Raw genomic sequence first — 57,043 nt, forward strand, 5'->3', positions numbered from 1 at the left:
TCTGACCGAAATGAGGCAAACTTTATCTAACATAAGTATTCTATCCCTGCTATCACACTATGTCAAAAACGAGTACTAAGGTACAATCAATGCGTTAGCGCTAATGTTTGCCTATCTGGCTTTAATCTCGGCATGAACATTAAGTCCTGGCTGAAATTACGCGTGGTGGCGGTTTTAGTGCTCTGGCCGGAGTGAGGCAAACTTTATCTAACAAATGAGCAAATGCTGCGACAGGCAGTGTATGAGTAAGCAGCATGGTTCTCACTCCATTTTATGGAGAAACGGATGGTTAACCTGTTAATCATCGTTCTGAGAGCGGTAGCGGCGCTTGCAAACGCGCTGATTGCCATTCTCGAACTGATCCGCCAGTTCTTGGACTGATGACAGCGGAAACGTAGCTAAGGGCGGGGAGATAACCGCTTCCCGCCCTTTAACAAATCTCCCCTTCTTCAATACACGGACCATCGCGTTCTACTGAACCACATCCCGACTTCAACTTCACTATCCTTAACCGGAGACTTTGTCATGTCTGCCTATCAACCCGTCCCGTCCCCCAACAATGACCAGGGGGCAATGATGTTGATGGCGCTGGCCCTGATACTGATAGCCATCGTCATATTTCATTCGATTTTTTACTACGCGTGTTGCGCCATGCTGTATTACCTGTGGTATCTGGCGGACTTTGCATCGATACACACTTACGTTGCCGGGAAAATTAACCTGCTGGCCTGGGCAAGCAACAGAGTGGAAGACCTGAGTCTGGGGGAATTCCTGGAGGTCATGAACCAGACTGCCGGTATTCTGTATGTGTTTATGCTTCCCGTCACGGTGTACGGCCTGGTGGCCACACGCAACCATCCACTAAGTATCACCCGCCGCAAAATTGACATACATACACTGCCGAAGATTATGTCCACCTTTTCCCCGACCATTATCCCTGCCCTGCAGTACGGTGACCCGAAAACACAGTTGCTGAATGTGGACCCGCCGGAACACCGCAGCGCCATGACCCCGGATGAATTTGCCATCAACCATAAACTGGTGATCGGACAGCGCCTTGACCATGAGCGGGCCAGACAGGCCTTCGATGCCCAGCTGGGACCCCCCTTGCTCAGCGAGTCCAGCTTCAGTGCGCATGAACGCGCCCTGGTGGCCATCATCGGCCTGCAGGTATTTTGCGACGATCGGCCTGCGGCACTTGAACTGCGGGATGCGTTAAACCGCTCCTGCGGGAAACGTCAGCGCGAACACGGCAATAAGCGCGGTTATCCGCAATTAAGCCTCGCTGAGAAGGCATTCAAACAGGTGATGGCCACGCCACAGGCGAAAGCCTGGGTACGCCGGCACAGCACAACACGCACGGCACTTTCAGCGCTGCATGCGCAGGATCTGCGCCTGCCTGCAGGTCTCTTTCGGTGGCTGAAGGGCCTCGACCGGACACTGTGGTACGTGCTGTCCTCGTCAGATCGCAGTAAATGTTTTGTCGAGGGAGCCGGTGTGGTGACGGCGGCACAATGGGAATCGCTGGTTTCACAGCTGTCTAAAAAACTCAAAGTCGTGATCCCTGCGCCTGAGAATCTGACCGCTTTTGCTGTGCGCGGTCTGGAAGACGACCTGCGTAATATCGGCATGGTTATCGACGACCATGAACGCAAGACCCGTATTGAAGAGGAAGAAGACAACACAACATTCGATGATCTGGTTTTTCTGCACAATGCAGATATCCCTCCCACTGTGACGTCCTCCGCCGGACATACGCCAGAAATAGTTATCCCGCAGGAAAGCCAGCGTAATTCTCAGCCCCTTTTCAGGCCGCAAAAATAAGGAGCACAGGAATGAAAGGCGCTGTTGACAGGTTTGTGCTCTTTTTCATAACCCCCTCATTTATCTCTGTCTAACAAGGATTTAATTATCATGTCTGATACCTTTTCCGTCCTGTTTAAAAACGGGATGCTGGCAGCTTACGCTGGTAATTCACAGACCCCGTTATTTCTGGTTATGCCTGGCCCCTTAAGTCGTTTTTATCTCCGTGGGAATGTGGTGGTGCATGACAGCAAAACGCAGTCCCCCCAGGAGATTTACCAGGCTGAAACGCCTGAAAGAGCGGCCATGCTGCTGAAGGCTATGCAGGATGAAAGGCAGCGCCATCATAAAGAGCAGAATAAAAGGGCACTGATATTCCTGGGGATGATACTGGTGCTTGTGCTGACGTCATTATTACTCACCTTTGCGCCGTCCATCCAGGTCACACCTGACGACCCCCGGGTTATCCGTGCTGCCAGTCTTAAAAAGGCCACCGACAGCGGTCGTTACACCATTAATTTATCCGGCGGCCGCGTACGGACGATTTATGTCTTTTCAGACCCACTCTGCCCTCACTGCCGTGAAATCGAGCCCACACTTGAGGCACTGACGCGCGATTACAACGTGGTTATCTTCCCGGTGACGCTGGTCGGGAAACAAAGCACCACTGAAGCCGTGGCACCGGTTCTTTGTGCCGCCCCGCAAAAACGCGCGCAGCTCTGGCAGTCCCTCTTTAAGACGGAGGGTGTGCAGTCCCGTTCCGCTGCGGAAACAGACGCACCGGCACAGGTCAGCTGCACGGACGGGGAACATGCTCTCGCAATCAATGACCGCGCCTTTGACTATTACCAGCTCCCGGGCACGCCACAGTTAATTGCGGATGATGGCCGGGATATCCCCTTCAGCGCCCTCACCAGTGATGACGCGCTGGACCGCTTCCTGAATGCCCCCATAAAGGAGCCTGGCAATGACCACCGGTAATACCCAGCCCGTTGATAAACAGAGAGTCAGACAGATAACACAGTCCACATGGATAGACGATTACCTGCTGGCCCCGGCCACCGTACAGGCGGGGCTTGTGGTTATTCTGGTACTGACATTCCTGCGTACCTGGATACTGCTCCCCGGCGTTTTCGCCACGTCTATCTGGCTGCTGACATTCTTCGGTCAGCTGTTCCGGATGCCGCTGCGCATGCCAAAGGATATCGGCGGTTTTGACATGACCACCGAACGCGAAAACGCACTGGAATTTAAAGGCCCGATGGGCCTTTTTCGTTTCACCCGGCGCCGACTGACATGGGAGAAATCTGCCGGCATTATGTGTCTGGGGCATGCCAGACGGCGATTCCTCGGACGGGAACTGTGGCTGACGCGTGATGACTGTCTCCGGCACATGCAGCTACTGGCCACCACCGGCTCGGGTAAAACTGAAGCGCTCCTTTCCCTGCAGCTCAACAGTCTCTGCATGGGACGGGGCATGATGTTCTCCGATGGCAAGGCAGAAACGAAACTGGCCTACGCCATCTGGTCGCTGATGCGTCGTTACGGTCAGGAGGATAATTACTATGTCCTGAACTTTCTCAACGGCGGTCGTGACCGGTTCGACGAACTTCTGGGCAACGACCGGACCCGTCCACAGTCAAACTCAATCAACTTTTTTGGCGATGCCACCGCCACCTTCATCATCCAGCTGATGGAATCCCTGTTACCGCAGGTCGGTTCAAACGAAGCCGGCTGGCAGGATAAAGCCAAACCCATGCTGTATGGTCTGGTGTATGCGCTGTATTACAAGTGCAGGAAAGACAATATCCGCCTCTCACAGTCGATGATACAGAAGCACCTGCCGCTGAAGGAAATGGCAGATCTGTATATTGAAGCGAAGCAAAACGGCTGGCACGACGAAGCCGTCAGTGCGCTGGAGGCGTATCTCAGTAATCTGGCAGGCTTTCGCATGGAACTGGTCAGCAAGTCGTCGGAGTGGGACCAGGGTGTTTATGACCAGCATGGCTTCCTGACGCAGCAGTTCTCCCGCATGCTGGCCATGTTCAACGACGTCTATGGCCACATTTTTTCTTCCGATGCCGGCGACATTGATCTCAGCGATGTGCTGCATAACGATCGCACCCTGGTCGTGCTCATTCCCGCGCTGGAATTATCCAAAAGCGAATCCGCTAACCTGGGGAAATTATACATTTCAGCAAAACGCATGGTCTACGCCCGTGACCTCGGCTACCAGCTCGAGGGGAAAAGCAAGGATGTGCTGACCAGTGCGAAGTTCTATAACCCTTTCCCCTTCATTGATGCGCATGATGAACTGGCAAGCTATTTTGCGCCTGGCATGGATGACCTCGCCGCACAGATGCGAAGTCTGGGTGTCATGCTGGTCATTTCAGCCCAGGATATCCAGCGCTTTGTGGCGCAGTTTAAGGGTGAATACCAGACAGTGAACGCCAATACGCTCGTGAAGTGGTTTATGGCCATGCAGGATGAAAAAGACACCTTTGAACTGGCCAAAGACACGGCCGGAAAGGACTACTATGCTGAACTCGGTGAGATGAAACGAACGCCCGGTACGGTCAGCAGCAGCTATGAAGAGGCCAATACCACCTATATCCGTGAGAAAAACCGGATAACGCTGGATGAACTTAAAGACCTTAATCCGGGTGAAGGGTTCATCTCCTTCAAAAGCGCTCTGGTTCCCAGCAGTGCAATCTATATCCCGGATAGTGAGAAGATATCCTCAAAACTGTCACTTCGGATCAACCGGTTCATCGATACAGGAAAGCCGACCGAGGCAGACCTGGTCGCACAGAATCCTCATCTCAGACGCCTGCTTCCTCCGTCAGAACTGGAAGTCAGTATGCTGTTACAGAGAACGGATGAAATCATCGCCGGCAGTGAAACACACACGCTACCGCCGCTCATGGACCCGATACTGGCCAGGCTGATGAAGGTCGCGCTGGATCTCGATAACCGCTGCGATATCAGCTACACCCCGACACAGCGCGGCATTCTGCTCTTTGAAGCCGCGCGCGACGTCCTGAAAAAACGCGGGAAAAAATGGTTTACCGTCAAGACGCAGCCGAACCCTCTCCGGGTGTCTGACGCAATGGCGCATCGTCTGGCCAGAAAGTCGACGGCGTTTATGTCTCAGGAGCAGTAACCCCGCCCCCACTCAGCATAAGGAAATAAAAATGTTCAGATCCCGTTCCGCACATGTCATGAGCGCATCACTCAGGTCACTGGCACTGGTTTTTCTGGCGGGTATTCCGGTCTGTACCGTGACGGCCGCTTCCATCCAGGTGGGTTTCTCTCCGGAAGGCACCGCGCAGCAGGTCGTACTGAATACCATCAACCAGTCCAGGCAGTCTGTCCGGATGATGGCATATTCTTTTACCTCGCCCGAGGTGGTAAAAGCCCTGATTAATGCCAAAAAACGCGGCGTTGACGTCAGGGTCGTTATCGATGAAAAGGGGAATACCTGCGAGAAATGCAAAGCCAGTAAATCAGCGATGAACCTGCTGGTAAATGCTGATATCCCGCTGCGCACGGTCAGTAAATACAAAATCATGCACGACAAGGTCATTATTACGGATGGCGCCAACGTTGAAACCGGCTCTTTTAATTTCAGCACCGCAGCAAATAAGTCCAATTCTGAGAACGCTATCCTCATTCAGGATGTGCCGGAGCTGGCACAGCAATATCTTCAGCACTGGCAGTCACGCTGGCAGGCGGGCCGTGACTGGAAATCGACGTATTAATATCCGGCCGCAGCAGACACAACGCGGGCTCAACTTCCAATGAATAACGCCGTCAGGACAATTATGAGCACCATAGACATTGTATTTGAATCCCGTTACAGGGGGGTCTATCACTTGTTTGGTAGTCAATTCGTTCGCTTTAGCACACAACCTCAACTACATAGCTGGAAGCTGGAGCAAGCCATCAGGGACGATATGATATGTGATGGGTTGACTGAATTTTATTACGATACTGACTCAGGGAAAGGGTATTTCATACTTCCGGGTTCGCCAATCTCGCCAGGGGGTTATCGTACACTACGATATCCATTACCCAGGATGGTGACACAAAGGACAGTCTATCGCTGGCAGGACAGGGTTCGTGATGAAACACATACGCATATCGCAACAGGCGCACATGGTTTCGAATCGCTGTGTTGCTCTGAAATGCTGGCCGAAATGGTCGAAGAAGCTAAGTTGACGACCGTTGGCAAAGTAACCTGCCCACTGTGTAAAATCATCTGGGAGGACTGCAGAGCATTTGAACCCTGTGATTTCAGCGAAACTTAAGAAATAAACAGATTAATGACCATGTTATGGCTTCATTATTATACCTGTCATCATTCACTTTTTTCGGCATATATAATGCCTGCGAAAAGTACATACAAAAAAACACTCCCTGTACCTTTGATATCGCCAATATTATTTATACCGGTCATTTTCACGTTCGCCACGCTCATTAATCCGTTGATAAAAAATCTATTTCCCTGCCACATATTTAATATATAAATGGAATAAAAATGGCTACAAATACTACTGAATTACTCGGCCACCTGGCATGGTGCGCACAGGTTGCGCTTGGCATTGCCCGCCGCGATAACATCGTCACCACTTCAGTTCAGGAACATATCTTTTTGATGAACTGGCTGACAACGGCCCAGAAAAGAAAATTATTCCCCCGGGAAATTGCCAGTGAAATTGATTATCTGGTTCGCATCGGAAAGCAACAGGGGATCATAGCGGGGCTGAGACGCAAGCTCACCTTTATCTACAAGTCCTGCTGTGAAGATATCAGCGAACAGAGTGATTTATTTCGCCTGACCTTTGCGCTGGAAGAACTCAAAAACAATGGCTGGAGAAGCCATACCCTCTCGACTGCAGACTGGAAAAAGGAATGGGAAGGCCCATTCAGTCCGGCCATCTACATTGAATTACCCGCCCTTCAGGAAGCATTCAGTGAGGAAGGAAAACAACTTAAGCCTCTGCCAGTGCGTATCACCGGAGACGCTGAGTATGCCACTCAGATGTTATCCAGACTGCTCAGTCCGTCTGTTTCCGTTTGTCCCTCCAACAATCTCCTGCTGTTGACTCCCTGATCCTCCAGTACAGTGCGCCCCCGGCGCACTAAAGCCTGACACAATCCCTGTATTCCTCTTTGTGATAAGATAGAAAAATCAACGTTCAGGTCTGTACCGATGAAGAAGAAAAACAGCACACCCACACCGCATGATGCGGCATTCCGGCAGTTTCTGGCACAGCCAGAGATAGCACGCGACTTTATGGAACTACATCTTCCGGCCGAACTGCGCGCCATCTGTGACCTCAGTACGCTGAAGCTTGAATCAGGCTCTTTTGTCGAAGATGACCTTCGCCAGTATTTCAGCGACGTGCTTTACAGCCTGGAAACGACTGAAGGGACCGGATATGTTCATGTGCTGATTGAACACCAGAGCTCGCCGGATGTTCACATGGCCTTTCGCATGACCCGCTATGCAGTCGCCGCGATGCAACGCCATCTCGATGCTGGCCATAAAAAACTGCCGCTGGTAATACCGGTATTGTTTTATGTGGGGAAACGCAGTCCGTACCCCTACTCCACCCGATGGCTGGATGAATTTGATAACCCCGAACTGGCGGGTAAAGTCTATGGCGGGGCTTATCCGCTGGTTGATGTGACCGTTATTCCGGATGATGAAATAATGAATCATCGCAGCATGGCAGCACTGACGTTGCTGCAAAAGCATATCCATCAGCGTGACATCGCCACGCTGACCGATCGTCTGGTCACGCTGTTGATGGCGGATTACCTCTCTTCACCCCAGGTGATTGCGCTGATACACTACCTACTACAGGCAGGCGAGTCAGCTGACTCCGAAGCCTTTGTTCGCGAACTGGCACAGCGTGTGCCGCAACACGGAGACGCACTCATGACCATCGCACAACAGCTTGAACAGAAAGGCATCGAGAAAGGCCGCCTTGAAGGTATCCAGATCGGCGAAGAGAAAGGCCGGAATGAAGGCAAGCTCGAAGTAGCCCGTACCATGCTGCAAAACGGTCTCGACCACAATACCGTCATGAAGATGACCGGTCTGACAGCGGAAGACCTGGACCAAATCCGCCATTAATCGGCCTGTTCCCCGGAATATAACCCCGTCGGTTCTGTACTGACGGGGTTTTCTTTACCGTGTGCCACACGTACTCTTTTGCATTAGTCTTAATTGTATTAGCTCAGACTTGACCTGACACAGCTATGGTCCGGTCCAGAGCTAAATCTAAACTGACAGGCCGCTGTGTGCCAGAAGCAGACGAACTAACAGTGCTGAAGTTCTGGCATGTGCCGTGAGAAGCTGACTGTCATGGCTCACGTTCGACCAGAGCAAAGGCGAGTGTTTATTGCAAAACTAAAATATCAGCCAACCCTATGACTATTCACAATTTTTGATGAAAAAGAATAAATTTCCTTTGATTTTGATTCATGCAAACATGTATAAATATGTAAGATAAAATGACTATAAACCAAACGGATAACAAGATATGACAGATCTCGCTCAGCTAATATCTTCGGCAGTCAAAGCATCAGGTGCTGATGACTCAATCAACAAACAATTAACAGAAGTGCTAAAAAAAGATCTAAACGACTATGTTAGTTTAGAGCGACTTAAAAACAAGTTAGAAGTTTTGTACACTTTTGAGAAAAACTATCTTGAACTTGTTAAGGCATATAAAGAAGAAATTAAGTTCGCTAGTACCTTACAAGAGGACTTGCGAAAAGAACGTTCAAAATTTTTTTCTGAGACCCTGAAAGAGGTTTCAGAGACACTCAGTGAATCTCAAGTTGATCAGTCAGTTGCTTCAAAATGGTTAAAAGAACTAGTCGATAGTTACACTAAAAGCTTAGATCTCAGTAGCAGCTTAATTGAAGAGCATACGCTTGATACTATTGGGAAAATTCGTTCTGAGGCGAAATTAAGCAAACCTAATTTATCTTCTGATAACTTAGAATGAAAAAAAGTGCTCACATAAAGGAATTAATAAATGTTTTGCATTTGGTTGGAAAATTTAAAGCCGTAGAAAATGCATTATATCGCGGTGCTATTGAATCCTTAGTGAGCACGTTTTATTTAGTTCTGCGATTAAAATTAGCAGAAGCCAAAATTACTCAAGAACCGATGAGAAAGTCACTGACTGAGCTGTTAACAGCTTTACGAGAAGCAAGAGAGGACCTGGTCTCGCGTAGTATAAATGAACACCCTCAATTATTTTCTTGTTTATTTCAATATGAGAGAAATGAGAATCTTTTATCCCTCTCTTTTGAAAGGGAATACTCTATTTTCATCAGCAATAATTTAGAAAAAATTTCTAATAATATTACTGACTTTGAAGATATTAATATGCAAAATAAACTGAAATACATTGCCAAAGAATTTGTTGGCTTCAAACATTCCAGAGGCACTTCAAATTCTTATGTTTTTTTTCTAGATGATAAAGTAAACCAAATTGGAAATATATTGTCAGTCTTTGAAAGAGACAAGGATAGAATTGAAGAAATCAATTACTTGAGACGAAAAGAACAGGTTCTTTTTGATAGATTATTCAATAAATTATTAGGAGAGCAAAATGGGCTGGTTAAGTAATGTTGGTAATGCCCTTCTTAGTTGTGTGAGTAAGCCAATTGAAGTTTTGTGTGATTGGGCTTCTGAGCCGCTTAAAACAAGATCTCATGAGAGATCTGAATCCTCACAAGACTCCGCTCACAAACGTAATATAGATACGTTAACAGCTCAATCCAGAACTGAACACGAATTCAAAACTAAAGAAATGGAGCTGAAACATCAACTAAGATCTCAAGAGAAAGAGCTTGAAGTTGATCTTGAAGTTCGTAGGGTGCGTGAAATTGAAAAAGCTGTAGCAGAAATCCAAGAATGGAAAAAAGATAAAGAGTTTGAGCGTATGGAGCGAACCACTGCTGCTATTGCCCTTTATCTTGAACAACTTACTAAGTTAAATGTAGAAACTATAAATGCCATAGGTCATATGCAACTTGAACTCAAGGAGCGAGCTCAACAACTAGTATATGACAAAACTATTCAGTATAAAGAACTTCAGGATACAGCTATTGAAGAAGCAATGAATGACTTCCTTAGGATAGAAGAAAAATTTGGTGATAATGAGAGAGCAAAGGATATTCTAATCAAAGCTGTCGATACTAAAATGGGTAATATAATAACCACATCTACTCGTTTCCTCGAAGAGTTGAACAGAGACATTGTAAATCTTAACGAGAGCATTGATAGACTAACAAATCAAGGGCAAAGATTTATCGAGAACCATTTGGAACGCTTCCACGTTTCCGATGTAAGCTCACCTTTAACACTCGCAGCAGAAAATAAAGAAAAATTAATATCTTCCAAGAGGTATAATGATTAATTTCTTAAAAGCTCCGTTTGATATGGGGCTTTTTTGCATCTCTTCTGAATTTATCTTAATTCAAGTGGTACTGATCTGCTCCCCGTTGATTAACACGCTGCAATGTTAGGCTGTGTCCCGTAACTATTTTTTGTACAGATTTAGTCTTTACGGAACGAAAGGGAAATTACCTAAAGAGATAATTTTCGACTAAAAAATAAACAAAATGAGTGTGTTTTGACAGATTAACAACCTACTATCTGCATCTTTTTAGCAGTGCAATGAGGTTAAGGGACACACCCTAGTAATGCGGCTATTTAGCTGATCAACTGCGAACTTCCGTTCTTCGCTCATTGCAGACCGTCAACTCCTGCCTGTGTGAAGAAAGCTTAGCGTAGGCTATTCTCCGTTTTCCAGGCGGCCTCTGATGTTGTCGACATCTAATAGTTTACGACTCTGAACTACCTAGCTGATCAACTGCATTTCTCCAGTCTTTAAAACCGTGAAATAATGCTACAAGCTCCTGTGATTGAGTGGTTTTTACAACAATTCCCTTTGTTGACAAGGTGTTTTTCATGAGTTTTGCATGCATCTTTAATTGTCGAACATTCAGAGGTTCATTAACGATGAAACCATCGAGGGCCAGAAGAATTTCAACGCCTTGATCCTGTAAATCAAATCGGCTTATACGTTCCATCAAAAGTTCTTTAGACATTTAGTTACCTTTAAGAACAGGCGTTAACTCATGGGGCGCAGCATTAGCCAGTCCCCCACTACGCGAAATGTAAACACCGGCATTAACCGCAGAATCACTCCGCGCCACTTTTCCAGCCGTTAGATATGAAATGCAACGCGTTTACCGGTGCATCATCAGGTATTAATTTCACGGCCTGTCACACAGCAGAATGCGGCCCTGGTGGAAGAGGTCGCTACCACAGAATCCAATGTTGAAGAACAGTCTGTGCATCTCACTCGGTCCGTGGCCACATTTCATCTGGCTAAGGATGAAGACCGGTTCGTTGCCCCACGATACATCACTAAGCAGGAAACTCCATCGGAAAAAACCTGCACCGATGAGAACTGGATATAACTAAGCCACTCAGCAGCCGCCCTGACGGGGCGTCGGCTTATTGATCGACAGTATTATGATATCCTTCCAGATGTTACCGTCGATCTTCCCGCAATATCTGTAGGGCGCATCATCGCAGACGATGAGTATTCTTTTCGGGCTTCAGCTCATCAGTTTCACGATCATCGACAGCTCTGACTCCCTGACGGGACGCCAGATACGTTTCTTCATCCACAATACGATGCGTCATCACAGGCCTGTCAGAGTGTGTTTCAGGCTTATCGTAACCAGCCATAACCCGCTGCCGTGGGTCTGTCAGCGGAAGCGGTTTTTCTCCCCCGCTGTTGAACCACGGCACGATGTTACAGGCTACACCGACAAATGCGCTGTCTCCACTGAACTGCATTTTCTCCCCGGATTTTTCTTCCGCAATCACCATTGCACCGGCGATATGCTGCCCGCCCAGAGCATATGGATCGGCAATTTCAATACGGTCACCCTTATCCTGGATTTGAACAATGCCATTCTGTTTGTACTGTATGGTTCCGTCGCGATTGACTACAGTGTCGTAACTCTGCACGTTATAGGGTTTAATATCATCGGCCACCGCACACACGATGGCATTCTCCGACAGTGCCGGAGTTAAGGCGTTGCGCTTGTAACGATAAGACCACCCACGCAAACATGAGATTGCAGCCTGATCCTGTTTAAGCGCCTGCTGTGCAACCCATTCCTGCCGGGTGAGTTTCCGATTAGTCGGGTCTTTGTAAAACGCATCCCGTTCCTGTTTGATCTGCGCCTTTAATGCCTCATATTCCTTCTGTCGTTCCGCTTCGAGAACACGGTAAACGGCTTTACGGATTAACGGATCATCAAAGATATACCGGACCTGCTCTTTCTTCCAGGCATAGCGATTGGACAACGCCTTAAACTGTTTGGTCGCTTCCGTACTTGCCATCTTCGGACGTTTGAAGCCGTTGGAGTATTTTTTATATCGGTCAAACAGTTCACGCCTCGCAGCTGCGCGTGCTTCACGTCTTGCAGCCCTCGCCCCTTCATCCCGTTTATGCAACGCCGGTTCATAACGATACATATGGATCAGGGCATCTTCGCCTGCATCATTTTCATCAAGCGTATATCGACCAATATCTTCCATTCGCTCAAACGGGCCAAGGTCATCCTCCAGGCAACTGAGCGTCAAGTCCGGATGTAAACTGCTTGCCTTAATTGGGGTTACGTTATTCTCATCGAGAGAAGATATCGCTAATCCCTTCCCTTTCTTTTCAAGCTTCAGTCCCTGCCTGACCAGAAGTTTGTGCACATCCTTCCAGGTAAGATCTTCTCTGACAATCAGCTTCTCCATATCATCCGCACACGTTCTCATGGCATAACTGTGCAGACTTTCCTGATCCGCATAATACTCCATTGCGACCGCACCCTGTGGTACAGGCGGTTCATCACGCTTCCCATTCGTGGGAGTCCAGTTGTGTTTAAGCTCGAGCTTCCTCAGCACTCTTTGCAGTTTACGAAACGTATATGAGTCATCTGCTGCTTTGTAAGTCTCTGGATGAATACGGTTGGCTGCAATATGGCAATGAATGTTATTGGTATCGGTATGAATGGCTGCAACGTACTGGTGTTCTTCCATTCCGAATTCGATGAGCGACTGCCTGACACTGTCAAAAATCTGGTCATGTGTCGGGTTATCCGTCACTGGCCATGAAAGGAAATAGTGCAGAACAGGGTCCTTACAGCGGGTGTTTTGCAAAGCAACAGCCTTCATTTCCACAGATGCCGTTGCCAGACTGAAGGTGTTCGTTTCACACATAACACCATCAAATAAAACACGCTGGCGGCCATACTCATCCGTACTAAGTATCTGCATGACGCTTTCATCACCGCTGCGGGTAATGTAATCCAGCAACCTGTTAAATATTTCATCCTTCGATTTAGGGCGTCGCCAGTCGGGATGATCAGGCTCTAGCGGAACATCAGGTTTGTCTTCATCACGAATGACAGAGTAAGCAACCAGTTTCAGGAAGCTGCTTTTACCGTCACGTCGTTTCGGAGGAATGCGCCCTATCATATTCAGCCCTGACCTACTCGCAGAAGAGCTTTCTGTAATGCAACCAGCACCTGAGAGTATTCCTTACTCAGTACGCCGTTACCTTCCTTAAAGAGATGCTTTTGCAGCCCCCCAAGACGACGCAATTCCATGATCATTTCCGTATCACACTGAGCATCGATGCGGCGCCCCAGGGCAGAACGACGCAGAAACTCACCGAGGCTTAGCCCGGCGGCTTTTGCTTTCTCCTGAATGGCTTCCTTCTCTTCCGGAAGGCAGCGAACACTGGGAAGGAGTGCTGTTCTGTTTCGCTTCTCGCTCTTGCTCATCTGTGCCTTTTCTGGCGACCTTTTTCTCGGTGTTGTCTTGGTTTTAACTGAATCGGGGTGTCGGGGCTTCGCCCTGACCAAGAGTTTTGTAGGGCCGACTGCGTGCAGGCGGTGCTACAAAACACATCTTGTCCCTTCTTTTAGTGCCGATTTGTTTATTATGCCTCGCATCGTCTGGATTGTCATTACACCATGAAGAAGTGATTTTGGTGGCAGCGGTTTATATAAAATCGGTATACTTTCAGGTACTGAAATTGCCTGAAATGTCACGGAGATTACCTGGATGATGGATAAAAAGTGGTACAGCATAGAAGACATTGAGCTGGCTAAAGCGGCCCTGAGTGAGATGCCCGATTTGACGCCAACTCGCCTGACCAAGTCGGCTGTTCTTGAACAGCTTAAAGAGCTGATTGTTGAACTCTCACTCAAAAAGGGTTATAGCGTGGAAGACATTCGAAGCGCACTGGATACTGCTGGCATTAAGGCAAGTGCGAAATCTGTTCGTGATGTTCTGAATTCCGCAAAGAAATCACCTTCGCGGACGGCAAGAAATAAAAATTCTGGCGTTAAGGCGACCGATAAATCTGCTCAGTAATAGCAGTATCCTGGCGCTTTGGGGAGCCCCCGGTGGCGGACAGGTGAAAGAGAAGCGTCACAATAGTGGCGGTTCTCTTTCGGCGGGCGGGGGATCATTTTGAACCGGTTCAATACCGGTGAAAAATGACCGGACGTAAAAAGGCGGAGGTCTGTTCCTCCGCCATTCTGATTATGATTTCAGTGCTTTCATTTTTTCCGCCATCTCCCACAGCGCTCGGTTAAGTTTGACATCACCATCGATGCCGTTAACGGCGCGTGTCCGTTGATGTTTCCCTTTCGCGTTCTTACCCCACAGACCGCCTTTCGTCATATTTTCCTGAACGCGCTGGTAGGTTGTCCAGAGATCGTCTTTATTATCTTCGTGACGGCGAACCTGCAAAATATCATCTGGTTCAAGAGGAATATGCTTTCCCTCCCCTTTATCGTCATATTTCCAGTTGAGGGCAATCTCCGCAAAAATGCGCTGTTCGTCTTTGCTGAGGCCAATCTCTTTCATCTCACCGCGTGATTCTTTGACACCATCGAAAATGTCCAGGACTTCGAAAGCTCCTTCAATGACCTGTCCGACAACATCGCCTTTATGCGGCACGCGGATTTCACCGAAAGTCTGCCCGCAGACCATGCCGTTCATGCACACGAAGCGGAACATGCCTGGGATCATCTGATAGCTGCTACTGCCATCGTGACTGTTAAGGAGAATAATTTCCGGCACTTCCTCTCCCGCAATCTCACCTTCACGGCGAAGACGCAGCATATGTTTCGTATGCTCGCGCTTTCCGGCATCGCGCGTTCGGGTCTGGCAGGCGAAAAACGGCTGGAACCCTTCTTTGCGCAGGTTATCCAGCAGAGTGATTGTCGGGATGTAGGTGTAGCGATCGCTGCGGGATTCGTGTTTTTCCCCTGAAAATACGCTGGGTACACAGCGCATAAGTTCATCATTGGTCAGCGCACGTTCTTTACGGATGACATTTGCAGAACGGAAAACAGATGATAAACGGGCCATAATTGATCTCCTTGATGGTTGCGCCTTACGGCTTCTTACTGGTGTCCCTTTTCCCGTTTCCGGATGGCGGGGAGCACGTTGCTGTGACACATGACCGCCCCGTTCCATCAGGGACGTAAACAAGGGCGATGACAAAGCCGCAGCGCAAGCGGCTGACCGGAGGGAAGACGCGCGAACGGGTGCAGGCAGCGGGCTTCAGCCTTACCTTGTTTCAGGACCGGAACGGGGTAGCGTCAGTCACAGCAAAAGTGAACACCGCTGACGACGGCAGGGAGGAAACACCAGGAGAAGCCGGTTTACCGGCTTTCATCAGCGGCCGCACAGCGGCCAGTGAGAGCCGCGTTGCCGGAACGGCAACCGAAGGCGTGTTGATCCCGCCATTTTTGGACACTCAAAGAGTGGAAATACAGCCTTAAATAAAGTGCAGAAATTGCACTTTATCGTGCATATTTTTATTCATTTTTTCAGTTAAAATAAGTGCAATATTTGCACTTATTGGATAGCTGAAATGACCGGATATGAACTGAGGTTGTGGAGGAAAGGTCTTGGATGGAGCAGTGACAGGGCTGCTGAAGAACTGGGGGTTTGCCTGCGCTCATATAAAGCATATGAGAATGCAGACCTGATCCGGCGTAACATTGCCCTGGCAACAGTCTCTCTCACTATCCGGAATCTGATCCCAGAATTCGACAGGAAGCGAATGAGTGGTAAAAAAATGCGGCAGTTGCTGGATGTCATGCTCCGGGACGCAACACACAGCACCTGAACCTGTCCGTCACACCTTCCTGACAATGGCCTCCAGTGCGCCACGGATAAAGTACACGCAGGCATCAGTTCGGGTGAACCTGAACCCATAATGCGCATGTGCTTCCTGCTCACAGGCCACATTGTAATGTGCGCTGTCAATGATACGGGTGAGGGTTTTCCGTCCTCTTTCAGACAGTGCAGTGGCGATAGTCATGACGTTAAGTGTGTTCATCTGGCTTCATTCCCGATTCTTCAGGTATGCGTCCCAGCGGGGGAAAAAGGGATTGCCAGCGAACCGGCAATCCCTTCATAAAGGCGCTTCAGGCATCCAGATTCATCAGCCCCTGAATGGCGGGGGTTTCCCCCCGCCGGGGTTAGCTACTTAGCGGATTCGTAAGCCATAAAAGCCGCCACCTCCCTGTTCGTGTCCCTGTACCGAATTTCACAGAGTGATTTACGGGTCAGGTAAGTGAATATCAGTAGCGTGAGACACACTATTAATACGCACCAGAACAGAGTGTTTCGCGGCAGTTTCATAGCCTTCTTCTCCTTGCGCGAAGCGCAGTAAGCGGCTAATCTAGATGTGTCTAGTATCAAGATTGAGCCTCGGGTTAATTGAAAAATTACTCGGGGCTTTCTTCTTTCTGCCACACAACATCTGAAACGTCATGAGGCAAAAAGCCTCAAGCGCCACCGCCATTATACCGCACTCCGTCACTGTCTGACCAGGTTTCCTGCCCTTATCGTGCTGATTTTCCGCGAAAATACGCCGGTCGGGTTTCCAGTTCCCGCTCGATAAGTTCATCGGCAAACAGTGGCGCGATCCGGTTTACGCGGCGTTCCAGATTTCGTCTGCGGGCAGCCGCTTTCCGCTCATCGCTCCAGCGTCTTACCTGCCTCTCATCCAGGAAATCCACACATACCGCATACCCGGCACCTGCCACCCAGCGGGCCATCACCGATTCAGGCGCAGGCTGCCCGGCCTCCACCACTTCCGATACCAGTTCATGCGGACCCGGACACGGTCTGTGCGGCAGCTTCCAGCGAAGCGAATAGCGCCACTTCATCCCCGGCTCCGGTCCGTCAGCTTGTTGGGTACCTGCCAGCGTTCGGCCTCGCGCACATGTGCCGGGGTTTCCCGGACAATGAACCGGATTTCATACATCACGTTGTACAGCGGCTCATCACTGTCGCGCAGCCAGTCCAGCGGCTTCAGCGAGGCAAACCGCGTCCGCCACTGCCAGAACCCCTGCGCCAGCTCCCGCGCGTCAAACTCGTCAGCCCAGCGCGAATACCAGGCATTGATGGTTTCCGGCGACTGAAAGTTAAGCTCCGTCATGGCCTGCCCCAGCAGGTTCTGGCGTAACAGCCAGCGATGCTCAAGCGCCCGGTCTTCCCGGCGCATTTTGCGGGTGAAGTCAATTTTCTCGCGCTGCATCCGGCGATCTGTCCGGGTATGTATCACCTCCGGGAACAGTTCGGCCTGCACATCCACGGAGAGCGGCAGCGGGCAATATTCCCCTTTGCTGGCAATCAGTCGTTCCAGCGCTTCCTCCACCTGTTTGAGACTGCACAGGCGGTTCTTCGGCTCCCAGTTCAGGCCAGGAATACGCTGTGCCACCGCTGTGTTAATCCGGCTGCTGCCGGTCAGCACACGCAAAAAAGTGCGCACATGTGGCAGAGAGGGCTGACGCGCCCCACGGCGGCGGGATTCTTCCACGGTCAGAATGGCCTGTAATGCCGCCTGACGGGCGGGTTTCAGGGTGACGAGGGCGCGTGAAGAGTGGATCATGCTGCACCCTCCATAGCCAGAACGCTGATGATGCTGGCCTGACTGTAACCATCGGCATCGAGGTGAGCCACCAGGCTGAGTGTATGCGTGATAACCTCCGGCGACCAGGCTGGCAGCGTGCGGATAACAGAGAACGGGCGACCGCTGACCGGAATAAAGACCACCATCCAGGACGGGCTGATATCGCCGGGGCTGCATACCGCCAGGCTGAAATTGCCGTGGGAGGGGGTGAAACGGATCTGCACCGGGAAAAAGCCACCAAACTCACTGCGGTATTCGCCGTTCAGGTCCCAGCCTGCGGGACAGGTCAGGTCACGCATCACGGCGTGGGTCAGTTCGCGGCGCAGGGCTTCGTGTCCGTCGTAGTTCATTACGCGGCCTCCGGATAAAACACATCGTTGGCGGCCGGGCGCTGCATGGCGCGCTGCACGGCGGACAGGCGCTCAATCCCGGCTTTGTGGTACTGCTCCATCAGTTCAACACCGATATAGCGGCGACCAGACTGGACGGCGGCCACGCAGGTGGAGCCGGAACCGGCAAACGGATCGAGAACAATGGCGTTCGGGTGTGTGAAGCTCTCGATCAGCGGTTGCAGGCTGGTAACAGGCTTTTCAGTCGGGTGGTGACGGTTGCCGCTGTATTTCCAGCCCAGCACGTCCGGTAACGGGTCCTGTGGCAGCGCCGGACGACCTTTCGCCAGGATATAGGCGCATTCATGGCGGTAGCCGACATAGGCCGATTTCGACGAGTAGGTTTTGGTGAAAACCAGATGCCCGACCACGCTGAACCCGGCACTTTTCCACGCGGCCATGAAACGGTCGACGCGGTTCCAGCCGTAGAAACTGACCATCAGCGCGTCTTTTTTGAGCACGCGGTACATCTCATTGCAGGCGGGTTGCAGCCATTCGTCGGTTTTGTCACCGGCAATACTGCGACCGGAACGGTCACGGAACCCGACCAGATACGGAGGATCGGTGAGGATGAAATCAACGGCGCGCTCCGGAAAGGAGGCCATAATATCGACGCAGTTACCCAGGATAAAACGGGACATGGGGATACCTCGTGGTTACAGGGGGCACCCAGGAGGACGTCGGTACGACGTCCGTTCCCTGCTGCCCGGAGCCTGTACGCCGCGACCGGTAACGGGTCAAGCTGACCGTGGAATACCGCAGCCGTCAGTTTTTTCGACGGCAAGGATATGCCGCGAAAGCGGCTTGAAGGGCGAACCTCATCATGCGAGTGGATGGCGTAAAATCACGGCGACGCCGGACAGGAGCGGAAAAGCCGCCCGTCCCGTGTCCGCCCGGTCGCGGCACACTGGCTCCGGGCAGTGGATATCCCCGCGCCACGCGCGGCATGGATGAGGAGCAACGCGACATCATTATTCCTCCCTGACGTACCGGGCAGTCGCCCTGCCCGGCATTCCGTCAGCGGGTGATATCCCGCCAGTCATTTCCCCACTCGTCGCGCAGTACCGGCGCATCCGGCGCGCCGGTCACTGTCCACGCATCGATGAACTTCAGGCCGCGCAGGATACTGTTCTCCACGTCGTCGAGCAGAACGATGCTGTTAAACCAGACGTCACCCTGTGGCCAGCGCCAGCTGTACCCTTCATGAATGGCTTTCCCGTCCTCCCACCAGTTGCGCCCCATCATCATCGCCCCCGCCTCGGCCAGTTCCGGGTTTTCAGCCGAAACCATGTGATAAACCATCATTTCCGTGTCATCGATGTCGACCCTTAATCCCACAAGCCAGGTGTTCATACGCGCTTCACCTCATTGATTGCCCACTGCAGGTGACTCCAGTTGAATCCGTCATTCGCATCATGATTGTGCTGCGCCAGCTCCATCGCCGCGTCGACTTCTGCGTCCTCAAGGGAGTCATCCAGTGCCAGAAAATCCTCAGCCAGCCAGAACGCACCACAGCAGAGCGTATCGTCCGGGTATTCAGAAAGGCGTTGTTTAAACGCAGCGACTGTCATAGTGCGTGACAGCGTGATACTGGCCGGAAAAACACTGTCGGCCACATCGTTCCAGTTCCATTCATCACTGTCCGGCACAGGCCGCTCCACAGTTTCCGTGGTCACGCCAGGCAGCCGTGATAAACGTTCCAGAATCTCCCACAGATACAGCTTCTCTCCGCTGCCATCTTCACTGCCGAGATGATGTCCGTTGATATACAACGCAAATTCGCCATTTTCCAGGTCGATACAGGTCACTCTGAACATAATATTGTCCTTACACCGTCAGGGTGAGCAGGAGGCATCACCGCGATACCGTTCCCTGCCGCACGCTGCCTGTTCGTCGAGTCCGGTAGCGGGTCAACGCCGACCGTGGAATACCGCAGCCGTCATCTTTTCGACGGTGAGGATATGCCGCGAAAGCGGCTTGAAGGGCGTACCTCATCATGGCGAGGGCATGGCGTAAATCATAACGACGCCGGGCCTGAGCGATAAATACGCCCGTCCCGTGTCCGCCCGGACGCGGCACACTGGCAGCGGGTGGCAGGCATATTCCCGAACTACCAACAGTTCTACTGCGCTCCTCCACAGGGTTATTAACCGATTCTGTGGATAACCTGACATCTGTTTTTCCAGGCAGAACAGTTACCTGACAGGAAACGGCAAAATTTCACTTGCAGGACAGGAAATATCTTAAATAATACTGTATATGCAAACAGGCATTTTAAGAGGTTGCCATGTTACTTTTTGTCTCCCCCAAACCCGAGCCGGTGCAGTCCACCGCACCACTATTCACTGAACGTTGTCCGGCAGGGTTTCCGTCGCCGGCCGCTGATTACACGGAGGAGGAACTGGACCTGAATGCCTACTGTATCCGGCGTCCGGCTGCAACCTTCTTTGTACGGGCCATAGGTGATTCAATGAAAGACATGGGTTTGCACTCCGGCGATCTGATGGTTGTCGACAAAGCCGAAAAACCGCTGCAGGGTGACATCGTCATCGCGGAAACAGACGGCGAATTTACAGTTAAACGCCTGCAGCTGAAGCCCCGTATCGCCCTGCTGCCGATGAATCCGGCTTACCCCACGCTCTATCCGGAGGAACTGCAGATTTTCGGCGTGGTGATGGCATTCATACATAAGACGCGGAGTACGAACTGATGTTTGCGCTCGCTGATGTGAATTCGTTCTATGCGAGCTGTGAAAAAGTGTTTCGTCCTGACCTGCGTAACAGGCCCGTTGTGGTGCTCAGTAACAACGATGGTTGCGTCATCGCGCGCAGTGCCGAAGCGAAACGGCTGGGTATTAAAATGGGCGTCCCCTGGTTTCAGCTGAAGCAGGCCGAATTCCCTGAGCCGGTCATCACATTCTCGAGCAATTATGAGCTCTATGCGTCTATGTCGAACAGGGTTATGTCTCACCTCGAGGAACTGGCGCCGCGGGTAGAGCAGTATTCTATTGATGAGATGTTTCTCGATATCCGCGGTATAGACAGCTGCATCGATTTTGAGGAGTACGGCCGGCAGCTGCGCGAGCACGTTCGCTCAGGAACGGGGCTGACAATTGGTGTAGGGATGGGGCCGACCAAAACGCTGGCTAAAAGTGCGCAATGGGCGTCGAAAGAGTGGCCACAGTTCGGTGGGGTGCTTGCCCTGACGTCACATAATCCGAAGCGAACGGAGAAACTGCTCACACTGCAGCCGGTGGAGGAAATCTGGGGAGTAGGTCGCAGGATCTCAAAGACGCTTAATTCGATGGGCATCATTACGGCACTGCAGCTAGCGCGCGCGAACCCTGTATTTATCAGGAAGAATTTCAACGTTGTGCTGGAGAGAACAGTCCGGGAACTCAACGGAGAAAGCTATATTTCGCTGGAACAAGCGCCTCCGCCAAAACAGCAGATTGTCTGCAGCCGGTCTTTTGGGGAGCGTGTCACGACGTATGAAGCTATGCGGCAGGCAGTCTGTCAGTACGCTGAGCGAGCAGCTGAAAAGCTGCGCGGCGAGCGGCAGTTCTGCAGGCATATATCTGTATTTGTTAAGACGTCACCGTTCGCGGTGAACGAACCGTATTACGGGAATATGACCAGTGAGAAACTGATGACTCCCACACAGGATACCAGGGACATCATAGCCGCAGCGGTGAAAGCACTGGACCGGATCTGGGTGAATGGGCATCGATATGCAAAAGCGGGTTGTATGCTCAACGATTTCTCACCAACAGGGGTGTCGCAACTGAACCTGTTCGATGATACTCAGCCCCGAAGCAACAGCAATCAGCTGATGAAAGTCGTGGACGGTATTAACCATTCAGGGCTGGGAAAAGTGTGGTTTGCGGGACGGGGAATTGCACCTGAATGGCAAATGAAGCGAGAAATGCTTTCACCAGCCTATACGACTCGCTGGTCTGAATTGCCAATAGCCAAACTATAACGAGGCAAAAACACAAGAGAACTCGTGGTGATTTCACTATGAAATAATTTTAAAAAAACCTTTATAATCAATGTAATAATCATTAAAAAAGCATGGTGAAAATAGTAAGAAAAAGGATGCCTAATGGCATCCTTTTGTTTTAATTGTTATCCCCCCGATGAAGGCAGTTTTTCAAGAATACGCTTGATAGCTTCATCAATCTCTGACTGCACTTCATTAGATATCCGTGAGAATTCATAAACAACAAGCCGCTTCTTCGAGTCTGTTTTCTTCCTTGCAAACTGGTTGCGATCAGCAAACTCTCTCAACTTCTCAGTTTCAACAGTTTTGGCAGGCCGGTCCATAAGAGCTTTGCTCTCTGCCCGAAAGACTGCCAAGATTTTGCTTTTATCAATTGCTGGATAATCAGGCAGAGCCATCAGCTTTTGCCGCACTTTATCCATTAACTCCTTCACTGACGTTTTTTTGTGATTTGCTTCTTCAGACAGTTTCAACAAAAATTGATAATCCGACAGCGAAATATCATTTATTACAGGAAATACAGAGATCATTTCGTCCGGTACTGATGCCGCCTGAAATGCCCGTGTGACTTTTGCAGAAGAGATATTTTCAGCCAGAGCGATCTCTTCTTTAGTCATACTGGTCCCATAGGTAACTTCCAGTCGTTTTCCCAGTTCACGCAGACTATGCTCTCTTGCAGTCTGTATGTCTTTTGCAAGCTGCCTTGCGTCTGCAAGATCAATATCGTCTTTTGTTACCAAAATTTCGAATTTTACGTTGTTATACATGCAGGCAGCCCGACGACGAGTACCGTCTAATATTTCAATTCGTCCGTTCACTTCCCGACCAATAGCCGGAAAGAATTGTTGAAGTTTAATCGTGCGGGAAATGTCAGTAACTGACTCGCGCGAAAGCATAGCCTGGTCACGTCCATTAACCGAAGCGTCAACGAACGTCTTTGATTCAATCTCTCCGCTTAACACTACCGTTTTGACAAATTTAGCCTGCTTACCTGATTTAAGTGTAAAGGTTTTGACATCTCCGTCACCTTCAAGCATACGGGCGAACTCTGAATTGCTATTACCCAGAACGCGCCCACGAGCTAAAACCCTTTTCATTTGGACGCTCCCCGGATGAATTCAATGCGATCAAAAACGGCTTTAGTAAAACGTTCCGCTTCGGTACGTGCTTTTTTCAGTGCCTCTGCACTGCCTGGGTACGAAACAGGGTTAGCACTAATGATGGTGTCGAAAGATTCACCACATCGTTCGAATCCGTCCAACCGTGGAAGTGACGAGTCCAGAATGTTACTTGCATACACCTCACGAGCCAGACTATGGGACGTCTCGTGATCGCGCTTACTGGTCATTTTTGACATAAATCCGATACTTGCACTCAGGCGTGGCTCCACACCTTCCTCTTCAAGACGTTCGAGCATTTCAGGCAAACGTGTTAAGTATTTAAGGGTTGAATGGAAATCAACCTGTGCCGGTGGGGTAGGGGTCAGAAGCAAATCACTCGCTGCCAGACCATTCAGAAGGAAGGGATCAAGATGAGGGCCAGTATCAATGAAGACAAAATCATAATCACCTGCGATACGGTCAATGATTGTTTTCCTGAGAACTTCAGAAGGCTTAAGACCTGGTAAATGTTCTGCAACCAAAGACTCCCATTGGCTCGCCACGAAGCCGTCATCAATAGATGCAGGGATCACATCAACGCCAGGAATAATGGTGGGCCGAATAACCGCTTCTCGCAATGTTTCAGCATCGAGATCATTCAGCATTGCCTGAGCGGCGGTTTCAAGCACAGTACCAATGCTATGAGTGTGGTCCAAAAACATGGTACTAGATGCCTGCGGATCAAGGTCTATAACCAGGATACGAAGATCATGGCGGAGCAAGTCCTGATGTACACGTAACGCGTGTGCAAGCGTTACTGTACTGACGGTTTTTGATACACCACCTTTAAGGTTTACAACGAAAATCACATAAGGATCTTTATGGATATCTCGGTATTTAGGTATCTGTCGATGAGCGTAGATATCAATAACATTCTGTATCGTCAGAGCATATTGTTCGACGTTACCAACCTGCTTTTTATTAAACACGTAGCCGCTTTCTTCCATTTCTTTTACGGCCAATTCAACTATACGACGGCTCAATTTTGGTAACTTTGCCACAGCATTTCGAGTATATGTCTGATGATATTCAGTCAGATTAAATTCTTTCCTTTGCTCCTCGATATCCCGGCTCATAGCCTGGAGTAAAGCACTTGCTCTGAGCGCTATAGTACCCACACTACCGTAATCGCGTTTCATTATTATCCCCTCAAGATGGAATCCTTGCACACTGATGGCGTAAAAGCTCACGCTATTGTACACAACAAACAGAAATGTACAACATATTACGATACGGCTTTCATTTTTTGTACGTCGCTGGTAATCTTTCACGTAGATCAAAAAGACAACTGAGGCTGTACTCTGTTCAAAACTTGCTTCTGAGTAAGGTGAAGCCCGGCGGGCGCGTCAGTCTGTCATATTTGGGTATATACAAAAGTATATTCAAATTAATTATTGCCCGGAGACTAAATTAGGACTATATTTAAACCTCTTGGTTATGTGAGGCTGCAATGAAAGTTGAAACCATTAGCTACGTGAAGAAAAATGCCGCCACGCTCGATCTTGCAGAGCCTATCCTGGTAACACAGAACGGCGTTCCGGCTTATGTGATTGAGTCCTACGATGCCCAGCAGGAGCGAGAAAGCGCCATCGCGCTTCTTAAGCTGTTAACTATTTCAGAGAAAGACAAGGCTGACGGCAACGTATTCAGCAGAGAACAACTGTTGGCGAACCTGTAATGAATGTCGTCATTCAGTACACTAAAACGGTTAAGGTCTGCATCGAAGATATAGCCAGTCATTTACGGCGCATCGAGGTAGAGCCAAAGGACGTGATCACCGCCATTATTGAGCACTTTGAAAAGAGGGTGAGAGATTTCCCGCTAGGGTGTCAGGTCTGCCCTGAATTGCTCAAAATTGGTTGTGCAAAATACCGGGAGTGCAACACACCGGATGGTTATAGGGTGCTATATTCTGTCGATGGCAAAGAAATAACCGCACATGCCATCCTTTCTCATAAGCAGGATATTAAACAATTATTATTTAAACGTCTGATTAGCATCTGAAGGAGGGGAATGACATATTAAAAAAAGCAAAAATATACAAAGCGGCAATCTCTATTGTTGCCTTATTTTCCTTTGTTTATTGGGGGCTTGATCCTGATGTTATTTGTAAGGTAATCAGTGAAACGCCTCAAACCTGCGGTTATTCTAAAGGGGGCTCAATGATGAATGCTTTTGGTTCCCTCTTCGCTTTCATGTTAAGCGCTATGGCAGCAGCAATACTTGCACTATGGGTCCGTAAAGATTGAGACTAAGTTGAGTTGACGCGATCGGACAGAAGCCCATATCTTCCATGAAAGAGCGTGCCAGCAGCCTTTTTTCTGCCTCCATTTAAATTCCCTTCAACCTGGACGTTCAGGTGATTGAGCACAACGCAAACCGTGAGTCTGTTCAGAACTTGCTTCTGAGCAGCGAGGGGTTGGACAAGCCCTGCGGGCGCGTCAGCCTGTCACATTGGGGTATGCTCTATATATACCATCAGTAAAAATGCTAGAGAATGTTATTGTGACCACATAAGTGATGTCATTTTCAGAAGACAACTGCACGAAATGTCAGAAGACGATTACACTGACGTTCCACTATGTGAATCTCTGTTCATCGCTCAGTTAGCTCTTCTCCGTTCCCACCACTTCTTACGCAGCATACATACTTCGGTGCTGGCCGAAGCGTCATGCTTTCGTCGGTAATAAACTGACCGGAAATTAACGACGGAGCTAAATCATGATTGCGGTACTTTTTGAGGCAGATGCCCTGCCTGAGGCACAGGAAAGATATCTTCAGCTTGCTGCCGGGCTGAAGCCTTTACTGTCAGACACGCCGGGTTTTATTTCTATTGAACGCTACCAGAGCCTGAGCACGCCCGGAAAAATCCTTTCTTTGTCATGGTGGGAAGATGAGGAATCTGTGGCAGGATGGAAGCAAAATGTTATGCACCAGGCTGCGCAGAAAGAAGGTAAGCAGTCAATTTTTTCATTCTACAGAATACGCGTTGCCAGAGTATTCCGTGATTACTCTTCTGATAAGGAGGCACATCAACATGTATGACATTCACGTCATTTTAAGCAATACTCCGGGTTCGCTTGGCTCACTTGGCAGTGTGCTGGGTAAAAACGGTGTGGGACTTGAAGGAGGCGGAGTATTTTCAACGCCTGATGCCGGACACGCGCATTTCCTTGTTGAAGACGGTGAAAAAGCACGCAAGGTTCTGATTGATGCCGGTTTTGAGGTCAGCAGTGTGCGCAGCCCTCTGATAAGAAAATTACCTCAGGAACGACCCGGGGAGCTTGGAGAAATAGCGGACACAATTGCCCGGAACGGCATTAACATCCTGGTACAGTACAGTGACCACAGTAATCGGCTCATTTTAGTTACGGATGATGATACCCGGGCAGCTGAAGTAACCCAAAAATGGGCAATACATTCTGGATGAACCTCCTGAAAAATGGACACAATAGTGAGCCGGATAATGCTCTTGAAACATCCATGGCTATGGTTGCTTCTGCCATATCTGACCCGTCGAGGGTCAGTATTCTGTGCGCCCTGATGGACGGGCGCGTGGACAGCTACTGAACTCAGCCAGCGAAACTCATACTGCGGAGTCGCTCCAGTTCGATGCCACTACGTTGCGCGATCGCTCTTAATAACGACAGCGGTGGTGCCTCGTCCAGATCAACCACCTGGTCGTGCCCAAGGTAATGATCCAGCAGGTCACGAACCTCCATGCGATAACAACCAGCGATGCGATGAAGCCATGAGGACAGCGCCTCTCCTTCTCCCGGAGCCGGATGTAATGGCCAGCGTGAGGCCAGCTTCATATCAGTTCCCGCTCAAATTGCCTTCGTCGCTCGGTGGGACCTGTGTAATCCGCCATGCTGAGCGTACGTTGATTGATCGCTTCTTCACCGCTCTCCACGGCGGCTACTGCCGCCGCTATCAACAAGTGCGCAAGTTCACCGATAGTGCCTTCACTGCGAGCCAGCAGGTAACGGACAATATCCTGTGTGGCAATCGGTGATGGCTGCCGTAACATGAGTGAAGCCGCAAATCTAGCCAGCAACGAACTGCAATCTTCACTTACCTCCCATAACGGCAGCACCACAGGCTCAAACCTGTTTTCCAGTTGGTCGTCTGAACGGATGGCCAGATAGGCATCACGCGTGCCGACACCAACCAGTGGTATGCGGAGCTCGTTGCCGAGAAAACGCAACAGATTGAGAAACTCCCGCCGGTTTACACTGTTACCAGCCAGAATATTGTGCAGCTCATCGATCACCATGTTACCAACGGTGCGAAAGTGGGTCTTCCGCAACTTGGGGGGAACCTTTCAGGCCAGAGGACTCATCACCCGTCGCCTCAGTAACTCGAACCCAGCACGCCCGTACATCTGCCGCTTCAGCATTTTCAGGCGATTTACATGCCCTTCGACTACACCGTTACTCCATCGGCTGGTAATCGCTTCACATATTGCTGCTGCATCAGCTTCCATCCCGGCAGCAACACGCTGAAGCTCAACCGGGCCGCTTTCGCTGACATTACTGAACCACCTGCTAAGTTGTTGCTTGTTTTTGGTTTTCAGGATCCGGTAGAAGTCCAGTGCCAGTTGTTGTGCTATTTTCAGCTGCGGCTCTTTTTCACACATCAGCCCGATGAAGCGAGAGGCATAATTTTCTTCGCCCCTTATTATTCGCCAGGGCACCAACCAACGGCTCACGCGCGAAGCTGATGGAAGACGGGCTGGCGCAGTAACAGATGTGCTCCCACCTTTACGCCATTTGGCAACCTCATCCCTGACGGTGGTTTCGCTACCGGTGAACCCCTTTGCCACCATCTCCCTCCATATCTGGCTGCCATTGTAGTTACCGCTTTCACGCTGTTCCTCCAGCCACTCATGCCAGGGATCCAGAAGGCTTGGTTTCCGGGGGCGGGTCGACATTTCAGGGAATGTACCTGACTGGAGCCAGCGCCTGACAGTTACGCGTGATAACCCGGTGGTACGGGATATTTGACGGAGCCCACATCCATTCTTATGCAGGGTGATTACCTCCACCCAGCGTTGGTGGCGTTTATTACGAGTCTGCTGCTTAAGTCGCTCCGGGCGACGGATATATGGAGCTGTTTGTACCCGTTCTGGCTCAGGTGATTTCTTTGGTGACAACTCACCGGCAACAAGACGTATCAGCGGCATGTGTCTGTACATCATCCGTTCGAGTGCATCATCAATGTTCTTCAACAAGTGCCAGCGATCGGCCACCTGCCTGGCCTGAGGAGCACCTTCACGTGCTGCTGTAGCATAGATACCGCCGCGATCGCGTGAGACAACCTGTATTTCCGGATATTTTCTGAACCAGGCAGCCAGCGTACGCTGATCGCGGCCGGGAAGCAGGACGAGGGGACGGTGAGTATCAAGATTGACTATTAACGTGCCGTAACGATGACCCCGATGCCACGCCCACTCGTCGATACCAACATGGGGCGTGCCTGGCGGTTTCGTCTCCGGGGTATTGAAACTCTGCGAAGAAGAGTATCTGCACTGCTACGGAGACCCGCTGCCGTTGCCGCCCGTCTTCCAGCTTCACCTCCAGCTATTAATCCCAGCTGATGCTGTAAATTTTGTAACGCCTGTGAAGACTGCTGCCGTGCCCCTGCGAAGGGAGCCAGCGACTCGGCAAAAATTTTGCGTGAACAGGCTGGGTTACTGCAGTACCAGTGACGGACGGCAAATACCAGCCATAGCGCCTGGCCTGAACAAGGTAGATGCTGTATCCGGCGCCGCCGACAACTATGAACTGATTTGCTGCGCTTAAGGCATTCAGGACATAGTGCAGTTTTACGCTTGGCACGAAGATGGAGGGTTATCCCATCAGAACTAACATCTTGTCGGCTGGATTGCCACCCGCAAGGCAACTGCAAAAGCGTCTTAAGTGAAGGCATAGCGTTGTCCATAACTTAAAACAGCTTAGATCCTTGTTAACTAGAAAGTTTCATCAATATTTCTCCACCCAAGTTGCGGAAGACCCACTTTTTACCCGTCGTTGACACACCAGAACACGCACACTGATTTTACGCAGCATTGTCAGCGCCTGTTGCTCTGTTTCTGGCAGTCTTGGCGCGGACGTAAAGGAGTGCGGCAAGCAGTGCCACATAGAAGCGGAGCACCGATGGCTCTGATGGCATCTGTACGACCAGTACGGGAATGTACTCCTGATCAGCGTCAGAGCTGGCTGGATGAATACGCCTGAATTTCTCAATGATCATCGACTTGCCGTTGTTGGTAGGTCCGACCAGTAACAGATTGGGCATGCGCTGTTTGTCAGGCCACACATACAAGGTTTCCAGTCGGTTCAACGCGTCGACCGCTCGCGGATAACCAATCCAGCGGTCGGCCCGGATGCGCTGTATGCGCTCGTCTGTCGGAAGTCGGGCCAGCCTTTGTGCCACCGGCAGCCGGTGGGACAGGTCAGTGGTGGGATACTCATCCACAGCTACCACTCCTCAATCTGGTCGAACGATTTGACAGGTGAAATACTTTCCACCATCGGGTCAGTACTGCCCGTAACTGGTGGAAGCAACTTACCCGGTGGCGCTGACGTCCTGATGTGCAGGCGGCGATCAGCATCCCGTCGTGCTTTACGTGTCGCCTTTTGTGCAGTGGTCACTATCTCACGCATCTGCAGGATCATGCGAAACAGAGCCGTTTCGTCTACCTGCCGCCTCCCTTGTTGCCGTAGTTTCGCCAGCGCCTGCCGTTGCTCCCCCAGGGTGACAGCCGGATGAGACAAGGTTCGATAGGGGATTTCCAGATAGTGTTGCTCCTCCGGCTCCAGAACCCAGATACGGCTGATGTCACGGGGATCACGTCGGATCAGGAACGCGGACAAGTGCCCCCGGAAATCCACGGTTTGAGCGCATCAGCATAGTAGTGAATATGATCGATGACGAAGCCGGTGCGGGTTAGTGTACGTCGCACAATGGGAAGAAAATCGACGAGGAAGGCTGTAGCGCTGGTAATGATGGCCGGGGCACCATCGCGGGCGACAACTTCAACCCATCGGCACCTGGAGGCGGAAGCAGGCCATTGTGCACTGAGTTGTGATAAGTACCGACTGCCAGAATGAGCCATTGTTCCAGCTCACGCAATATCAGAGCGGCCATATTTTCGGAATTGTAGCCCTCACGCTGGCCGGGATTAGAAAAGGTCGTCCCCAGTAGGTCATCGTGGATCCTCTGCATCGCCGTATCAATGATCCGCTCCACGATACCACTGTAGTGCGGTTGTCCGGGCGGGCGATAATCCAGTCCGATGCCATGCTGTTCACAGCCCCGACGCAAAGCTTCGCTTTTGAACTCGGTCGCATTGTCCAGATAAAGCAGCCGGGGTTTGCCACTCATCGGCCAGTCAATCTCCACTCCCAGCCTTTCCAGCCAGGGGCGTTTATCACAGACGACATGCGCCAGGCACAGGCCAACTGAAACAGCGGATGGGGCTTCCGGTGTGACCACCATACCGGATACGCAGCGCGTGAATACGTCTATGGCTATGGTCAGGTGCGGGCGTCCGATCGGCTGCCGGTCCCGCTCATCCACAACGATTAGGTTAACGACCGTATAGTCAATCTGTACCTGCTCCTGCGGTGCTGATATTGCGGGAGGCATTCCACCAACGCCCTGCAGGCCACGTGCACTCTCCGGACCTTCCCGACTGCGAATAATTTTCCCCGGGTCAAGGCGGGCAATCCGTAGGGCAATGGTGTTACGTACCGGCGCTGGCAGCTTTTGTGCTTTGCATGTGCGCACGACCTCGCGGTGGAATACTGCCAGACTACGCTTCTGTCTGGTCATGAATCGCTTTTGCAGCAGCTCGCGTATGATGCTCTCGACAGGTTCCGATAACCGGCCCTTACCTCTGCCGCCCCGGAACGCTCAGGGGCCAGGTCGGTCACTAGACCAGAACCCTCCCGCGCACGCCGGATCAGGACATATACCTGCCGCCGGGAAATCCCCAGCGCAAGGGCTGCCGCGTCGGCGGCCCGGTGCCCAACGACTTCAGCTCAGCAAGTGGGCTGATAATCTCCGTCCTTCGACGGACTTGCTCCCATGTTGCGTCGGGAAGGGTGGCACTCCCCGCTCAATAATTTGCAATGTTTCCGACGCCATGCCCAAACCTCGCTTTGGTGCACACGAGTATTGAGCATAGTCGAGACTGGTGAAGATGACTTCTGATATTTTCCCGTTAGGAGTCGCCTGCACACCGGGCATTACAGTCAGTCAGGATGGTGCAGTCATCTTCTGAAAATGACAGGAATGCCACTATCCTGCCTGGCCAGCGCAAGCACCACTAAGGCACACCACGCCAGATGGCCTGATTTTTCTGTCAGCGTCACAGCTTCTCCCGCAAGTCAAAAAGCTGATGTAATTCATCCAGCATGATCAACTTACGTCGACCCGTCTTACGGGGAAACATTCGCCGCATTTATCGCGTCAGTTGCAGCTTATCCCATCCGTAAGGGAAAATAATGCTGTATTCACTTCTCTCAGGGAAAATATCAGAGCCCGCGACGATAAACCCGTAGTAGTACTCAGAAATAACGAGGGATATGTAATTGCAAAAAGCCCAAAATCGTCGCTATAACCAGGAGAGGAAATCTCACCAGCAAAAAGCTGCAGCCCTCATGCTGGATAAGAATATATACATCATTATTACCACGACCATATGGTCACAGGATCAGTTCTGGCTGGCAGATGAAGCGAGCAATGTTGTTGAGCGCGTATACAGCTCGCCGGAAAGACATACCTGTTGCAAAACTGGCGTGAAACGCATGGCGATTTCACCCTGAAATCATCAGTGCAACCCAATATAAAACATGAACTTAAGATTGAAATTTAAAGGGCGAATCTATTCGCCCAGATGACGTTGCAAAACATTCTGAATTGCAGCATCTATCTCGCCCTGTAGTTCCTTTGACAACCGGTTAAACTCATAAGTAAAGCTTCGTCCTTTGACACGCTTGCGCGCATACTTGTCTTTTTCCTTGAAGCTCCATAGCGGAGAAACCGTCGCTTTTTCTTTTGCAGGGGCAGCAATCAGCGAAGCCGCGCCCTTCGCAATAAGTTTAAGAATTGCGGCTTTCTTCTCATCTTCCTGAAGATGTTCATCAGCCACTAAACTATCAAGCTGTGACGATATCTTCTCAATAAGCTGAGTACAGACTATGGATTTTTCAGTCAATCGCTCATCAAGTTCAGAAAGATTTTTATAATCAGAGAATGATAACTCGTACTGCACCGGGAACAGGGATATTAATTCCTGAGGAACGGTAGCCGCCTGTATAGCTCGCGTAACCTTTGCCTGCGAGAGACCTTCTTTTTCAGCGATTTCCTTCTGTGTCAGACCCGCCTCTTTCAGAGAAAGTAAACGAAGACCAACCTCCCGAATATTATGTTCCTTTGCTGTCTGGATATCTTTTGCGAGCTGTCTGGCCTCTTCGGCGGTGAGTTTGTCTGATGTCACCATGATATTAAGAGGTGTATGCGCTTCCATTGCGGCTGCTCGTCTTCTCGAGCCATCAAGAATTTCAATTCTCTCGCCATCCACAACCCCGATACAGGCAAAGAACTGCTGGAATCGAATAGTTCTGATGATGTCTTTTAAAGAGTCTCTCGTTAAAGCAGACTGATCCCGCCCATTGGTTTCCTGTCGAACAAAAGTTTTCTTTTCTACGTCTGAGGACGGAACGGTCACAAAACTGAATTTAACTTTCCGGCCGGTCTTCAGGGTAAAATACTGAACCATCGATTCAGCAGAAGACTCTTCCACGCTAGCCTGAGGAGTAAAGTTCCTGCCGATTGTTTTTCTTCGTCCGGACATCAGGCCTCCTTGTTCGTTCTGATAAATTCAACCCGGTCAAACACACCTTTAGCAAAATCTTCAGCTGCTGTTCTGGCGCTTTTCAGGGCTTCACTACTACCATCATAAGTTGCCGGATTTGCGGAAATGACGGTGTCAAATGTTTCCCCACATCGTTCAAAACCGTCAAGCCTTGGCAGAACAACATCAAGCATATCTGCACCAAAAACTTCCTTTGCCTGGCTGTGGCAAATTTTATGGTCACTCTTGTTTAAGAGTTTGGACATAAAACCGATATTCCCTGTCAAATTACATGTATGTCCTTCCGCTTCAATGCTCTCAACTAATGCAGGTAAACTTGCAACAAACTTCAGAGATGAATGGAAATCGACAGTTGCCGGGGGGAGGGGGGTCAACAACAGATCTGCTGCACCGATACCGTTTTTAAGGAACGCATCCAGATGTGGCCCCGTGTCAACCAGGATAAAATCGTAATCATACCTGAGCTTATCGATTATATTTTCTTTCAGTACAGCATGGACATTTTGTCCCGGCAGGTATTCTGCACAGAGTTCCTTCCATCTCTCAGCGATAAACGCGTCGTCAATTGAAGCAGGAATAATATCAACTCCCGGAACAACAGATTGAACGATAAAGTCTGAGAGCAGCTCTTCACGGCTTACATTCTGAAGCATCGCCTGGGCTGCGGTTGTTTCTACCAGACCAATCGAATTCTGATGGCTTAAGAACATGGTTAATGACGCCTGAGGGTCAAAATCGATTGCCAGGATCCTTAAATCTTCAAACAACAGATGTGGATGTGCTCTTAAGGCATGTGCCAGAGAGGCCGTTGAAACGGTTTTGGAGCCGCCTCCTTTAAGATTGGAGACGTAAATACAGAAAGCCTCATGATGCCGGTCACGATACTTTGGTACACCACGATGCTGATACAAATCAATGACGTTCTGAAGCGTCATCGCATACTTCATCGTATTACCTGAAGGGCGCTTGTTAAAAACATAGCCCTGAGATTCCATCTCACTTACCGCATATTCGACACTCCCTTTGCTAAGTTTGGGGAGTTTATACAGCGAGGCTTTACTGTAAACCTGATAAAACTCGTGGAGATGAAACTCCTCCTTTTGCTGCTGAATGTGTTCGCTGAGGGAGGACAACATTTTGTGCGCCCTTGAAGCAACTTTCTTAAGCTGTTCCAGATTATCCATAATTTCACCACTATGATGTTTTTTATCATTTTGAATAAAAAACATCATAATTCAATGAAAAATTCATTTTTTATTGGCCAGGGTCAAATTTCAGGTAAATGACATGGTTTTGATTAAATACAATTTGAGGAGAGCCTGAACGGGCGGTGCCCGCTACTGAAACGGCTGACCATTTCGGAGAAAGACACAGCAGACGGTAATGTATTCGCTACTGGCAGAGCCTGTAATGGGAATTGAAAACCATCAGAACCCGTATAGAGGACATTGCCAGCCTGTCACATTCAGGTATGGCATAACGCTACAGCCCGAATCACCTGACGGTCTGATATATCAAAAATGTTGTGACCCGCCTGAAGTGACCATTCAAACTGATGGCCGCCTAAATGTTCCCCTTAAGCAGGGCCACCGCCTCGGTTCCGGGCATCTGAAACTGAACTCTGTGACGTGCCGCAACATCGAGCGCAAACACCCTGGTGTACACCTCCGTTGAGCTGACCGACTTGTGGCCCATCAGACTCTGCAGCACCTTCAGCGGGATCCCCGCATACAGCATGTGCATGGCATAGCTGTGCCGGAACGTGTGCGGCGTCACCGGTACCGAGAACGTCACGCCATCGGCGGCTGCGGCTTGCACGGCTTCATTCAGCCAGGTCCGGACTGTCCGGTCGGTGATCTCCCAGATACGCGCCCTCTCTGTTCTGCCGGTTCGTTTATTGCGCCGCTCCAGCGGGATCTTCAGCGTCGCCACCATCATCTCCAGCTGGCTGACGTACTGGTGATCGGAAAGTGGAACCAGGCGATGTGCCTGACTGCCGGCAGGTGCTCTCCCTGCCGTCCTTGCTGCTTTTTCCGTTCGCTGCTTGAGCGTGGCCAGCTGTACGAACGGGTAGGGGGGTAACAGCGAAAAATCGCCCCTTGTGAGCGCCAGTGCTTCGTTAATGCGCGCCCCCGTATTCCAGAGCGTTGCCAGCAACATTTTGCGGTGCAGATCGGGAACGTAATGGAGCAGGGCGCTCACCTCCGGAGCCAGAAGATATTTCGGCAGTTCATTGTGAACCATGGCCATCTGACGAAGTGCGAGAGCCGCAGGATAATCAATAGCGACAGGAAGCTGTGCAGGCTGTCCTGAAGAATATACCGCCGGTAAGGTGACAGGAGGCTGGCCGTTCATTGTGGATCACCTGTCATTCATATTCCCCAGAACATCAGGTTGATAGCGTTTTTGATGTCATTTTCGCTGTGGCTGAGATCGGCTACCTCTTCCCCGATCACAGAGGCCGGCACGCTGGCCATATCCGTGGTTATCAGGCGGTAACTTTCGTCCCCGATATGCACCACCGGATACAGTTCCCGGGAGACTTTGTCAGACAGCAGTCGGGCACTGACCAGCGGGATCACCATCCGCCGGCCGGGGGTGTCAATAATGTCACTCTGCACATCCACGAACAGGCGGTAGCGGCTTTCTCTTTTATAGCTGTAAACCCGAAACTGCATCTCACCAGTCCCTGTTTTCATCGGCAAAGCAGCCGTTCATTTCAATAAACCGGGCGACCTCGGCCATCCCTTCCTGATTTTCCGCCTGCCACCGTTCCGCACGCAGACGACGGGCTTCGTTCTGCATGGCAGTATTGATCAGCCCCGAGATGTTGACATCAGCCGACCTGAGCAGCTGATAGTTATCGCTGTCTATCGTGACAGTAATGCGCTGCTTCATTATGCACACTCCTTTACGTATCGTTAGTATGACCTTAAGTATACATTTCATTCGTGCATTAATCATGCGTCCTGAAGTGTATATAGTTAAGTCACTAACCGTTTTATAAATTATATTTCCTTCCGTGAAAATCATCTGTCTGATAATAAGCAGACATATAACCACTTAAATAAATTACCGGATGCCTGTTCCGGGACGATCCGACTTTTATTCATATTTTAACTTTTCGGAAGTGTAGCACGGTGATGGAATAAGCAAAGCGCCCTTTTTCGCCCCTGCGATCCAGGTCATGGGGCAGGGGAGGAATACAACATACAGGAGAAAACCGCTTATGGAGTTATACATGTTGTGTTTCCGGCAGCTAAACAACCGGGCAGGGTGAGGAGGATCCGAAACAATGAGTTTTCGGATCTCCGGAGCAGGACCGACACAATTAATTAAAAAGATATAAAGAGAAAACAGAAATGCAAAAAAAAGAATATAGATGGTTATCAGAAATTCGTATTGCTGTTTTATATTTTCCAGGCTAGTTTACATAAAACCGTTTGTAAACGGTTTTATGTGAAAACACTAATCCATGTAGCAGGATTTAAACCAATGAACGCAAAATCATCACCTGAACGCGGCAGGCTAAACCGCGAAACGGCCCGGAACAGTGGGTTCACTGAAATCAAACTGATCGCGCGCTCAGATGAGGACCGCCTGGAGATTGAGAAAATGAAATATGACCAGTTAGTACGATTCATCCAGCAACAGCCGGAAAATGCGAAACTTTCCCCCGCGGCTCGCAAAGCTGTCCTAGAAGCTCTAGCGTTAAAAGGTTCCCCCCAGTATGTCACCACGCATGGTGCCATGAGCCATATCATTACCACCATGATGGACTATGGCATGACGGCGCAGGTAGTACCGGCCGTCCAGATCTACAGCGCCTGTTTCCCGACCAGCCTCAGCTATGTGCTGAAATCCTTCCCGGGTAAGGTGCATAACTACCTGTGCCGGCATGGAAATGCCTCTTCAGTGGTGGCCTGGACCGAGCGGAACCCGGACTGGGGCGATCGCATTATTGCCAGCGTCCTTGACGGTACATTCGATGGCGTTCTGTACCAGATGCGCACCGCCGTCGGGGCCATGACTCTTAATCAGCCAGTCCTGACCATGCTTCGCCGTCTGAAAGACGATGCCCGCGGGATTAATGCCGGCGCGCAGGAACAGGCACAGCAGATCCTCGACAAAGCTCCGGAGACGCTTATCCAGTCACCCCGCCAGTGGGATGCCGACTGCAACGCCCTGCGCGCGTTTATTCTGTATTTCCTGCTCGCTGATCTTGAAAAACGCTACGGCGATATGGCGTGTGGTGAACGCACCTTTGAGATCCCGTTCTACGAGTGGCAACGTGAAGTCGCTGATATGCCGGCAACCGGTGTTGTGACGTTTAAAGAAGACTCCGAACTGGGTAAGTATGACTACGGGCTGTGCATTGGCTGGCGATATGACCAGTGGGAGCAGTTTTTCTACCAGGTCGCACTCGGGGCAGTTTATCTGCTGAACCCCCGCGTCGCCCCTGTGGGGACGCTGAAAACCTCGGCTCTTGAGCCGGGTATGGCCATCCGTTACGCAGAGGAAATGCTGGATAAATACCTGCCGTATACCGGACGTGCTTTAGTGGACAGTCCGGTCGGGGCGGGCAATATGTTTGATCGTGCCTACCGTGCTGCACGCAAGCTTCCGGATCACCTTCTGCGCCAGATCCGCGAAGAGTTTGGCAGCTTCGGTACCATCACTGATCCGGTGCGGTTTGCAGACATGACATCTGACTTCCTTACTCCGGAAGAGGCCCGCCTGCTCAGCAGCGATTTCCTTCACAGCTAGGACTCTTACCCTTTCTCACGATAAAAGCCCGAAGGGGCTTTTCGACCAGGAGGGATTGATATGCAAACCCTTGAATTAGAAGCATCCCTGTCAGATGGTGCGAAAAAGAAAATACAGGAAGGTAGCTGGCGGTTTATTGGTGCAACGGTGCAGGACACGACCACCGGTAAAATTGTCGCTAACCTGAAGACCGTTGAAAAGAAAGCAGATACCGGTTATACCCCTGCCTTATTTGTTGCGTTAGAGAATGAAATATGTATTTCTCAACAGCTGATATCAGCACAGATCAGAGATGAATTCCGGAGTCTCAAGGGCTCTATTGCGGAGGGGATCCGTCAGATTGTGGATAAAGTCGATTTCCAGACAGAGATTACCCTCGGGCAACTGATCGGGGAAATTAACCATTTCTTCCTTCAGTGTGACCACCTGAAAAGCGGGGAGTTAAAGAGGGCAGAAACGATACTTCATACTGGCGGGGTGCTGGCGGCCAGGCTGGCAGGTATGACCGATGTGCTGATCAGGGACTACCTTGGAAACGTCAGAGTGACGATGTCCAGCGGTACGATCAGCTACAAGCAGTATCAGGCACTGGGCCCTGATAGCCATGAACGACGCTGGGGCAAGGTCACAGTTCTGACCTATCCGGACCTTCTGACTACACAGGTGAAGCGGTTTATTCCTGCGCTGACAGAAATCATAAACCGCCTGAACATTATTTCAGTCTGCTTTTACCACGAACTGTACATGGGCTATCAGGATAGCCTGAGCGCACTGCGTGCACATTTAAAACAACTGCTCGATCAGCTCGTTAATGGCGTTCCGGTAGATAATCGGGAATTCGACGATTATGCTCAGCGTGTCTTTGGAAAGGACGACCAGAGGCGCTGGATCCATGATAATGAAGCTGACAGACTGGCGGAACATTATGAAACGTTTTCCCGAAATAATCTGGGAGCGCGAAATTTTCGCCAGATATCGTACAGGCCCTCTGACAGGGATCTGGTCCGCAGCGTCAGAGAGGTACTTAACATGATCGACAGTATTGATAACCTTCTGCTCCGGGCTGAAGATCTGGAGAATGGTTCCCTCCTTGATACCGAATCTGTCGCGCTGCTACGTGAAAATACATTTCCACTCCGTCAGAACAGACCTTTACTACCAGACGATAAATAAGCCGCTGTTAAGACACTTCCATCCAGCGCGACACCCGCGCCAGCAACCAGAGAACAGACAAAAGAGCCGCTTCAGCGGCTTTTTGTTTTCCGGATAAGACTTTTTTCTGATCCTCCTCGAAAATGAGAGAACTCAGGATATGCCAGCCATCTGCATATGCCACATATATACATATGCTGAGCATCTGCCTGTACTGAACATATGCACACACCCGGTGCTTTGATCATTCCGGATATGCTCCACACATCCATCTGCTCGTTCATCATGCGCGAGCAACCGGAAGCCGTGCTGAAGCACCTGAAGCACCTGGAGCAGGCGGTGCTGCGTAACCACCGAATCGTTGTTTCGGCCATTACCTGGGCCGAGATGCGCTTCGGTACCATCCTGCAGTGGGATCGTACCGCGGTGGATGCCACCACGGACATTAAAGTGGCACTGCGCCTCGCCGGGACGCCGATCGGCCCGAACGACACGACACTGTGTCGGTGGGAGCGATTCTGGTGACCAATAATGCGAGGGAGGTCCGCTCAGTATCACTTCCTGCGACTCCTTGTTTTCCTGTCCCGGTTTCATATCAAATCGTTTTTGAAATAATCACTTAACGGGCCGACTGGGCGTACGGAGGCATGAAGTGTGGGATCATGATGACAAACTGAAAAAAGAGCAGAGTACCTCCATTACCACGGGCTGGGTAAGCCCGAGTCTTTGGCATGAATTTAAGGAGAAAAAGCAAACTTAATTCTCATCTGAAAACGGATATGTTCCCTTTACAATGAAAAGCACCAGAGCTTGGGGAGAGTTGAATGTGGACGTTGATCATAAATTTAATGCTTCGCGGTTCTCTGAGTTATCAAAAGTCGCTGGATGATAAAGATGAAAGTTACGGCGCTATTCTGGGAATAAAAATTAAATTCTGAATATTCTTCTCTCCTGGCTGACAGACGGAGGAGGTTTTACTAGGGAATTTATGGAAACCATAAACAAAATGGTTGAGGTTCTTGTATAAAAAAACGTCTTTTAACTCCAGGAGAGAGCTAAAAGACGCGAAATCATACAAGGCACAGATGGAAAGAGCTTTTTTTAGTGTGTTATATAACTATCGGATAAATATCAGTTATCTAAAACTTTTGTATCAGAAACGTGAGCGTAATTGCAAAAGCGACGGGACTAAACCTTATCTGTCAGATGTGAGGCATCATGTTGTGCCACTGTATATTCTTGTTAGTTTCAACAGTACTGTTCCCATGTTGACGTAATATGAAATGAGGTTATTTGCAGGAGATGGATGAAGGACTTTCTGTCTGGAAGGTGCATGTTGCTGAAAGCAGTTTCAGGTAATGTTATTTCTACAGTGGATCGTCTGAACACGTTGGGGCTTTTCCCGGGTGAACGAAATTACTGCTCTGAGTGCAGGTGGTTTTCATGATTCCGATCCTCCATGCAGACATTCGTGGTGTGTCATCGGACGCAAGGTCCGTGTTGTTCACAGGAAAGGGTTTGAAGTGCAGAACATTATGGCCCTGGTATTTTTAGATTTTTATCCACATATCCACTGAATAGATCCAAACAATAGATCCTTAATCAGATCCTATATAGATCCTATAAAGATCCCCGATCGCTGTAAGCCTTGCCAGCTCTAGGCTGAGAGGCTGTCACCATAAGCTGTAATAGGTAAATTATAAGCTATGATGAGCGTTACATAAGATATGACATGCTCAACATATACTGTAGTTAGTAAAAATAATAAGCTATAGTAAGCAAGAACCTGCACTTCTTGTGTATAACATTGCGTTTGCATTTCAGGGATCTGAGAGGGCCTGTTTGATTTCATGCACAGGCAGTCGAAACGATCCACAGATCCGGAGCCCGTTTTGGAAAACAAAAACGTTGACCTGATAAAGCTATTTGAGGAGGTTGATAAGTCCTCCGGAGAGCTTGTCACACTGACACCTAACTCAAATAATACCGTTCAGCCGGTAGCTCTGATGAGACTCGGTGTTTTTGTTCCTACGCTTAAGTCACTGAAAAACAGCAAAAAAAACACATTATCCAAAACCGATGCTACAGAGGAATTAACCCGCCTGTCTTTAGCCAAAGCGGAAGGGTTTGATAAGGTTGAGATTACGGGGCCAAGGCTGGATATGGATAATGATTTTAAAACATGGGTCGGAATCATCCATTCTTTTGCTAAATACAAGGTGATCGGGGATAAGGTACAGCTACCGTTTGTCGAGTTTGCAAAGCTATGCGGGATCCCATCCAGTCAGTCTTCCAGAAAGCTTCGTGAACGCATCAGCCCTTCACTTAAGCGTATCGCGGGGACGGTGATCTCTTTCTCCCGAACCAATGAAAAGCACACCAAAGAATACATCACGCACCTGGTACAGTCGGCTTATTATGATACCGAAAAGGATATCGTGCAGTTGCAGGCGGACCCGCGCCTGTTTGAACTCTATGAATTTGATAAAAAAGTACTTTTGCAACTCAAAGCGATAAATACATTAAAGCGTCGCGAATCCGCGCAGGCGCTGTATACGTTTATCGAAAGCTTGCCGAAGGATCCTGCTCCGATCTCACTTGCGAGGCTCAGAGCTCGTCTCAGTCTGAGATCTCCTGTTTTTTCACAAAACCAGACCGTACGCCGGGCCATGGAACAGCTCAAAGAGATTGGTTACCTGGATTACACGGAGATCCAGCGTGGCCGTAGCGTTCTGTTCAATGTTCATTATCGTCGGCCCAAGCTGAAGGCGCCCAGGGATGCCCGTGAAGAAAATCCCCAGCGCCCGTCCAGGGGAGGCGAAATCAATCCAGAGCTTGCTGAAAAGCTGCAATTACTTCAGAAACTTGGGATCACGATGGATGATCTTGAGAAATTGTTCAGGAATAAGTGAACATAAGCTATAGCAAGTACACTCCACCGATTATGTCACCCTGACTGCTCTCAGCGACGGGATCCTTCACTCATAACCGCTATTTATGCTCTCTATAGATTATAGTTACTCGTTATAATTTATAAATATGCAGAAACAGGGCGGAATTACTCGCTACAGTTTATATAAGCTATAGAGAGAAGAATGATTCACTCCCATAAACCCTGTGAGCGGCGTTCAGGGCACTGACGGCGTCGCAAAGGCGTACGTGTATCGCCTTTCTCATCTCAGTGGTCCGGGCGTAAAACGCAGATGACATCGTAAAGGGCTGGTAACAGAGCATCTATTGTTGCTACATCTGGCGGCCAGCACCGCAGAATCAGGAATCTGACTTGCGTGGATGATTTCACTAAGGAATGTCTGACGGAACGGACTCATTTACGCAGGCTGTGTGCCGGCATGACCTGACAGACAGCCTCTTCCTTAAACTCAGGGCCCGTTGATTCTCCTGTGCTCAAACTACAGGGATGATTTGTCTACGGGCCTGGAGGCTCTCCTGTCGCGAATCCTGGGGCAGGTCATCGCGTTACGTCAAAATTGGCAGGTTGATTTATCTCAGCCACGTATCGTAAAACTCGTTTCCGGGTACAGGTTTGCCGTAATAGAAACCCTGTAGCCAGGTTGGATTCAGGATCTTCATGCTGGCAACCTGATCTTCGGTTTCGACACCCTCGATCACTGTCTTCATATCCACCTTATGGGAGATATCAATAATGCTGGCAATGAGATGATCTTTTGCGTTTTCTGGCGTCAAATGGGAAATGAATTTACGATCAACTTTCAGGATATCTAATTTATAATCATGAAGATAACTAAGGTTAGAATACCCGGTCCCGAAATCGTCAATGGCGACTAACACGCCCAGGCTCTGCAGTTTGCCGAGGACTTCCTTAATGCGTTTATTGTCGTTAAGTAATTCACTTTCGGTGATTTCCACCACCAGTTGGATTTTGTTCGGCTTAAAGCCACGCAGGAAATTACAACAGTCATCAACAATATCATCGGACATCATATGCTGAGAGCTGAAGTTGATGCTGACGTGGAAGCCATCCGGCAGCGAAGGCTGAATGGGGAGCAACCAGGTCTTTACCTGGGCCATAAGCTGGCGCGTCATTGGCACGACCAGGCCGGACTCTTCTGCGAGTGGGATGAACTGGTTTGGCGGAATAATACCATCCTCATGAGAGATCCAACGCGCCAGAACCTCGCATCCGATGATTTTCTCATCCATGGCCGACATTTGTGGCTGGAAGTACGGGCGGACTTCACCTTTCTCAATCGCGACTTCAAATTTAGTGCGTAAGGACTGCGGTTTGCCGACAATCCTCCACACCCAGAAGGAGACGATTGGGCCTGCACACATGAACATCAGGAAAAGCGTGGTTTCAGAGAGGAGCTGCTTAAAACAGCTGCGTTCATCAACGACGCTGTAAAACAGCTCATATTTATACTCTTCAGATTGTACGGAAGTGATGCGCTCTTTTTCCCTGACCGGACGCTGCGCGCTGACTTTACCGGAGCTGCTCAGATAGCCTGAATCGATTTTAATGTATAATTTCTCAGCATCTGTTCGTCCTACAATGTCATTATCAAAGTAGAACGTGGGGATACTGGCGATGAGATAATGTTGCCCAAAGAGGCGTTTCAGGTTCACCGTCATCGTGACTTTTTGCGGAATAGGACCATAGCTAAGCGAGAGTACTTTCCCATCCTGGAAGTATTCACCGACCGGAATAGAGACCTCTCCCGATGTGGAAGTGCAGACAATATTCTTATCATCGGCTATGCTGAACGAACGTGAATACGGTGTGAATGTTGCCAGTTGAGTCAGTAAATCGCCTGTTTCACCACAGACGCCATTGTAGAGCAGGGCGGCCTTGTCCATTGAACCGGAAACGACATCGAGTAATTGATCTATACGTTGCAACGTACCGTTAAGCACGAGCTCGTCATTCGCATTATTTTTACTTTCAACCTCGGCGGTAATAATAAATAGCCCAAACGCCCACACGGATAAGCCGCAAACTAACGTCATAATCACATTTTTAAGTAGCTGGCTGCTTTTAATCACCTAACGTTCCATAACAGTAATACATGCACAGGTAGGCCGTTCATGCTCCGCTAATTATATCTACGAGGATGAAAAGCAGGATTTACCTGCAACGGTGAATGTAAGAGTCATCTATGATACACAAGTTTTTTGGTCGTTATCAAACTATATATAATTGCCCCTCTTTGTGTTTGTTTTTGAATTTTTTCATTTATATCAATTGGTTAAGTGTTGGCTTTGCTGAGGGCTTAATTGTCAATTAATGTATTAGCCCCCAAAAGAGTCGTCTTATTACCGGATACGGCAGAGCACATATGCTTGCCGCTATCCATGAATGCCGTATTTCATAAGGTTTGCTGTGCAATATTACACTCACATTTTAAAAAGTTTAAAAATCGCACCGGCAAATTAAAAAAAAAGCAAGACTAAACAAACCTTAAACAATCTTCATTTTTTCACTTTCACGTTATGCCGCGGTTTTTGTTGAGTGTATGAAAAATTTGTATAGAGCATCGTAAGGTATTGATTAAAAATGTTACAGTAAGCTGTTTTTTCCACGATCCTTTTGCTTTGTAATAGTATCACATGTGAACATTTCTGTTTGCCCGAGTATTTTGACTCTAAATACCGAATGTATTGGCGGTAGATGTTTTCTTACACTCTGTCGTCCCAAACGTCCAGTTGAGAAAAACGGTGAATTTTTCAAGAAAAATAAACACGGGTATTTTTATTCTAATGTTTATGATCCTGACGACAAGTTATTATGTTGTTGATAACTTGAGAACAAAAGTCAGCAATGTTTATCTGGATATCAGTCGAAACTATACTTCAAATATTGCTAAGCTTTATATCGACGAAATACTCTCCACCGTAGAATCAAAAATCATTGCTGCCAGTCGTGACCTGGGTCGTAGAGAGATTGACATGAGCCATGCGCAGGAAGATGTGTTACGAAGCGTGGTGTCTATTCTCGATAATTCACCGGAGTTAGATGCCATTATCATGACGGATAAAGAGGGGAAATTTGTCCGGGTTCCTGACAATGATAACAAAGACATATTCCCGGATAATTCAATTAAACAGCGTGCCTGGTTTATCCATGAAGCTAACTCTCCTTTTCATATCCGGTTTACCGAGCCACATAGCGATATATTCACCGGTGTCGCGACGGTCACCGTTTCCGCCCCCATGCTCAATCAGTATGGAAAGTTCAATGGGGTGCTGGCTTTCGATATTAACCTTCTGAAAATAAACAAAAATATGGAAAAAATGCGCCCTCCGATAGAGGGGCGTATTATTTTGCTCTCCAGCAGCGGGCAGCATATTGCGGATGATATGATTGACAATAACTGGGAGCCCGACAATATCGACAGCATCTATCCGTTACTGAAGAGGCACGGCGGTAAGTACTATGATTCGGGCAGCAATGCCTGGTTTTTTTCCTATCAGTTTGAAGGCCCACGGTGGACGCTCATTTATACCATCAGCAACAAACACTTACAGGAACAAGTCTGGGCGGAAACGCAGGGCGTGGTTTATGGATTTGTTGTTTTAACGATCATCGTGCTGTCTTTCGGGTTTTACCTCAAGTATCACTGGGGTAAAAAGCTGTTTAACATCATTGGTCATATTAAAACGGGTACCCCTGAAGGGCATGACAATCTGGAAAACATTCTCTCTCAGGAAATTCATCTCAGTAAAAACCGTGAGAAGACCCTGACCAGTGAGAGTCAATGTGACGCCTTAACCGGGGCACTGAATCGAAGAGCGATGGAAAGCGATCTTGAAAAAAGAATTGCGGAGAAAAAAGCGTTCTCTTTTTCACTGATTGACGTGGATAACTTTAAAAATATTAATGACAAATATGGGCATGTTGCGGGTGACGCGGTTCTTAAAGGGATTGCTGCACAATGCCAGGATATTGTTGAAATCTACGGGTGTCACCTGTACCGCTATGGCGGAGAAGAATTTGCGATTATTTTTGACAAAATGACCATTGAACAAGCCGTTATGGTACTTAAGAAATGCCATACGGCAGTGCGCGACCGCGAATGGCGGGAAGCCGATTTAACGGTCACGTTCAGCGCGGGAGTATCGCAGTTCCAGAATCAAGAAAAACACGAACTTATAGAGCAGGTCGATCGTTTACTGTATCAGGCTAAGCAGGCGGGGAAAGACAGAACCGCCTTTTTGAGCTGACTGACTCAGCCTGTTAATGGAAAAAGCCGCTTACGTTGCTCTGATTTTTGATCCCCGGAACACGACATACCGTGGACATGACCTCTGTTTTCACTGGCTGTGGGAGCGGAAGGTCGTTTTGCCGGGATGCCCGCCAATCTGTTGAACTGTGTGATATTTGTATTTGTTTGAAAATAACATCACTTAATGGACTTTTCTTGAGTTCTGTCTTTCAGTTTTTTTTTCGGAAACCGATATATGACATAAGGCTCTCTCAGGAAACAGGAAAGATGTTAAATCGGATTAAAATTACTACGAGTCTGATGATTGCTCTGGCTCTGCTGGGCATACTACAGTTGGCTTCAAGTGGGTTGTTTTTCCAGTCATTAGAAGATGAAAAGGATAATCTTGTTCATTTGCAAGAAGTTCGAATGCAACAAGAAACGCTTAATCAGACATGGTCTGCCATGTTGCAAACGCGTAATGTGCTGAACCGCGCTGCAATACGCTACCTCATGGATCTTAATAATACAGGGGCGGGAGAAACGGTTCCTGAATTATTAACGACTGCCAAAAAAATGTTGCAGCAGGCTAACAAGTTTTGGGATGAGCATAAATCCCTTGAGCACGATCCGCGAATTAGCTCTGTGGTGATTTCCCGCGTCGCCCGTGATTTTGATATTTATAATGGTGCGTTAGCCGATCTTATCCATATGCTGGGATCAAACGATCTTGATGGTGCGCTCAACCAGCCAACGCAACGCATGCAGGATACGCTGGAAGAAAGCTACAACCAGTACCTGTACGAAATTACGAATATTTATGAGGATGTAAAAGAAGAGGCGGACAGTACGATAAAGCTGGCGAAATTGACGCTGCTCGGCGTTTTGCTGAGCATGGTCCTGGTTTTCGTTCTGATCTGGTATGGCATTCGTTATGTCCTCATTCGGCCGATCAATTCGTTGTTAGAGAGCATCCGCCAAATTGCAAAAGGCGATCTCATCTACCATATTGATGTTCAGGGGACCAATGAGGTCGGTATGCTGGCCTCGACCCTGCGCGAGATGCAAAATGAACTGGCGAGAACCGTTGGTGAAGTTCGCAATGGTGTTGATGCTATCTATGCCGGGGCAAGTGAAATTTCCGTTGGCAACAACGATCTTTCTGCGCGTACTGAACAGCAGGCCGCTTCGCTGGAAGAAACGGCCGCCAGCATGGAAGAGCTGACCGCAACGGTAAAACAGAACGCAGAAAATGCGAAGCAGGCGAGCCAGCTGGCATTGCTGGCCTCTGAAACGGCGGTTCGCGGTGGCAACGTGGTGGATAACGTGGTTAACACCATGAACGAGATTGCCGACAGTTCGCAGAAAATTGCGGATATCACCAACGTTATTGATGGTATCGCTTTCCAGACGAATATCCTGGCGCTCAACGCTGCCGTTGAAGCCGCGCGTGCGGGCGAGCAGGGCCGGGGCTTTGCCGTCGTCGCCAGCGAGGTACGGAGTCTGGCGCAGCGAAGCGCTCAGGCAGCAAAAGAGATCAAAATCTTAATTGATGAGTCCGTAGGTAAAGTTTCAACAGGCTCCACGCAGGTTGAAAGCGCAGGCGAAACGATGGAGGAAATCGTGGGGGCCGTCAGTCGCGTGACCGATATTATGAACGAAATCGCGTCAGCGTCTGATGAGCAGAGCCGCGGGATTGAGCAGGTGACAAAGGCCGTGACGGAAATGGACCGCGTGACTCAGCAGAACAGTTCGCTGGTTGAGGAATCCGCATCAGCTGCTGTCTCGCTTGAACAGCAGGCGGGCCGCCTCAATCACGCCGTTGCGGTGTTTCACATCAAATAGATATCGTAATTAAGACCGTTCAGCCACAGGGTATCCCGTCAGCCTTAAAACAGACGGGATACCTGACAACTCTCACCACGTTCGTTTAATACTAAAAAATCTTATCCGGGGGCATACACCAGTGCCTCCCGGATGAGTATGGACTCAAGCGCTTCCCGTAACAGATGTTGGCTATATCGCAGAACTCTCCGCTGTTTCGGCGGAGAGTTTTTACATTGAAGAGGGATGTGTTGCCCCGCAATCGTCGGGGGCAGTTTACGGCGACGTATCCGCTGGGGCGTCCGCGTTCAGGATTGACAACAGGGACTTCATTTCAGCTTCTGGCATCGTGTTGTAAGGGGAGGTTATGCAATCTGTTGCACGGTGATACAGACCGACCAGCCAGTCGTAAATGTAGCGGGTATGGCCTAAGACCTGCTGTTCACCCAATTGGGTCAGACGTTTATCCGTGCCGGCGTGGTCCACAGGGGCGAAGATTGCACGACCAGGATTTACTTTGCTTTCCGGACGCTGATCCACAGGCACATGCTGGTAGCCCAGCCAGCTTATATAATCGCTAAACACATTGCTCGCACAGGTTATCGCGAGTGCCATATTCTTATCATGCGGCGCCAGCGCCTGTTGCATGTGCTGGCACAGTCCCAGGTGATGGGCGGAGATGATCAGAACATTGCAGAGGGCGCTCAGCTGCTCTTTCGGAAGCCCCAATTTTTCAACTATCTGCGTACGCCAGCTCAGCTGCCGTACGTGATTGACCCAGCGTTTGTAAATAATGTCGGCAAGCAGGACATCATGCTTTTCGGCAGGCTGCACATCGGTGTCAGTCGCAAACAGATCGAGCGTGAGATCAGGCGTCAGCGTTTGCCCTGGCTTTTGCTGATATTGCAGCCAGCACTGATGGAGCTGGCTGCGCGAAAGCGTCAGTTCGCTGACTAATTCGCCAAAATGGGCTGAGTGTGTCTGTAGTGCACGCACCAGATTTTCAGCCTCTTTTACGCGACTGATGGTCGGCGTGAGCAGACCGAAAAGCTGCTCGTCCAGGCAGGCCTGACGTGACGCCCTCAGCCCGGACAGGCGCTGTTCTCTGTATTTTGGCGTTAACGCATCTTTCAGCCACTCGCGCAGCGTGAAAAGATTGTGATTATCCAGAGCCTGTAAGATCCCCCAGTGCTTTCCTGCGCGATTGAGCAGGTGCTGAACGCCATCATCCAGATGGCCCAGACCCTGGAAACGCAGATCGAACGGGGTTACGGCCCAGACCAGACGAGGAAGAGGGCTGGGCGTGTTGTCCTGAGTCCGATCGAGCCAGTTGCACAGCATCTGTGCCGTTTGCGCGGTATGCTGGTGATCGGTCACGACATTGCACATCAGCAGCGTGTCGGGCTGCAGGCGTCGGGCGTACGAGTCCAGTTCGCCCACGGGGATATCAATGATATCGATATTGCCCAATGGTGCATCATGATCGATCGTCAGGGTTAGGCAGGCGCACAGCTGGGCCAGACGCTCACTATTCAGGCTGACGTGCGTTCCGGGCTGTCCATTTTCCAATGGACAGATCATCACATCGGTAGCCTCTGCGGGCTTATCCTGGCAGGCCGGGATCAGAAAGCCTTCAGCAGGCAACATCATGTTATCGACAATCAGGCTGGCCGGCGCCAGCACCTGTTCGGCGTGGCCCAATTGCGCCAGCGTGTAGGCAAGCTGCGTCCACTCTTCCGTGACGGCAGGATCATCCCCCCACAGGAAACTGAATAATGAAGCGCGATCGCTAATACTTAACCAGCCTGCCAGTTCCGCTATCTGATATAACAGTCCGTCATCGGTACCGTCTTCGCGGGAGTCCTGGTTTTTCCAGGCCTGGGTTACGGCGGCGAAACGGTGAATATCCCCCCCTGACGCAGGATGCGGTAAGCGCCGCGCCTGTAGCGTGGCAAGCCGGATGGCCAGATCGCTTTCCGTGACTTTACGGACGTCGCCGCCTTCGTGATAACGCTGCATCAGCTTGATGGCCAGCATCGTTTCGCTGTAAAGCTCCAGCAGGAGAGGGTAATTGTCTACCTTCGGCGGCCGCGTTTGGGTGAAACGCACCGCCATCAACGGAGCAACGCCTGGGTTGATGTGCGTCAGGTAGTTAAAGGTTTTATCGCCCAACAGAACGCCTGGCCAGTAGCCATCCTTCTCAATCAGTGCGCTCAGAAGATGATGCTTTCCTTCTGGTGAATGACCGTAGAGGCCCAGCGTCATTGGCATCTGAGCCAGCGCGTCAACCGGATCAAACGACAGATGCGATAATCTTCCCAGGCGGCTGTCGGCTTCCATTTCAAGCTGGGGCGATACGGAACGGGAGGTCGCGATCCAGCGCTCAACAGACCGAAGTTTCAGATTTGCTTGATTCATTTACTGTATACGCTCCCACTGTCGATCCAGTAGTGATTTTCACCACGATAGCTGTTCGCCAGCGTGTTCAGTTTTAGGCTCAGCATATCGGGTGAGACTGGCGTACCATCCTGCATTAATGCTTCTGCAAGAACAAAGCCGCTTTTCGCATGGTCGTAGCGAAGTCGCACCGAGATCACCCCGTCACCGGCAATATGTTTTGCCAGCGCCGAAGAGTTAATCTTCAGCAGATAAAGGGGAGAGGCGGGCCAGCGGGTGTCGGAAAGCTGCCTGAAGCCAAGACAGACGTTGCCCCGCAACGGGAAGTGTAGCCGTTTATCCAGCCTGGCCTTCGGGTTATCCAGATCGATATCCTCGTACCAAATGTTCTCTTCGCTCAGCAGGTGGCTGCCGTCCAGAATGCCCAGGTGACGGATGGTGGAGTATGCCTGAATGTCTGCCGCTTTAAAATTAAAGCCGGACAAGCGGAGATCCATCGCCAGGCTGCACAGCATCGCGCCCAGGGCGGCGGTGGATTTTGGATTGCCGATACGTCCGTGGCGTCCAAACGGGAATCGTTCCTGAATCGGGTAATTTTCCAGCCAGTGAATGCGGTTGACCGGCACGGGCTGCAGGGCGCGCAGCAGTATCTGGATCCCCGGCAGGCATGACGGACGACCGGTCACCAGCAGGACATCGCAGCAGTAATGTGAAATAACTTCGCAAAGGGATTTCAGCGGCGCGGCAATCGAGAAGCGGCCGTTCAACAGCGCTTCTTCCAGCTCCGCAACCTCGACGCGTAGCGTCGTGTTGAGCAGATCAAGTTCATTGTGCGCGGGCGACAGTAGCGGCTGAAGCGTTTTATTCAGATACTGCAGTACATTGGCGGTCGGCTGCTGAGGCAGTAAATCGCGGATAACCCCTTCAAAGACCGCATTTTTACCGGATTGCGCGCTTTGCTCCCAGAACGAGAGAATCGCGTGACCAAGCGGGATCAGCATTTGCAGAGTGGTTTGCTGACGTAACATACGGTGGCTGTCCGTTTGCCCGGTCTCACCAAAAAGTTGTGCCATCAGGCCGTCAGCGTTGACAATGCCGGCGTCATGCAGGGTTTTCTGGATGGCGGGCAACACACTCAGCTGAATGACATCAAGCAAAATGTCGTCTCCGGCGATCTTAAATCCTTCCCTGAACAGCAGGCGAGGGACAATTTTGACATTGCTTCCGAGACCGTCGTCCAGCTGATACTGCGTCACCGCCATGTCCGTGGTGCCACCACCGATGTCGATCGACGCGACGCGCAGTGTGGTGCCAGGGGTTTCATCTTCGGCCAGCTGACGTTCAGGACGCGCCAGGCTTCGGAAAAACACGCGGCTGTGGCCGGAGTAGTTGATCATGGCTTCGTTATAGAGCCATACCAGCTGGCCGCAGGTGGCCTCATCCCATTCCATATGTACCGTCGCGACCGGCACGGTGGTACGTTCTTCCCGACGCTGCGTCGAGAAATCCTCATCCTGAGGGTGCCAGTTCATCGCTTTCCAGACCAGGGCAATGGCTTCTTCTGTACGCTGACGAAAGATCTCGCGTTCCTGTTTCGGCATGGCCGAAGGTAACGTCAGGATCAGATGGCGCAGGCGGCGGGGAGCATCCGGGTGACCCAGCTTATGGCGATGGCTGACGCTATTGATCTGTGAAAGTGCCTGCGCCAGCAGTTCGCATAACATCATCGTCATCAGGGAGCTGCGGCTGTAGGTTGGGGTGAATACGGGCAGGCGCTCATCCATGGGCAGAGGATAGAGCGGCTCACCATCATCATTGATCAGATTCATCAACGGCAACGCGGCGGCGTGCGGCTCTCTTGGCGTTTTCCCTGTCATCTGGCTGAAGCGCCAGGCCTGATGGGTGGGCGTTTCATCCCAGAGATAGCGGCGCGGGCTGGAGATCCCGCTGGCGCCCTCGGTGCCCTGGCGTCTGGTGGCCAGCGCGAGTGCTTCTTCGCCAATGCGGACGATCGACGGCCAGATAAACGCATTGTCGCGGCCGCTTTCCATTGAAAAATGTGATTTACCGAAGCGGGCCTCGCTGAACTCCATATAGCTGGAAAACAGGGAGTCGCTGAACGTCTGCGGTTGGCTAAGCGAGCGTATTTCAAGCTCTGCGCACTGGCGTAAACCGTTATTCTGGTCGCCATGATCTTCAATCAGTACGCCGCAGGTGTGCGTGTTCCCGACATCCAGCACCAGGTCAACGGGGATCGCCGGAACGTGCAGCGTTTCACTGGTGATCTGGATTTCCGGTATCTGAATCTGTTCTGCCAGCATTTCCAGCAGGTTGAGATAGTGGCCCTGATATTCAAACATCTTCATCGCGCTGGTGATGTCGTGTTCGCTGAGATCTTCCTGCTGGTTCAGGTACTGCATAAAGCTTTCCCGTAGCCAGCCGTTGACCCAGGTCTGGTCAAGAAATTCGCTAATCTCATGGTTACGCCACGCAAGCGCGAAACGGGAGCCGTTACGGACATCGGCGGTGCTGGGGGCCAGCGTACTATCTTCCGAATTTTCAGGGACGATACGGGTGTCAAAGGCGATGCAGACGCGGAGGGTATTGCCCGTGGCGTCCGGCGCGTCGAGCTGACGGATCTGCATACGCGCCCAGTTGTCAGGTCCACCGATAAACGTGCGGCGACCACTCACGCGTAAAAAAGGCAGCGGTAACCAAACGCCGTCCAGTACGTTCAGCGAGGTATCCAGCGTCCATCTTTTTTCCGGACGGACGATCTCCGACGTGCCGTGCTCTTCTCCTGGAAGGGTGAACTTGCCTATTTGCGCATCATAATCGAGACGCAGAAGGGGACCGTTCGCACTTTGGCGTGCAAAATTACCATGAGCGGAACGCGTCACATCAGGACGTAATCCGAAATCGAGGAACTGGATCCCGCTGTTTTTTATCAGCGTAACAGCGGATTTATAGCCGATAAGGTTTGCCAGCATTGACTTATTTACTCACTTTACGAAAGGCCACAGGAACCACGGTATCGTTGTTATAACGGCCTGTGCATTGGGCGGCGCCCGTCAGTCCCTGGGTGCAAATGACTTCCGGGAGCGTGTAGCGACTACCGTCAGAGCAGCGCGCGTTGCCTCGGGGTTTAATGACAAGATTTCCTGACTGCATCAGTCCGGAGGAAATCTCTGTCCGGCAGGTAATATTCTCCCCCATCGTCAGGCGGACGGTCCCTGCGTTGTTATTTATCTGATAGCGAAGAACGGGCGGCTTTCCGCCAATCGCGTCCTTATAGTCGATCGTTGCGCGCCAGTTACCATTCATGAAGCGCGTACTTCCGGCTTTCACTGAGGCGGCAGGAAGCACAAGCGCGTCTTTGGGGATCGGCTCTTCAGCAACGGCCACTTCGGTGACTGTTGGCGGTTTTTCTTCCACGACCGGTGCTGAAACTTTGGCCTGCATAAGCGGGAGTTCAGCGTTGAGGGTCGGCTTCGGTGGGGCAGGCTGTACCTGAGCGACAACGGCGGGTTCAGGCGGTGTAACATCCGCTGTGGAGACAACCGGAGCGAACGTTAAATGTTCGGCGCCGACCAGCCAGGCGGCGGGGACTGCCGCCGTGATGATGCCTGCCGCCAGCACCAGCAGGCGTTTTGTCTTCTTCCTGCCAGACGGCTGCGGCACAGGAGGCGGTGTCGCTTCATCCACAATTTCAGGCGGCGGCAGGTCGTCCGGCAGAGGCGCGACAGGCGGTTTTTCTGGCTGACTCAGGGTGACAATCAGGGGACGCGGGTCATCAATGAAGCGATCTTCTGCTTCAGGAGCCTGCATCAGCGGAGGTTCTGCGTTGACCTCTGGTTCATCCACCGGTTCTGGTTCAGGTTCTGGCAGCAGTGTGTCACGCAGGAGATCCAGCGCATTTTCACGGACGGGAACATTCAGAGCATTGAATCCCCAGAAGGTGATCACCGGTTCGCCGTCTACCAGATAAACATACTGGCAGCCCGGGAAACGGAAAACGTTCTCCAGCAGTGCGCCGAACAGCTTGATGGACGATCTGTCGCTGAGCTGGCAGTGTCGGCTCAGTTTTTCCGTCGTAAGCAGGTTTTTTTCCAGGCTACGTAATGCCTGTTCGCGTTGTAAAAGCGTGGCCGCCATCCATGTTGTGACGCCGCCGCTGCGGGGAGAATACCAGTCGACTTTTTCGCCGTTTTCATCAGGCTGAGGGATAGCCAGAGAGTTCGCCAGCGCGTGCTGTCCTCTCAGGCGCAGCGTTTCGCGGATCTGTACGGCAGAATCAAAAATAGTTTGTCCGTTTTCGCCCAGCGCGAGAAAATCATTAAGATTGCCGCTGCGTAATAATTTTTTTACCACTCATTGACCTTATTAATTAAATGCGAAAATAACGAGGAGATAACGCCATATATGGTAGCGTTTTTGCGCAAAAAAAAACGGAAATGGAACGGGAGAAGATGCCGCGGAAATGCGGTTTAATAAAGCGATTGGGTATGAATCGTTAAATTTTATCGCTGACTGTGTTGTCGCTGTTATTAACTTCGATCTGCGAGGTGTGATATTAGTGATAATTAATAGAGAAAAGAAGCTTCTTTACAGATGTAAAGATGCTTCCGGAAAAGTAAATCTGCGTAGAATTTGGGGACGTCGTTAAATGCTGAAATTATACACTTTGCCTGAGCGTCCGGCTCTCGATTGTCCATCCTGACTGTAGAGTGCAGTGCCATTTTCAGCCTTATTTACAATTGTCTTCAGATTATTAATCTTCTGCATATGAATATCCAAAAGACTGTAGATATTCTGGTTGTACTGGTTGGCGCTGGTAACCCGCTCGGTAATGTTTTTCCAGCTTCGGGAGAAGGCTGCGTTCTGATAGTAAGGTGCTTCAAGATTCAGGCGTAGCTCTTCCTGACGGCGCAGCTCATCATAATAGCTGATCGTCGATAACAATCTGCTCTTTGTGTCGGCAACAATTTGCAAAGACACAGGGTTAATTTGAGGTCGTCTTAGCTGGTTCATTTCTTCGGCCAAAATGGCTTCCAGCTCAACCATGGTATCTTCAATTTTGGTCAGAATAGAACGTAAATTTTCCATGTAAGATGTTCGCTAACTGTTATGAAATTCAGAATAAATCTTGCAGTAAGGCATGAGCGATTTTATCGGTATCAATCTGTAACTCACCTGCATCCATCGCCGCTTTGATACTGGCAAGACGTTCTACGTTGACATCATTTCCGCTGTCATTCTGGATCTGTTGTGTCAACGCGCTCAGTTTGAAATTAGAGCCTGCGTCACAGACTTTCTCTGCGGGTTCCGCGTTGGTTTCGCGTGTTTTTGTGCGCAGTGTCACATCATGTTGAGTGCTGCCAGGTGTTACAGGCAGTGTACGTTCGATGCTCATAATCATCCTCGCCAGTCGTGTTAATGAGGTATTCACTTGCTTATGAAATATATATCGGAGCGAATGAAATTAACTAAAGTTAATGTTGAGCTGAAACGAGAACTTTTCCTGCTGAAAGCACTTTTCCGGTCACCATTTGACCGCTGCTGGTTTTGATCCGAACGTTTTCGTTGAGCGCGGCGTTATCCACGGCCTTCCCGCTGGTGCGTATGAGAAATCCTGCCCCCTTAAGCTGTATCTCGACATTTTCGCCCGCGGTGATTGCCCAGTTCTGGCGCAATTGACTGGTCTGCACCGGCTGTCCGGCGTTGATCGCCCGCGTGGTCACCCGCCCGATGATGTCATCTTTATTCATCATTGTCCCGGCGGGGAGTCGATCCATGCTGCCCTGTTGCTGTTTGATATCGCCGGCCTCAATTGTCGCGCCGGCGGCCAGCGTTCTGTTGGCGACCCACCACCGGCCTTCGGCTTTTATCGCGATTTGCAGAAATTTTCGTTCAGTGCCGCACTGGGCTATCACGCTTCGGTTACCGGCCAGGCGCGTATCGTTGCCGCTCAGAGACAGTACGGGGTTTTCGCATATCGCGTCGCGCTGCTTTTCCGGGGTGAGCAAGGTGATGGTTCTGGTAATGTTTTTATCCAGTCCCCGGTTAACGAGTTCAGTAATCTGTCTTTCGAGAGGGCTGGCGTGAGCAGATTCGCCGATCAACAGCCCCACGCAGATCAGTGCGGTATAAAGGAGAACCGTTGCAGGAGAGAGAGAGCGAGCGCGGCGAAACATGTATAGGTAACCTTATTTATACGGGCATACGATAAAAATCATTAGCAGGAAATTGAATTGATAAAAAGTATATTCCATTAATCCTAAATCCAAATGCGCCAAATGCCGACAAGGTTGTCAGCATATTGCCCGTTCAAATGAGAATATTCTGCTAACAAGAATTAGTCCGCTAAAAGCTGTTACTTTTGACGTATTTTCAAAGTATAGAATTGCATCAATAGGAATTAAGATAGTGAGGT

Annotated in this window: 54 protein-coding genes and 8 pseudogenes; 27 read left to right on the plus strand and 35 right to left on the minus strand. The window is 50.1% G+C overall.

All coding sequences use genetic code 11. The annotated features are described in order from the left end of the window. Positions 1–285: 285 nt before the first annotated feature. The 10 genes from dqlB (at position 286) to C3432_RS25735 (ending at position 10,250) form a co-directional block, all read left to right on the plus strand. On the plus strand, positions 286–381 hold the full coding sequence (gene dqlB, locus C3432_RS28265; protein WP_308457672.1) for a DinQ-like type I toxin DqlB: 96 nt from the start codon (positions 286–288) through the stop codon (positions 379–381). A gap of 144 nt (positions 382–525) precedes the next feature. Next, positions 526–1,824, plus strand: coding sequence for a secretion/conjugation apparatus DotM-related subunit (locus C3432_RS25690; RefSeq protein WP_258041662.1), 1,299 nt, complete (start codon positions 526–528; stop codon positions 1,822–1,824). Between the two features lie 90 nt (positions 1,825–1,914). Next, entirely contained in the window at positions 1,915–2,784 is an 870-nt protein-coding gene (locus tag C3432_RS25695; protein ID WP_103780240.1) for a thioredoxin fold domain-containing protein, read from the plus strand. Further along, positions 2,771–4,966 carry an F-type conjugative transfer protein TrbC gene (gene trbC / locus C3432_RS25700; RefSeq protein WP_103780242.1) on the plus strand — a complete coding sequence of 732 codons (2,196 nt, stop codon included), beginning with the start codon at positions 2,771–2,773 and terminating at the stop codon, positions 4,964–4,966. Before C3432_RS25695 ends, trbC begins: the two co-directional genes overlap by 14 nt. Before the next feature lie 58 nt (positions 4,967–5,024). Further along, positions 5,025–5,564 carry a phospholipase D family nuclease gene (locus C3432_RS25705; protein ID WP_103780443.1) on the plus strand — a complete coding sequence of 180 codons (540 nt, stop codon included), beginning with the start codon at positions 5,025–5,027 and terminating at the stop codon, positions 5,562–5,564. 779 nt (positions 5,565–6,343) lie between these two features. After that, entirely contained in the window at positions 6,344–6,919 is a 576-nt protein-coding gene (locus tag C3432_RS25715) for a DUF2913 family protein (protein ID WP_103780246.1), read from the plus strand. 99 nt (positions 6,920–7,018) lie between these two features. Further along, positions 7,019–7,948 (plus strand): Rpn family recombination-promoting nuclease/putative transposase, encoded by a 930-nt coding sequence (locus tag C3432_RS25720; protein WP_103780248.1) that lies wholly within the window; start codon positions 7,019–7,021, stop codon positions 7,946–7,948. A gap of 409 nt (positions 7,949–8,357) precedes the next feature. Beyond that, positions 8,358–8,828: a hypothetical protein gene (locus C3432_RS25725; protein WP_064547742.1), complete on the plus strand. Its 471-nt coding sequence runs from the start codon at positions 8,358–8,360 to the stop codon at positions 8,826–8,828. After that, entirely contained in the window at positions 8,825–9,457 is a 633-nt protein-coding gene (locus C3432_RS25730; protein WP_103780250.1) for a hypothetical protein, read from the plus strand. Before C3432_RS25725 ends, C3432_RS25730 begins: the two co-directional genes overlap by 4 nt. Beyond that, entirely contained in the window at positions 9,441–10,250 is an 810-nt protein-coding gene (locus tag C3432_RS25735; RefSeq protein WP_103780252.1) for a hypothetical protein, read from the plus strand. The genes C3432_RS25730 and C3432_RS25735 overlap by 17 nt, the downstream gene beginning before the upstream one ends. 427 nt (positions 10,251–10,677) lie before the next feature. Here C3432_RS25735 and C3432_RS25740 read toward each other — a convergent pair whose 3' ends face one another. The 3 genes from C3432_RS25740 to mobA form a co-directional block, all read right to left on the minus strand. Continuing rightward, a complete protein-coding gene (locus C3432_RS25740) occupies positions 10,678–10,944 on the minus strand; it encodes a glyoxalase superfamily protein (protein ID WP_103780255.1) in 267 nt (88 codons plus the stop codon). Positions 10,945–11,428: 484 nt separating this feature from the next. Continuing rightward, the gene (gene traI, locus C3432_RS25750) at positions 11,429–13,384 is read right to left on the minus strand and encodes a TraI/MobA(P) family conjugative relaxase (protein WP_103780259.1); all 1,956 of its coding nucleotides are present in this window, start codon (positions 13,382–13,384) and stop codon (positions 11,429–11,431) included. Between the two features lie 2 nt (positions 13,385–13,386). Further along, positions 13,387–13,692, minus strand: a complete 306-nt coding sequence (mobA, locus tag C3432_RS25755) for a plasmid mobilization protein MobA (RefSeq protein WP_000045230.1) — start codon at positions 13,690–13,692, stop codon at positions 13,387–13,389. Between the two features lie 283 nt (positions 13,693–13,975). On the opposite strand from mobA, the gene C3432_RS25760 reads away from it, so the two are divergent. Then, entirely contained in the window at positions 13,976–14,287 is a 312-nt protein-coding gene (locus C3432_RS25760; protein WP_103780261.1) for a molybdopterin-guanine dinucleotide biosynthesis protein MobC, read from the plus strand. Positions 14,288–14,458: 171 nt separating this feature from the next. Here the strand turns inward: C3432_RS25760 and C3432_RS25765 are convergent, their stop codons facing one another. Then, a complete protein-coding gene (locus tag C3432_RS25765; RefSeq protein WP_103780263.1) occupies positions 14,459–15,292 on the minus strand; it encodes a DUF932 domain-containing protein in 834 nt (277 codons plus the stop codon). A gap of 128 nt (positions 15,293–15,420) precedes the next feature. Between C3432_RS25765 and C3432_RS25770 the strand changes: the two genes are divergently transcribed. Continuing rightward, complete coding sequence (locus C3432_RS25770; RefSeq protein WP_103780266.1) at positions 15,421–15,708, plus strand: hypothetical protein; 288 nt, start codon at positions 15,421–15,423, stop codon at positions 15,706–15,708. Positions 15,709–16,067: 359 nt separating this feature from the next. Here the strand turns inward: C3432_RS25770 and C3432_RS25780 are convergent, their stop codons facing one another. From C3432_RS25780 to C3432_RS25815, 9 genes and pseudogenes are all read right to left on the minus strand, one after another. Beyond that, the gene (locus tag C3432_RS25780; protein WP_146050976.1) at positions 16,068–16,271 is read right to left on the minus strand and encodes a hypothetical protein; all 204 of its coding nucleotides are present in this window, start codon (positions 16,269–16,271) and stop codon (positions 16,068–16,070) included. A gap of 146 nt (positions 16,272–16,417) precedes the next feature. Next, the gene (locus C3432_RS25785) at positions 16,418–16,537 is read right to left on the minus strand and encodes a type I toxin-antitoxin system Hok family toxin (RefSeq protein ID WP_223156217.1); all 120 of its coding nucleotides are present in this window, start codon (positions 16,535–16,537) and stop codon (positions 16,418–16,420) included. After that, entirely contained in the window at positions 16,494–16,616 is a 123-nt protein-coding gene (locus tag C3432_RS28500) for a DUF5431 family protein (protein WP_223156218.1), read from the minus strand. The genes C3432_RS25785 and C3432_RS28500 overlap by 44 nt, the downstream gene beginning before the upstream one ends. Before the next feature lie 163 nt (positions 16,617–16,779). Then, positions 16,780–17,106, minus strand: coding sequence for a theronine dehydrogenase (locus tag C3432_RS25790; protein ID WP_103780272.1), 327 nt, complete (start codon positions 17,104–17,106; stop codon positions 16,780–16,782). Next, entirely contained in the window at positions 17,103–17,831 is a 729-nt protein-coding gene (locus C3432_RS25795; protein WP_103780274.1) for a plasmid SOS inhibition protein A, read from the minus strand. Before C3432_RS25795 ends, C3432_RS25790 begins: the two co-directional genes overlap by 4 nt. Further along, positions 17,828–18,193 (minus strand): annotated as a pseudogene (gene psiB / locus C3432_RS25800) (conjugation system SOS inhibitor PsiB); the annotation flags it as partial. The pseudogene psiB and the gene C3432_RS25795, both read right to left, overlap by 4 nt. Before the next feature lie 8 nt (positions 18,194–18,201). Next, positions 18,202–18,882 carry a DNA methylase gene (locus C3432_RS25805; RefSeq protein WP_103780279.1) on the minus strand — a complete coding sequence of 227 codons (681 nt, stop codon included), beginning with the start codon at positions 18,880–18,882 and terminating at the stop codon, positions 18,202–18,204. Between the two features lie 376 nt (positions 18,883–19,258). After that, the gene (locus C3432_RS25810) at positions 19,259–19,594 is read right to left on the minus strand and encodes a hypothetical protein (protein WP_103780281.1); all 336 of its coding nucleotides are present in this window, start codon (positions 19,592–19,594) and stop codon (positions 19,259–19,261) included. Beyond that, positions 19,591–20,058 carry a hypothetical protein gene (locus tag C3432_RS25815; protein ID WP_103780283.1) on the minus strand — a complete coding sequence of 156 codons (468 nt, stop codon included), beginning with the start codon at positions 20,056–20,058 and terminating at the stop codon, positions 19,591–19,593. The genes C3432_RS25810 and C3432_RS25815 overlap by 4 nt, the downstream gene beginning before the upstream one ends. 470 nt (positions 20,059–20,528) lie before the next feature. On the opposite strand from C3432_RS25815, the gene umuD reads away from it, so the two are divergent. Together umuD and C3432_RS25825 are read left to right on the plus strand one after the other, a co-directional pair. Beyond that, positions 20,529–20,951 carry a translesion error-prone DNA polymerase V autoproteolytic subunit gene (gene umuD / locus C3432_RS25820; RefSeq protein WP_103780286.1) on the plus strand — a complete coding sequence of 141 codons (423 nt, stop codon included), beginning with the start codon at positions 20,529–20,531 and terminating at the stop codon, positions 20,949–20,951. After that, positions 20,951–22,222 (plus strand): Y-family DNA polymerase, encoded by a 1,272-nt coding sequence (locus C3432_RS25825; protein WP_103780288.1) that lies wholly within the window; start codon positions 20,951–20,953, stop codon positions 22,220–22,222. The genes umuD and C3432_RS25825 overlap by 1 nt, the downstream gene beginning before the upstream one ends. 146 nt (positions 22,223–22,368) lie before the next feature. Here the strand turns inward: C3432_RS25825 and C3432_RS25830 are convergent, their stop codons facing one another. Next, positions 22,369–23,340, minus strand: coding sequence for a ParB family protein (locus tag C3432_RS25830; RefSeq protein ID WP_103780290.1), 972 nt, complete (start codon positions 23,338–23,340; stop codon positions 22,369–22,371). Continuing rightward, positions 23,337–24,542 (minus strand): AAA family ATPase, encoded by a 1,206-nt coding sequence (locus C3432_RS25835; RefSeq protein ID WP_103780293.1) that lies wholly within the window; start codon positions 24,540–24,542, stop codon positions 23,337–23,339. The genes C3432_RS25830 and C3432_RS25835 overlap by 4 nt, the downstream gene beginning before the upstream one ends. Positions 24,543–24,853: 311 nt before the next feature. On the opposite strand from C3432_RS25835, the gene C3432_RS25840 reads away from it, so the two are divergent. From C3432_RS25840 to C3432_RS25865, 5 genes and pseudogenes are all read left to right on the plus strand, one after another. Beyond that, on the plus strand, positions 24,854–25,081 hold the full coding sequence (locus C3432_RS25840; RefSeq protein WP_103780295.1) for a type II toxin-antitoxin system Phd/YefM family antitoxin: 228 nt from the start codon (positions 24,854–24,856) through the stop codon (positions 25,079–25,081). Further along, positions 25,081–25,407 carry a type II toxin-antitoxin system RelE/ParE family toxin gene (locus C3432_RS25845; protein WP_103780298.1) on the plus strand — a complete coding sequence of 109 codons (327 nt, stop codon included), beginning with the start codon at positions 25,081–25,083 and terminating at the stop codon, positions 25,405–25,407. The genes C3432_RS25840 and C3432_RS25845 overlap by 1 nt, the downstream gene beginning before the upstream one ends. A 717-nt stretch (positions 25,408–26,124) precedes the next feature. After that, positions 26,125–26,448, plus strand: coding sequence for an antibiotic biosynthesis monooxygenase family protein (locus C3432_RS25855; protein ID WP_103780302.1), 324 nt, complete (start codon positions 26,125–26,127; stop codon positions 26,446–26,448). Further along, positions 26,441–26,833, plus strand: coding sequence for an amino acid-binding protein (locus tag C3432_RS25860; RefSeq protein WP_103780304.1), 393 nt, complete (start codon positions 26,441–26,443; stop codon positions 26,831–26,833). The genes C3432_RS25855 and C3432_RS25860 overlap by 8 nt, the downstream gene beginning before the upstream one ends. Continuing rightward, positions 26,830–26,980, plus strand: a pseudogene (locus C3432_RS25865) (transcriptional regulator); the annotation flags it as partial. The gene C3432_RS25860 and the pseudogene C3432_RS25865, both read left to right, overlap by 4 nt. Here the strand turns inward: C3432_RS25865 and C3432_RS25870 are convergent. From C3432_RS25870 to C3432_RS28175, 8 genes and pseudogenes are all read right to left on the minus strand, one after another. Then, a pseudogene (locus C3432_RS25870) lies at positions 26,979–27,218 on the minus strand (TniQ family protein); the annotation flags it as partial. The pseudogenes C3432_RS25865 and C3432_RS25870 sit on opposite strands and share 2 nt — an antisense overlap. Beyond that, positions 27,215–27,679, minus strand: coding sequence for a TniB family NTP-binding protein (locus C3432_RS25875; RefSeq protein ID WP_445432941.1), 465 nt, complete (start codon positions 27,677–27,679; stop codon positions 27,215–27,217). The pseudogene C3432_RS25870 and the gene C3432_RS25875, both read right to left, overlap by 4 nt. 48 nt (positions 27,680–27,727) lie before the next feature. Then, positions 27,728–29,346 (minus strand): annotated as a pseudogene (locus C3432_RS25880) (ISL3 family transposase). A gap of 117 nt (positions 29,347–29,463) precedes the next feature. Next, positions 29,464–29,883 carry a TniB family NTP-binding protein gene (locus tag C3432_RS25885; protein WP_445432942.1) on the minus strand — a complete coding sequence of 140 codons (420 nt, stop codon included), beginning with the start codon at positions 29,881–29,883 and terminating at the stop codon, positions 29,464–29,466. 2 nt (positions 29,884–29,885) lie between these two features. After that, complete coding sequence (locus C3432_RS28575; RefSeq protein WP_445432943.1) at positions 29,886–30,281, minus strand: hypothetical protein; 396 nt, start codon at positions 30,279–30,281, stop codon at positions 29,886–29,888. 73 nt (positions 30,282–30,354) lie between these two features. Continuing rightward, on the minus strand, positions 30,355–31,242 hold the full coding sequence (locus C3432_RS28580) for an integrase catalytic domain-containing protein (protein WP_445432944.1): 888 nt from the start codon (positions 31,240–31,242) through the stop codon (positions 30,355–30,357). 461 nt (positions 31,243–31,703) lie between these two features. Then, a pseudogene (locus tag C3432_RS28585) lies at positions 31,704–31,784 on the minus strand (DUF2913 family protein); the annotation flags it as partial. Then, positions 31,781–31,963: pseudogene (locus C3432_RS28175) on the minus strand (hypothetical protein); the annotation flags it as partial. The pseudogenes C3432_RS28175 and C3432_RS28585, both read right to left, overlap by 4 nt. Before the next feature lie 40 nt (positions 31,964–32,003). Here C3432_RS28175 and C3432_RS27580 point away from each other — a divergent pair. Next, on the plus strand, positions 32,004–32,237 hold the full coding sequence (locus tag C3432_RS27580; RefSeq protein ID WP_146050977.1) for a hypothetical protein: 234 nt from the start codon (positions 32,004–32,006) through the stop codon (positions 32,235–32,237). Positions 32,238–32,296: 59 nt separating this feature from the next. On the opposite strand, the gene C3432_RS25900 is transcribed toward C3432_RS27580, so the two are convergent. The 5 genes from C3432_RS25900 to ccdA form a co-directional block, all read right to left on the minus strand. Then, complete coding sequence (locus tag C3432_RS25900) at positions 32,297–33,271, minus strand: ParB family protein (RefSeq protein WP_258041672.1); 975 nt, start codon at positions 33,269–33,271, stop codon at positions 32,297–32,299. After that, positions 33,268–34,473, minus strand: a complete 1,206-nt coding sequence (locus tag C3432_RS25905; RefSeq protein WP_103780445.1) for an AAA family ATPase — start codon at positions 34,471–34,473, stop codon at positions 33,268–33,270. The genes C3432_RS25900 and C3432_RS25905 overlap by 4 nt, the downstream gene beginning before the upstream one ends. A 379-nt stretch (positions 34,474–34,852) precedes the next feature. Next, entirely contained in the window at positions 34,853–35,644 is a 792-nt protein-coding gene (locus C3432_RS25910; RefSeq protein ID WP_103780311.1) for a site-specific integrase, read from the minus strand. A 17-nt stretch (positions 35,645–35,661) separates the two neighbouring features. Then, positions 35,662–35,967, minus strand: coding sequence for a type II toxin-antitoxin system toxin CcdB (gene ccdB, locus C3432_RS25915; protein WP_103780313.1), 306 nt, complete (start codon positions 35,965–35,967; stop codon positions 35,662–35,664). A gap of 1 nt (position 35,968) precedes the next feature. After that, entirely contained in the window at positions 35,969–36,187 is a 219-nt protein-coding gene (gene ccdA / locus C3432_RS25920) for a type II toxin-antitoxin system antitoxin CcdA (protein ID WP_103780315.1), read from the minus strand. 852 nt (positions 36,188–37,039) lie between these two features. Between ccdA and C3432_RS25925 the strand changes: the two genes are divergently transcribed. The 5 genes and pseudogenes from C3432_RS25925 to C3432_RS27585 all read left to right on the plus strand — a co-directional run. Further along, positions 37,040–38,056: a hypothetical protein gene (locus tag C3432_RS25925; RefSeq protein ID WP_146050978.1), complete on the plus strand. Its 1,017-nt coding sequence runs from the start codon at positions 37,040–37,042 to the stop codon at positions 38,054–38,056. 60 nt (positions 38,057–38,116) lie between these two features. Then, positions 38,117–39,229, plus strand: a complete 1,113-nt coding sequence (locus C3432_RS25930) for a hypothetical protein (protein ID WP_103780319.1) — start codon at positions 38,117–38,119, stop codon at positions 39,227–39,229. A gap of 234 nt (positions 39,230–39,463) precedes the next feature. Then, positions 39,464–39,831: pseudogene (locus C3432_RS25935) on the plus strand (type II toxin-antitoxin system VapC family toxin). A 1,293-nt stretch (positions 39,832–41,124) separates the two neighbouring features. After that, a complete protein-coding gene (locus C3432_RS25940; RefSeq protein ID WP_374755490.1) occupies positions 41,125–42,120 on the plus strand; it encodes a RepB family plasmid replication initiator protein in 996 nt (331 codons plus the stop codon). A gap of 247 nt (positions 42,121–42,367) precedes the next feature. After that, positions 42,368–42,525, plus strand: a pseudogene (locus tag C3432_RS27585) (IS3 family transposase); the annotation flags it as partial. Positions 42,526–42,709: 184 nt separating this feature from the next. Here the strand turns inward: C3432_RS27585 and C3432_RS25945 are convergent. Continuing rightward, positions 42,710–44,230, minus strand: a complete 1,521-nt coding sequence (locus C3432_RS25945) for an EAL domain-containing protein (RefSeq protein WP_103780323.1) — start codon at positions 44,228–44,230, stop codon at positions 42,710–42,712. 672 nt (positions 44,231–44,902) lie between these two features. Between C3432_RS25945 and C3432_RS25950 the strand changes: the two genes are divergently transcribed. Both C3432_RS25950 and C3432_RS25955 read left to right on the plus strand, forming a co-directional pair. Then, entirely contained in the window at positions 44,903–46,408 is a 1,506-nt protein-coding gene (locus tag C3432_RS25950; protein ID WP_146050979.1) for a sensor domain-containing diguanylate cyclase, read from the plus strand. Between the two features lie 269 nt (positions 46,409–46,677). Next, the gene (locus tag C3432_RS25955; protein WP_103780328.1) at positions 46,678–48,234 is read left to right on the plus strand and encodes a methyl-accepting chemotaxis protein; all 1,557 of its coding nucleotides are present in this window, start codon (positions 46,678–46,680) and stop codon (positions 48,232–48,234) included. Between the two features lie 255 nt (positions 48,235–48,489). Here the strand turns inward: C3432_RS25955 and C3432_RS25960 are convergent, their stop codons facing one another. The 6 genes from C3432_RS25960 to flgA form a co-directional block, all read right to left on the minus strand. Beyond that, positions 48,490–50,631 carry a virulence factor SrfC family protein gene (locus tag C3432_RS25960; protein WP_103780330.1) on the minus strand — a complete coding sequence of 714 codons (2,142 nt, stop codon included), beginning with the start codon at positions 50,629–50,631 and terminating at the stop codon, positions 48,490–48,492. Then, positions 50,628–53,600 (minus strand): virulence factor SrfB, encoded by a 2,973-nt coding sequence (locus C3432_RS25965; protein ID WP_103780332.1) that lies wholly within the window; start codon positions 53,598–53,600, stop codon positions 50,628–50,630. Before C3432_RS25965 ends, C3432_RS25960 begins: the two co-directional genes overlap by 4 nt. A gap of 4 nt (positions 53,601–53,604) precedes the next feature. Further along, positions 53,605–54,981 (minus strand): SrfA family protein, encoded by a 1,377-nt coding sequence (locus C3432_RS25970; protein WP_103780334.1) that lies wholly within the window; start codon positions 54,979–54,981, stop codon positions 53,605–53,607. Positions 54,982–55,272: 291 nt separating this feature from the next. Continuing rightward, positions 55,273–55,716: a flagella synthesis protein FlgN gene (locus tag C3432_RS25975; protein ID WP_103780336.1), complete on the minus strand. Its 444-nt coding sequence runs from the start codon at positions 55,714–55,716 to the stop codon at positions 55,273–55,275. Positions 55,717–55,744: 28 nt separating this feature from the next. Further along, positions 55,745–56,023: a flagellar biosynthesis anti-sigma factor FlgM gene (flgM, locus tag C3432_RS25980; RefSeq protein ID WP_258041663.1), complete on the minus strand. Its 279-nt coding sequence runs from the start codon at positions 56,021–56,023 to the stop codon at positions 55,745–55,747. Positions 56,024–56,102: 79 nt separating this feature from the next. Then, the gene (gene flgA / locus C3432_RS25985) at positions 56,103–56,804 is read right to left on the minus strand and encodes a flagellar basal body P-ring formation chaperone FlgA (protein ID WP_103780340.1); all 702 of its coding nucleotides are present in this window, start codon (positions 56,802–56,804) and stop codon (positions 56,103–56,105) included. Between the last annotated feature and the right edge of the window lie 239 nt (positions 56,805–57,043).

Source organism: Citrobacter amalonaticus (assembly GCF_002918555.1).
Lineage (GTDB): Bacteria > Pseudomonadota > Gammaproteobacteria > Enterobacterales > Enterobacteriaceae > Citrobacter_C > Citrobacter_C amalonaticus_A.

What these genes read in the sequence shown, in the direction of transcription:
- dqlB (WP_308457672.1), top strand. Translation starts at nt 286, where the DNA reads ATGGTTAACCTGTTAATCATCGTTCTGAGAGCGGTAGCGGCGCTTGCA.
- C3432_RS25690 (WP_258041662.1), top strand. Translation starts at nt 526, where the DNA reads ATGTCTGCCTATCAACCCGTCCCGTCCCCCAACAATGACCAGGGGGCA.
- C3432_RS25695 (WP_103780240.1), top strand. Translation starts at nt 1,915, where the DNA reads ATGTCTGATACCTTTTCCGTCCTGTTTAAAAACGGGATGCTGGCAGCT.
- trbC (WP_103780242.1), top strand. Translation starts at nt 2,771, where the DNA reads ATGACCACCGGTAATACCCAGCCCGTTGATAAACAGAGAGTCAGACAG.
- C3432_RS25705 (WP_103780443.1), top strand. Translation starts at nt 5,025, where the DNA reads ATGAGCGCATCACTCAGGTCACTGGCACTGGTTTTTCTGGCGGGTATT.
- C3432_RS25715 (WP_103780246.1), top strand. Translation starts at nt 6,344, where the DNA reads ATGGCTACAAATACTACTGAATTACTCGGCCACCTGGCATGGTGCGCA.
- C3432_RS25720 (WP_103780248.1), top strand. Translation starts at nt 7,019, where the DNA reads ATGAAGAAGAAAAACAGCACACCCACACCGCATGATGCGGCATTCCGG.
- C3432_RS25725 (WP_064547742.1), top strand. Translation starts at nt 8,358, where the DNA reads ATGACAGATCTCGCTCAGCTAATATCTTCGGCAGTCAAAGCATCAGGT.
- C3432_RS25730 (WP_103780250.1), top strand. Translation starts at nt 8,825, where the DNA reads ATGAAAAAAAGTGCTCACATAAAGGAATTAATAAATGTTTTGCATTTG.
- C3432_RS25735 (WP_103780252.1), top strand. Translation starts at nt 9,441, where the DNA reads ATGGGCTGGTTAAGTAATGTTGGTAATGCCCTTCTTAGTTGTGTGAGT.
- C3432_RS25740 (WP_103780255.1), bottom strand. Translation starts at nt 10,944, where the DNA reads ATGTCTAAAGAACTTTTGATGGAACGTATAAGCCGATTTGATTTACAG.
- traI (WP_103780259.1), bottom strand. Translation starts at nt 13,384, where the DNA reads ATGATAGGGCGCATTCCTCCGAAACGACGTGACGGTAAAAGCAGCTTC.
- mobA (WP_000045230.1), bottom strand. Translation starts at nt 13,692, where the DNA reads ATGAGCAAGAGCGAGAAGCGAAACAGAACAGCACTCCTTCCCAGTGTT.
- C3432_RS25760 (WP_103780261.1), top strand. Translation starts at nt 13,976, where the DNA reads ATGATGGATAAAAAGTGGTACAGCATAGAAGACATTGAGCTGGCTAAA.
- C3432_RS25765 (WP_103780263.1), bottom strand. Translation starts at nt 15,292, where the DNA reads ATGGCCCGTTTATCATCTGTTTTCCGTTCTGCAAATGTCATCCGTAAA.
- C3432_RS25770 (WP_103780266.1), top strand. Translation starts at nt 15,421, where the DNA reads ATGACAAAGCCGCAGCGCAAGCGGCTGACCGGAGGGAAGACGCGCGAA.
- C3432_RS25780 (WP_146050976.1), bottom strand. Translation starts at nt 16,271, where the DNA reads ATGAACACACTTAACGTCATGACTATCGCCACTGCACTGTCTGAAAGA.
- C3432_RS25790 (WP_103780272.1), bottom strand. Translation starts at nt 17,106, where the DNA reads ATGAAGTGGCGCTATTCGCTTCGCTGGAAGCTGCCGCACAGACCGTGT.
- C3432_RS25795 (WP_103780274.1), bottom strand. Translation starts at nt 17,831, where the DNA reads ATGATCCACTCTTCACGCGCCCTCGTCACCCTGAAACCCGCCCGTCAG.
- C3432_RS25805 (WP_103780279.1), bottom strand. Translation starts at nt 18,882, where the DNA reads ATGTCCCGTTTTATCCTGGGTAACTGCGTCGATATTATGGCCTCCTTT.
- C3432_RS25810 (WP_103780281.1), bottom strand. Translation starts at nt 19,594, where the DNA reads ATGAACACCTGGCTTGTGGGATTAAGGGTCGACATCGATGACACGGAA.
- C3432_RS25815 (WP_103780283.1), bottom strand. Translation starts at nt 20,058, where the DNA reads ATGTTCAGAGTGACCTGTATCGACCTGGAAAATGGCGAATTTGCGTTG.
- umuD (WP_103780286.1), top strand. Translation starts at nt 20,529, where the DNA reads ATGTTACTTTTTGTCTCCCCCAAACCCGAGCCGGTGCAGTCCACCGCA.
- C3432_RS25825 (WP_103780288.1), top strand. Translation starts at nt 20,951, where the DNA reads ATGTTTGCGCTCGCTGATGTGAATTCGTTCTATGCGAGCTGTGAAAAA.
- C3432_RS25830 (WP_103780290.1), bottom strand. Translation starts at nt 23,340, where the DNA reads ATGAAAAGGGTTTTAGCTCGTGGGCGCGTTCTGGGTAATAGCAATTCA.
- C3432_RS25835 (WP_103780293.1), bottom strand. Translation starts at nt 24,542, where the DNA reads ATGAAACGCGATTACGGTAGTGTGGGTACTATAGCGCTCAGAGCAAGT.
- C3432_RS25840 (WP_103780295.1), top strand. Translation starts at nt 24,854, where the DNA reads ATGAAAGTTGAAACCATTAGCTACGTGAAGAAAAATGCCGCCACGCTC.
- C3432_RS25845 (WP_103780298.1), top strand. Translation starts at nt 25,081, where the DNA reads ATGAATGTCGTCATTCAGTACACTAAAACGGTTAAGGTCTGCATCGAA.
- C3432_RS25855 (WP_103780302.1), top strand. Translation starts at nt 26,125, where the DNA reads ATGATTGCGGTACTTTTTGAGGCAGATGCCCTGCCTGAGGCACAGGAA.
- C3432_RS25860 (WP_103780304.1), top strand. Translation starts at nt 26,441, where the DNA reads ATGTATGACATTCACGTCATTTTAAGCAATACTCCGGGTTCGCTTGGC.
- C3432_RS25875 (WP_445432941.1), bottom strand. Translation starts at nt 27,679, where the DNA reads ATGGTGATCGATGAGCTGCACAATATTCTGGCTGGTAACAGTGTAAAC.
- C3432_RS28580 (WP_445432944.1), bottom strand. Translation starts at nt 31,242, where the DNA reads ATGACCAGACAGAAGCGTAGTCTGGCAGTATTCCACCGCGAGGTCGTG.
- C3432_RS25905 (WP_103780445.1), bottom strand. Translation starts at nt 34,473, where the DNA reads ATGGATAATCTGGAACAGCTTAAGAAAGTTGCTTCAAGGGCGCACAAA.
- C3432_RS25910 (WP_103780311.1), bottom strand. Translation starts at nt 35,644, where the DNA reads ATGAACGGCCAGCCTCCTGTCACCTTACCGGCGGTATATTCTTCAGGA.
- ccdB (WP_103780313.1), bottom strand. Translation starts at nt 35,967, where the DNA reads ATGCAGTTTCGGGTTTACAGCTATAAAAGAGAAAGCCGCTACCGCCTG.
- ccdA (WP_103780315.1), bottom strand. Translation starts at nt 36,187, where the DNA reads ATGAAGCAGCGCATTACTGTCACGATAGACAGCGATAACTATCAGCTG.
- C3432_RS25925 (WP_146050978.1), top strand. Translation starts at nt 37,040, where the DNA reads ATGAGCCATATCATTACCACCATGATGGACTATGGCATGACGGCGCAG.
- C3432_RS25930 (WP_103780319.1), top strand. Translation starts at nt 38,117, where the DNA reads ATGCAAACCCTTGAATTAGAAGCATCCCTGTCAGATGGTGCGAAAAAG.
- C3432_RS25955 (WP_103780328.1), top strand. Translation starts at nt 46,678, where the DNA reads ATGTTAAATCGGATTAAAATTACTACGAGTCTGATGATTGCTCTGGCT.
- C3432_RS25960 (WP_103780330.1), bottom strand. Translation starts at nt 50,631, where the DNA reads ATGAATCAAGCAAATCTGAAACTTCGGTCTGTTGAGCGCTGGATCGCG.
- C3432_RS25965 (WP_103780332.1), bottom strand. Translation starts at nt 53,600, where the DNA reads ATGCTGGCAAACCTTATCGGCTATAAATCCGCTGTTACGCTGATAAAA.
- C3432_RS25975 (WP_103780336.1), bottom strand. Translation starts at nt 55,716, where the DNA reads ATGGAAAATTTACGTTCTATTCTGACCAAAATTGAAGATACCATGGTT.
- flgM (WP_258041663.1), bottom strand. Translation starts at nt 56,023, where the DNA reads ATGAGCATCGAACGTACACTGCCTGTAACACCTGGCAGCACTCAACAT.
- flgA (WP_103780340.1), bottom strand. Translation starts at nt 56,804, where the DNA reads ATGTTTCGCCGCGCTCGCTCTCTCTCTCCTGCAACGGTTCTCCTTTAT.